We start from the raw sequence: 52,853 nt of genomic DNA on the forward strand, positions 1-52,853 counted from the left end.
CTACTCAACTGTGCGGAGGTGGGACGACGAAATCGAATTCTAACGAATTACCGATTTCTGTCCCACTCTCTTTTTTACTTGATGTCGTCTGTTGCTACATCCGTTCCGAACCACTTCTTAGAAATCTTTTGGAATTGGCCCTTTTGATAGAGTTTTACGAAGGCTTCATCAATTTTTTTCTTCAAAGTTTTATCCGCCTTGCGCACTCCTACCGCAAAGGATTCTGTCTCAAACCCGACAGGAAAGACATTGTAGTCTTTTAAAATTCCTTCCGTCTGCAGATAATAGTTGGCATAGACACGGTCGATTAAGAGGCCATCGATCCGATCATTCTGAAGATCGATCAGCGCCTCGTTGAAACTCTGGTATTGGGTAGCCTTTTGATTTTTGATCTTATTTTTCAAGATTTTAGGATTGGCTTCAAAATCCATATAGCCAGACGATCCGGTCTGGGCATCTAATCGTTTCTCTTTGATATTTATAAAAAAAATAGCCTTTCGGCTATTCTTCTACTTTTATAAATCCAAATTTATTGAGAGGATAGAGACGTAGATTCACGACTCCTTCGATCTGATTTTTATGGATATAACCAAACTCACGACTATCTTCTGTATCTCCACGGTTATCATTTAAGACTAGATAAGTATCCGATGGTACACGACCAGCCTTGGTCCCTTTTAACTCTGATAAGAAGAAATCATCCGTATAATACCCATTACTCGTTGGAGCCGCTAGGTGTTTGTTCAGCATTTTATTCAGGTAAGGTTCTGGTGTTGCCTGTCCATTCAAATAGAGGACGTCATCTACGTAGCTGACTTCGTCGTTTTCTTTGGCAATGACACGTCCAAGGTATTCTTTTCCACCGACCTTGTATAAGACCAAATCACTGCGATCTACCTGAGCATTTCTAGTCGCTACCACAAGATCTCCAGTTTTCACAGAAGCATTGGCCATTTTATCATTGATACTAAATGGATGAAATACAAAAATTCGAAGCAAAATCAGTGCCAAAACCAGTACACCGACAATGATGACATTTCTAATTAAATCTCTTCTTGGCATGTATGTCTCCCTTCCTTTTTATTTATTATACCATGTTTTTGATCTTTAAAAAAGAGAAAGTAAGCATTAGTGAGAATTCTTGTCATACTAAACAGGAAAAAGAAAAACCTCGCGGTCAATCCTTTCGGACCAACCAGCAAGGCTTTAAGATCAAATTGTCTATTAACGTACTGTACGGATACGCATTGTGTTTGTACGAACAGCTTCTCCAACTGGTACACCAGCAACGATAACGATATCATCACCAGATTTAACAAGACCAGCTTCAACTGCTTTACGTTCAGCAATTTCGAACATATCGTCAGTTGATGAAGGAGCATCTGTCAACATTGGGATAACACCCCAGTTCAACATCAATCCACGTTCAGTCAATTCGTCAAATGTCAATGCCAAGATATCAGCATCTGGACGGTATTTAGAGATCAAACGTGCAGTGTGACCTGTCTTAGTCAATGTTACAACTAATTTGATATCCATTGAGTTTGTAGCATCTTTAACAGCTGAAGCCATAACTTCTGTCTTAGAGTTACGTTCGAATGAAGCAGGGTTCAAACGACCATATTCTTTCAAAAGTGTTTGAGCGTTCATGTCAATTTTCGCCATTGTAGCTACAGATTCAAGTGGGTATTTACCGTTTGCAGATTCACCTGAAAGCATTGTAGCATCAGTACCATCGATAACTGCGTTGAAGACGTCAGATACTTCTGAACGAGTTGCACGTGGTTTTTCAGTCATTGTTTCAAGCATGTTTGTTGCAGTAATAACAACTTTACCAGCAGCATTTACTTTAGAAGTAATCATTTTTTGGTAAACTGGAACCATTTCAAATGGTACTTCGATACCCATGTCACCACGAGCGATCATGATACCATCAGTAACTTCGATGATTTCATCCAAGTTTTCGATACCTTGTTGGTTTTCGATTTTCGCAAACAATTGAACGTGGCTGTTACCAGTTTCTTCACAGATAGCACGAACTTCTTGAACATCTTTTGCAGTACGTACGAATGAGATCGCGATGAAGTTGATACCTTGTTCCAAACCGAAGCGGATATCGTCGTTATCGCGTTCAGCAAGTGCTGGGAAAGGAATCTTAGTGTTAGGGATGTTTACACCTTTTTGTTTAGCGATGATACCATCGTTTTCAACTTCAACAACAAATTCACGTTTTGCAGCGTCTTTTTCTACAACGCGAAGACCCAATTTACCATCATCAACCAATACTTGGTGACCAACTTCAACATCATCAAAGATGTCAAGCGCACCAGCAACGTTCAAAGCAATCACTTCACGAGTTGATTTGATGCCTTGTTTTGTAGCAACGCGGATACGTTCACCAGTCTTGTATGAATATTCTTTAGCTTCGCCTTCGAACAATTCAGTACGGATTTCAGGACCTTTTGTATCAAGAAGGTAACCAACTTTTTTACCAGCGATTTCTTCTGCACGTTTAACAGTCGCCATACGTTCACCTTGTTCTTGGTGGTCACCGTGTGAGAAGTTGAAACGGAAAGTGTTAGCGCCAGCTTCGATCAATTTAGCAATGTTTTGTGCTGAAGCTTCAACGTCAAGTTTTTCAGCCCAGTATCCATCTTCACCGAATTTTTTACCGCCACGGATTTCTACCGCAGGACCTAAAGTTGCAACGATTTTTACACGTTTGTTCATGATATATATGACTCCTTTTTAAATATATCTGTCTTTTTAAGACAAGGTTAACGAATTTATGAAATAAAATTAGATTGAAGACAAGCTACGGTTCAACTCGGCAAGACCAAGATCAGCTTTATGTGGATTGTTTACCACAATCTTACCATCTTCTGTCAAGCTAAAGAGGGCTCCTTCTTCTGCTTTACCAAGGATTGGGTTTTCCACCATTTTTTCATTACGGATACCAACGGCTACACCACCGATTCCTTGTTTCAACAATTTAACAGCGTGTGCTCCCATACGTGAAGCAAGAACACGGTCACGCGCTGTAGGTGAACCACCACGTTGGATGTGACCAAGCTCAGTCACACGAAGGTCACTTTCATCACCAGCTTCTTTCAACGCTTTACCAAATTCATCTGCAGACATCACGCCTTCAGCCAAGATAATGATGTTGTGGGTACGACCTTTTGCGTAACCTTCTTTGATGCTCTCAACAACTTCTTCGATCTTGAATCCTTCTTCAGGGATGATGATTTCATCTGCACCAGATGCAATCCCTGCCCAAAGAGCGATATCTCCAGCATTACGTCCCATAACTTCAATTACGAAAGTACGGTGGTGACTAGATGAAGTATCACGGATCTTATCGATCGCGTCCATTGCAGTTGTGACTGCCGTATCAAAACCAATTGTAAAGTCAGTTCCGACGATATCGTTGTCGATCGTACCAGGAAGACCCACAGCTGGGAATCCAAGCTCAGTCAAGCGCATCGCACCATGGTAAGAACCATCTCCACCAATAACGACAACACCTTCGATCCCGTGTTTCTTCAATTGCTCGATCCCTTTTAATTGACCTTCGCGTTGTGCGAATTCAGGGTAACGAGCTGAATGAAGGAAGGTACCACCACGGGAAATAATATCTCCAACAGATGAGGCGTCAAGGGGCTGAATTTTACCAGCAACCATTCCCGCATATCCATCATAGATACCGAAAACTTCCATTCCTTCTGAAATTGCTTGACGAACAACTGCACGGATGGCAGCATTCATACCAGGGGCATCTCCACCACTAGTTAAAACAGCAATACGTTTCATTTCGTTGTTTGCTCCTTTTTTTCTTTTACATTCTACGTAATTATAACACAAAGAAGACTAAAATTCTCGTATTTTTCGCAGTTTTTACCGATAAATCGTTTTCATAACGAGATTCTTTAATTCATCTTCCAATTCTTTGTTTTTCTGGACGGTATAGCCCTTCAATTGTAGAGTTTTTTTCTCGTCTTCATAGCGTAATATCACAGGATATGGGCCCGGATATTTTTTCAAGATAGAAAGAATTGTTTTATCCTGACGATGATCGAGCAACTGGATCCAGAACTTTTCATTGGTCGCTAGTTGTGCCTCTGCTAGAATCATCTGCAAGCGCCCATCACGCTCTTGTATCTTCCCTGTCAAGTAATAAAAGCCACCTTCTTTTATCAAGGAGGAAAATCGATTGTAGGTTTCAGGGAAAAGGGTCACATCCAATTTTTTCTTGGTATCACTGACTTGTAAGAAAGCCATGAGATCACCTGACTTGGTTCGAATGGTTCGAATGTTTTGTACCTCAATGAGAATGCGTGCCTGCTCTCCTTGTATGAGTTGAGAAATTGGTTGGATCTCGTAGGGACTCGTTTGCGCAATCGCAACCAATGGGTGAGTACTGAGTCCGACACCAATAATGGCCTCTTCCTTCTCATATTTTTCAGCCTGGCTAAAGTCCTCCGCTTCTGTCCAGGAATAGTTAGAATCTGCAAACAAACTGCCTAGCTCATCAGCAAAGACAAACAAATTCGGCAAATTGTGAAGCACCTTGCGCCTATTTTTTTCAAAAATATCAAACAATCCAAGCTCCACTAAAGGTGTTAACAGAGGTAATTTATGATACTGATTGGGGAGTCGTAAAATGAAATCTTCGACACTTTCAAAGGGACGATTATCAATGATCCAATACGCTAAATCTCTCGGGAGTCCCTTGATATTTTTCATTCCTAAGTAGATTTTTCGATCCTGGAACTTATCTCTGTAAGGGATGGTATTGATGGATAATGGCGCGACTTTAAAATCAAACTGGAGAGCATCTGTCAGATAATCGCTGCTTGAATAATTGAGCATGACATCAAAGAAAACATCTGGATAATGGACCTTAAAATAGGCCATCTGAAAAGCCAAGGCAGAATAGGCATAAGCATGGGAACGGTTAAACCCATAGCCTGCGAATTTTTCCATGATCGCAAAGACCTCTTTGGCTTTTTCTTCCGTATGCCCAAGTTTAAGCGCACCTACAACAAAATCGTCTTCCATCTTATGCATTTCAGCTGCATTTTTTTTGCCCATTGCCCGACGTAAAATATCGGCTTTCCCTAGACTAAAGCCTGCAAAACGTTGGGCAACCTGCATAACCTGCTCTTGGTAGAGCATGATCCCATATGTTGGCCTTAAGATTTCTTCAATAGCTGGATCTAAAATCTCAACTTTTTCCTGGCCGTGCTTTCTTTTGACAAAATTGTCAATGTAATCACTAGCCCCTGGACGATTGAGAGAGGTAGTCGCTACCACTTCTTCGAAATGATTGGGTCTCACTCGTCTCAAGAGGCGAATGGCTCCAGCCTGTTCAAATTGGAAAATCCCCTTGGTATCCCCAGCAGCAAACAAGGCCAAGGTTTCTGCATCTTCTAAGTCAATGGCTTCAATCACGATCTCTTCTTGGTACTTTTCATAGACCGCTTCCTTCATTTTCTGAACAAAGGTTAAATTTCGCAGACCCAAAAAGTCCATTTTCAACAGACCATTGGCTTCAACCGCATGGGCATCATACTGGGTGACAAACATGTCTTCTCCATACTTGAGAGGAATGTGATCCGTCAAATCCTGGTCACTCATCACAACCCCAGCCGCGTGGATAGAGGTCTGTCTTGGTTGACCCTCAATTCTTTTGGCAATTTCAAAGCCACGTTCAAATTCTGTTCGACTATGAATCACTTGTCGAAAAGCTAGATTCTGTTCATACGCTGTCGTCAGTGTATCCCTAAAGCCAATCCGCTTGGTAATGGAGGTTAATTCGTACTCTGGTACCCCAAAACGTTTAAAAACATCTCGAATGGCTTGTTTGGCCCCAAAGGTTGAAAAGGTCACGATCTGAGCCGCATGGTAACTCCCATAACGGTCTCTCACATAACGGATAAATTCTGGACGATAGATATCAGGAATATCAATATCAATATCCGGCATGGTATAGCGCTCCACATTTAAAAAGCGCTCAAACAGGAGGTTCTTCTCCACAGGGTCAATCCCTGTAATTCCTAATGCATAGGCTACCAGTGATCCTACAGCAGACCCACGTCCCATTCCCATATAATAGCCTTGACTCCGTCCGAAACGAAGAAGGTCCCAGACAATCAAGAAATAGTCATCAAAGCCCATTTGGTGAATAATGTCTAATTCATGCTCCAGACGTTCTTGATAGACCGGACTAGTCAAGTTCTTTCGAAGGAGACCCGCTTGAGCTAATTCTCTGAGTTCCTCAACAGCTGGTTTCTGAGGATTGAAGCGAGGCAATTTCAACTGGGTATCAATGTCATATTGAATCCCTTGAACAAGGTTTTCCAGATTTGTGATAGCTTGCGGAAATCGCTCTGCAAAATCATTCTTTAAATCCTGAGGAGTTTTTAGGACTGTTGTCTGATCAATTGGCCCTGTTTCCGTCAAGCTTTGATTGTCCTTGATGGCTGCCAGCATCTGCATGGCTTCCACATCTCCCGCCTCAAAAAATCGAACGGTATGAAGAGGGAGCACAGGGTGGCTAAACTCTTGAACCGGCGTATCCGCAAAAACTCCGATGAAGTAATCTAGACCAAACGGCAAGTCTCCACTAGCAAAAGGCGCTGGGACAATAACTGCTACTCCTTCTGTTAGGTGCTTCACATCCTCCCAATTGCTCTTCCCCATCATTTTGACGGTCGACATCTTCATCAAATTTTGGTAGCCCTTCGTGGATAAGGCCATCATCCGAAACGGAATTGTTTCATTGTCTACTTCTAGTCCAATTTCTAAACCGACCAAGGGGCTGAGTTTTTGGGCCTGACAGGCTTCGATAAATTCATAGGCACCATACAAATTATCTACATCCATGATTCCCAATGCGTCATACCCCATACTTTTAGCCACTTGGACATACTCTTTTATGGTCACAAGGCTTTCCATAAAAGTATAGACTGATTTGGTATCTAGCTGTGCAATCACTTTTTCTCCTCCCTCACTTGTCTATTTTTGGGACTCTTTTTTGTACAAAAAAACACCACTGCTACACAATGATGTCTCAACAACGGAAGACATGGGATTCGAACCCACGCACGCTTTTACACGCCTACCGCGTTTCCAACACGGCCTCTTAAGCCTCTTGAGTAATCTTCCATGAATAAAAATATGGAGCCGGTGGGAGTTTCTGAAAGTCAATCAATTCACTGTTTTTAGCTTTTTGGGTCTGTTTTAAGGACTGCTTCTAAAACTTCACAACTTCATTGCTCACATTGCTAGTTTAGCATAGCTTTCGAGAAAGTTCAAGTTTTATTTTTTTCTCTTGGACGCAAAAGGAAGTTATTCAATAGGAAAAAATCTTTTATTTTTTTAAAAAAAGTTGATAAAACCTCTTGACTTTATGTAACTTTAGTTGTACAATATATACATAAGGTTAAGGAGGAAACCTTAGACAAGGAAACTAAAGAAAGGAAAAATAAATGTTAAGGCGAAGAAAAAAGCCAATCAAAGCTAAAACGAATAAGCTAGTAGTCAAAATCAACTTGTTCATCATAAGCATTGAGTGGCACATCGAATTCGGATAGTGAGCAATCACTATCCGCCCCTTGGTGGGGCTTGCTTTAATTATAACAGGTATCGTGATGAAAGTAAAATTTAATGTTAAAAAAACCACAGCTAGAGAAAAACTTGAGTTTATTTTAGGGCTTCTGCTGATCGTAGTGATCATTTGGTTTTTTGTGAGGTAAATATGTTAGTTGATATCAATGCTATTAAATGGCTGCTAGAAAATGCCACAGCCTATTCTATTAGTAAAAATTGTGGATTATCCACCCAAGCTGTAGACAAATATAAGAATGGTATTTCTGATATTATGAATATGCGTTTGAAACACGCAATTAAAATGACAGAATACGCCAATCAGTTAAAAAACAAAAAGTGATGGTTATTTAATCATCACTTTTTTTGATGTAAAGACCCATTGCTTATAGCAGAGAATCAAAAAAACATAGTCATTCGATTGAGGTTACAACGGACAATTTTAATAATTGCCGTTATAAGCACAATAAAAAAAGCCCCCTCGAATTGAGGGGGTGTGTGTCTTATGTATTATAGAGTTTCTGGCCACGGGTCATCTGTGATATATGACATATCAGTAAACCGCAAGTCTCCGATATCACGATCTGTTGGCACTGGGTCATCGAATTGTAAGCGTAGCTGGTTGCCGTCACCCGGCCCACCTAAATAAAATGTTCCCAAGCGTTTCCCCTTGTCGTTTGTCATAATACCCAGTTTTGATCTGGTCGCACGAAAACCGACGGGTATACCGCCGACGTTTAAGATCACCACGTTTCGCTCACGGTCTGACCCTTGAGGAATGTAGCTGGGCGCACCTCGTCTCATGATCCCAAACCAACCCCACGATAGACCACCGAAGCCGATCTCTACCGTGGAATTTATACGTCTAAACTCGACATATGCATTGTTTTGGCTCGATGAAATTCTTGGCTTGTGTTTGACATCACCAAACAAGACAGACCAAGCGTTAGAGCCAGTTCCAGCGGTCTTTTTGATCCACTTGACAGCCCCATTTTTAGCAGTCGTATCAGTATAAATTGTACCAATATCTGCGTTTAGAGCATATGGAAAGCCTTGGCCTTTTAATTCGCCACTAGCACCACCAGAACCGACTGAACGCTTCAACTCTTCAAGATCGTTTTTCGAAGCAAGCTGGCTTGTGTCAATCGTTGGTAACTTGGATCTTGTGATAAACGGATCGCCACCGTTTTGCAATTTTGTATCGATGAGAGCGTCCAGACCGAGGTCTACGTGCTTCTCCTTGATATTCGTGGTCATCTGCGCTTGTAACGTGGCATACGTTGGAAACAACTCGTAAGCTTTGGAAGTTTGCAACGCTCCGCCTTGATTAGCTTGAAGCGTCCCAATATCACGACCAATGGATTCTATAGCTTTCTTTAATTTATCCATTCAGCACCTCCTTAGAGGGTATTTTTAGCCGTTGTATAGATTTGTACGAAGTCAGTATTTTCGAGGTCGGTGAATTTTTGGCCAAGCTCTGTCATTTTAGACACAATAGCTTGGTCTGCTGATCCTGCACCATTTGCGATACGGTCAGCGATCTCTTTGAGAGTATCTAATTCTTCTGGTACTCCATCGCCTAAAATGGCAGTCTTGACACCAGCGATAGCCGTGTCTAGTTGTTGTTGTGTGATTCCAGCTTGTCCAAGTTCTGACTTGTCAGCTTTGCTTGCAAGTGTGGTTTTAATTTCCTTGATGTCGCTACCGACAGCTTGAGCAAATGATGTTAATTTTTCAGTATTTAAAGTCATAATTTTTCCTCTCTAAATTTTTGCAAGATTGTATAGTACTGTTAGGTCTGGCAACTCTTCCGTTTGTGATCCGTTTGGATGTTCCGCGATATACTTGTCAATTTCAGTTTTAACATCATTTTTTACAAGCGATAATACTTCCTCACTTGTAAATTCGTCTGCTGAACGGGTGACGTCTAAACGTGTTGAGCGATCGCTGGGGAAAATATAGCCACCGCAAACGACTTCAACCAGATAGGATCCGATCGGAAGGGCTTTTTCGATTTTTAAAGTGACTCTGGATTTATCCACTTTACTTTCAAATGTGGCCTTTCCTTTTTGGTTAAAGATCCTGATCGTGGCATTCTTGCCATTAAGCTCGCTGATCGGGCGCATGTTTTCATCCAGTAGCTCATAACCAAACAGAGAGGCAGAGTCGCCTTGCTTGACGACTGCCCCTCCTTCGAATTGTCTCAGATTTGTCGAATTTAATAATGTCATTAAATCCTCCTTGTTTTAAGCGAATGAGCCGAAGTCTGTGATACGCTTACCATTCTGCGATTGTCCTACTGCCACATATCTGCGATTACCGGAACTTGCGATATATGTGATCCAGATATAACCGTCATTGTCTAACCAGCCATCATAGTTAATCTCTTGACCGGCGGTATAGACTGCTACGATGTCACCTAAAAGCCCAGCAGAAGAACGTACATTGAGCGCAGAGACTTCGACTGTGAATGTACCAGTTTCCTCGTTAAATTCGCTAGATTCTACTGTAAGAGGCTCTGACGGTTCGATAGCACTTACTTGTGCTGGCTGACCGTCAACAGGGAAGTAAAACCAGCCTACGATACCGTTGAAATCACGGGTGTTATATCGTGCTGGGCCACCAACATACAGAGCATCTTCATTACCGTCAATATTCTGCTCAATGGTCCGCATGGTATACCCGTCTGAGTCTTCGATGACTATACCAGTGTGGCCATAGCTGTGACCATAAATGTAAGTGGTATCCATAACGAATACTGCACCAGCCCGTGGCTTACTATCGAGATTCCCCTCTTGATTGTATTCCACCTCATAGCCTAAATCACGGGCAGAATTGAGTAGATCAATAGCATTGCCCCAGAGAGTTTTTCCGAAAAAGTAAGTAGAGATTGCATTCGGTAGTGCAGCGCATTGCATTCCCCATTGGCTCATAGATACACCCGTTCCAGCATCTGCAAGACCTTCTGCATATCCTAAAATATCATTTAAAGTAGCCATTTATTGCTCCTTTCTAAATTCAAAAGCCACCACCCAAAAATAGGCAGTGGCTAGTAAAAAGATTGTCACTTTAAGAGTTATCCTCTTAATCAGCGTTTGGCTCATCGTAGTCAAGCGCTCGTGTGCTATCACTCAATCCTGATGTTGTAGGGTCGTTAACAATCCCTACAAGTACAAGAAAGGCAAACAGTACATTGATAAATACAAGGACTTTATCAATTGTTTGGCCAAACTCCAATTTGATGCCAAAGATATCGGCAAATGCTTGGAAAAGCAAAGCCAAAGCTGGTACAAGGGCAAGCCAAAAGTTTTTATTTTTCAAACGTACATTCCAGTTGATTTTCATAATGTTACCTCTTAATTATTTTTTGTTTTGAATTAATGCTTTAAGTTCCTTCATATCCTCGCTCAAGGCTTTGACCTGCTCTGCGAGGATCAATAGAGACTTATTCTGTTCATCGTGGTTATCGAGTCGTCTAACTGCTGTCAGACGAAAATCACGCATGTTTTCAATGTCTTTTTCGATCACGACCATGCGTTTTTCTTGTGCCACGACACTTCCTTTAAAATTACCGTAAATTCCAAGTAAGATCCCGACAAATCCGACCATCATCGAGATATCTTCTGGTGTAAAGTGGATCATAGATCACGCCCCTCTCTAATTAAAGTACTGGTTGTGGTGTAGCTGTCGCCACTGGTTGAGTTTCAAGGTCACCAGAAGGTTGTCCTGGCTTCTCTTCCTTCTCTTCTTTTGGTTTAGCCCATTTCCAGATGCCAATCTTACCATTTTGGAAAAGGCTGTTTAATTGATCCAAGGTTTCGCCCTGATAAGTAAATGGTTCGGTCACTTGGATCATGACACGCTTGCCTTCACCAAATGCTTCTGTATGATTTGGATCTTCAACAGTAAAGATTTCTTGTGGTTGGTAAGTTTTACCAGATTGACCAAGGTCTACCAACTCAAGACCACGTTTAAATACAGTAGGATCAAGTGGATTTTCAACATCGGTCACACGGGCCAATACATTCCATTCTGCCACTTCTTTGATCTTCTGGATTTGGTTCGCTTTTTCTTCGTTGTCTTTGGTTAGAGCTTGGATTTTAGCAATAGCATCATTGTTAGCTTCGACAGATTTGTCTAGCTCTTTCTTGATCGCTACGACTGCGCCAGATGTGTCAAGCTCCATGCGGACGATATTCAATACTGCTTCAACCAGTGTCGCATCATCTTCGGTCATGCGATTGGTTGGCAAGATTTCTTCAAAGACACGGTACGGAAAATCTTGCTTGATTGCTACTTTCGTAGTGTTGGCTACTGCATCGTATGATTTAAATTGTACTTTGTAATCCATTAGTTTGTTACCTCGTTTTTGTTTTTAATTTCTTCAAATAGATCCTTTAAATCTTTGTCAGACTCTAGGACAGAGCGATAGCTTTCAACTTCATTTACAAGTTGTGCTACATGTTCCTGAGATTTAGTAAGTCGGGCTTTAAATTCAGCCTCGTTGATTGTCTTATTCGCCAATTGGTTGGCTAAATCAGTGATGATTGCTATGTATGTGCTTTCGTTCATTTTGCTACCTCTTATTAGATATATTGGTCAAATGGAATTGTTTGATCAGAATTGATATTGTAGAATGGGAAGCCATATATATTAAGCCCCCATGAAGGGTTTTTTTTGCGTATTATTTCAAAATTCTGTCTGAAATGTTCAAGTAGTACGCCTAAATTCCACGCTCCGGCATGCCCTCCTTCCCCGTGCGAAGGAACTGTGAATCCAGTAGTTTGAAATTGTAGTCCGCCATTTTGACGCACAGAGTGTCTAAATTGGATTCGGTCTCCGACTAATTCCACTCTGTCGTAAGGAGTTTCACGACTATCACGAAATATTCTGATACCGGCGAAAGATCCGTCCGCCCCAGCATCTGATGGGTTGTCGGTCATTTCGTTGATCCATTTATGAGATGTATTTCCTAAAGTGGTCGCAACACCGCCATGTACGGAATCTTTAAACATCAACGCTCCGATAGTGTTGTGCTTCTTCTGAGGATGTGTGCGTTGTCTAAAGAGTACATTTTTACCAGACTTAAATTCAATTCGAGCGTTTTCATTAAAATCAATTTCCGAGTTATCTAGGTCAATTTTCATCGCTCCCTTATTAGATAAAATCCTACCACCACTAATACGTTCAGCAGAGAAATCAATCGAGGCAAGTTGCGTGATAAAGGCTTTTTGGGCCATTAATTCTCTGATGAAAGCTTGATTTGACACCAGCTTATCAATCATAGCCGAATCTACCAACACCTTATCAGCCGTGACTGAGTTTGAGGACAAAATTGGTGTAGTTACTGATCCTGCTTTCATGTGACCAGTTTCCACGCTCTCGCTTGCAATATGACGGCCTAAAATAGATCCATCAACTACCATGTCCCCTTTTACTTTAATCAATTTTGCAATTAAAGCAATGGATTCTGGCTCTTGTACTAGCAAGGAACTGATGGTTCTTCCACTAATTTCCTTACCAACACCAAAACTAATCTGCCCAGGAGTGATCTGGATATCCGTTTTTCTCAACATGTCACCCATTTGATTGGTTATTGTTGTGAATTGCCCATCTACGGTCTGTTTGTATTCGGCAATCTTAGACTCAATTTTAGTCTCTGAAGTGCCAGCTTTATCCAGTGGGCTGGGCCTAAATGCTGGAATCTTAGATCCACGGACTAAAATTGGATTTCGTATCCAAAACTCTCCGTTATTGATAGCATAGATGTAGAATGGGAAATTTCCTGTTTTGTTAAACTCAAAATCACGATTGGCAGTGAAATGGAATTCTGCTCGAATCCATCTATCTTTCGGTGTATTTTTGTCAGCAAAACCTTGACCAAATATGGCAGTATTGTTTGAATGGTTTTTTAATGCAAACGCTAGGCCTTTGTCTACCTCTACACCAGATTTGATCATGTAATCAAATGCGATAGAGTATACATCACCTTGCAAAATGCGATCAATATAGATTGGAAAACAAGGTCCTAGCCATGTTGTGGACGGAGACCCATCAATTTTCATTTTGAAGATTCCGTCTTCCGGCCTTGAAAGTCTATTATTATTATTATTATTGGGCACACTGTATTCAGTTAATGTGTCCGCAAATCTGATAAGATTGTCTGGTGTTGTATCGGTCGCAACACTTTCAAATCTTCGATTGATTCCAGCTACATCTTCCTCATATTTAGCTTTTGCTATGTAGCCTTGCTCTAGAATCTGCCTTGTTGCTTTCAGGGCATCAACAGCAGCTTTTTCAGAATATGTCAGCATGCGCTGTTCGAGTTCGCCATTTGGACCAGCTTTGCTCTCTAATTGTGTTAATTGAGTCGAGAGACCTTGGATGGTTCTTTCAAAAGTGGCTTGCGCCTGTGTTACTAAATATTCTTGATCTTCAGGGGCTGGTTGCCACGGCCTTTTTTGAGTCCCTTTATAAAGGTCAATTTCTGCAATATATAAATCGGACTGACCGCCATTTGTTCCATTATTATCAAAACGTAAATAGGCATTATCAATATCTCCAGAATTAAATTGGACCGATACACTTTCTAGGTCACTAATGCTTAATTTCTTGCCATTAATCAACTGTTTGATAATAGTGAAGCCTTGAGTTTCACCATTCCGTCTGCCTAAAACGAAAACATCATAAGATGTTAAAGCTGAATTATTAAATCCTCTAAAGTTAAGAGTGTAATCTGTATTCTTTTCTAACAAAAACCGATTAGAATTTATACCTTTTTCGGTTCGGTCATTGTTGGAGAAAATAAGTATTGGTTTTGAGCCGTTAAAATAGAATGGATGGTTCCCTATTTTTGTAATTCCGTTGCTGACAAAATACTTCGTACCTTCTTTATAAGCAGTATCACGAATTAAGTTAGGCCCACCGATTCTCGAAGAGGTAAGTTGCTCTTTAATTCCATTCACTGTCTGCTCGACATAAGAGCGATCAGCCTTGCCATTGGCCACATTAGTGAGGTCGGAGATAGCTTTTTCAGTCGTCTGCTCAAATCTGGATTGTGCGCCTTGAATCCCAACAAATTGGCTTTGCGTTTGAGTCTTGAAATCATTGATCAGCTTCTGGATGTCTGCATCACTGGTTTTTAATTGATCAGTAGTAGCTTTCAATCCTTGCATCTTCACTTCAATGCCATTGTATTGAGCTTTGAACTCTTCTACAATTTCATTTTTATTTGCTTGGTTTGCTGCGTTGATTTTCTCAGTTACTTTAGCCGAAATTTCCTGCTTAACTACTTCAGCTTGTGCTTTGGCTTGCTCGATACCATCTGTGATTTTATGTTCTAGCTCTTTTGCTTGCTTGTCATACTCGGCATTAGCATTATCTACAAGCTTCTGCACTTTCGCTTCGTATTCAGCATCATAAGACTTCATTTTCTTATCAAAGGAATCATTAACCATTCCAGAGATCGAGTCTGCTAAAGTTCTGGCAACTTCACCGAACCCGATGCTGACAAGTTTGATGCTCATTGGATTAAACTTGTATTTTGTAATCTTTTTTCGCAAATCCACATTGTATATCTCGTGGAAGAGGCTCACGATATCAAACATGTGTACTGGCTGATCTGCCTGGCCTACAACGTCAATCTCAAGGCTTTCTTCGATCATGTCACACAGAGTTTCACGGAAATAGCGCTTGCCGTATTCCTCAAGCGTTTTTTGATCCACAACATCCTGATCTTGTACTTCCATATCTGCTTCATAGATATGCTTGTATTTATTGATCAGTGGGCTATCAATGGTCACGGTTAGGATCTGATCTTTCTTTCCTTCCTCGTGCGCTTCGATAACCTTTTTAAAATGGATCCGTGTTCTCAACTCTTTAGTGGATTTCGATTCTTGAAACGACTTCATGTTTTTCTTGTAGGCAAACAATGATTCGTTTTCGATTCCACCGTTTTCTAACAATCGGACACTGTATTTGTCTCGGACGAGATCCCCACCCCACTGCCCAATGATGGAATGCTTATCTTTTGCCAAAGCTTCCATCGCTGAGATATCTTTAAGATTGAGGGTGTGTTTTGACATCACATCAGAAAAAAAGGTGAATGGTGTCTCCCGTTTGAATCCAGCAACAAGCGCATTCATCACAGTTGCTCCATTTACTCGATCAACATTGATCTTGTTGATCGAATAACCATTTAACAATGTAGCTACTTGGTTGGCATATACAGTGACATATCCGTGTTGCTTTTCGACTTCAAAGATAGTAAAGTACTGTTCTCCGTGCAAGTCATCAGCAACCAATTCTGTTTCTGGAGTTAACAATGCCCATTTGGGGTCTGATGTGGGAAATTTAAAGGTAAGCTGATAGGTGCTGTTAGCTTCCTGGGCAATTTCAGAGCTAAAAGCTTCATTAAGAGGGAAGTTTCCCTCTTGCAGATAGATCATACTTTATACCTCCAATTCCCTTTTATTGTGATTTTTGAAACAGTTCCTGAAACTGCAATACCAGAAGTGCCTGGAGCGATTTCGAAGAAACCACCTCTTTTTCTCAATGTATTTTTCAGATTTCCATTTTTGTCATAGACATTTTGTTTTTTATGACGGCAGTCAATTGTGGCTTTTGTATCAATCGTAAGTTGCATGGTTTGCTTCCCAATGGTTAGAGAGACATCACCATTGCCCTCGATTGTAATGACAGGTTCAGAATATACCGTTCCTGGATTGTTTACTGTGCCGTTACCTGCCAAAGTGACTACAGCGTCATTATTTAAGTAACGGAATGGATGCATCTTTAACTTGATTTCTAAAGTCCAAGCATGCAAGCCATTTTGTTTGAATGATGCGATCTGAAAATCAGCATAAAAAATAGAGCCTGGTCGATGACTAAACTCTATTTTATTTTCTTCCGGCTTGAATTGATTTACAATCATTTCGATTTCACTTGTTTTGACAACGTATAAGCTTACTGTCTTATCGTACCCGTCATAAGCTCCATCATATAAATTGTAGTCTCCGTTAGCTCCATAAATCGTATTTGATTCGACCCTTGGTGTTGCCGTCTGGTCTTCTCCAAAATCTGTCACATAGCAGTTTGGGATTGATCCAGTGTCAAATCCATTTATAATCATGTTAAACATTAGATTCCCTCCCTTGCCATAATTTTAGAATATCTTTGATAGCTGTTCTGCGCTAAAACATCACCGTCCAAATAGGTTTCTGACGGTTTTTCAAGAATAGCAGTAAGGATCTTTTCTAAACTTGCTCTCAGAATTGCGATCTCAGCAACGATATTTTCACCACTGTAGCTATTTCCGGTAGAATTATCTTTAAACGAAAATTGCTTGCTGGCATTTTTGATTTCTCGCAAGAATTTAGCATCTTCTGGGATTCCGACCCCTGCCGCATATCTTGGAAAACCGAGATTTTTCATCAATCGTTTAGTTCTATCGGCTCGCAATACTTTGGATCCACGAGGCAAGTTGAGTACAACATCCCGTCCGTCTGGTATGAATGAGCTCCCGTCTGGTAATGTTACCATTTCTTTATAGACTGCATTTCGCTGGTCGTTAACCATTGCAAGACCACCTTCGTGGAAGTTCGTACCTTTTTCGTGTCTTGATCCAAAAACACGGGAGAATGAGTTGACCACTTTATTTACTACTTCTGTAGCAGTGATAGTCGTGTGGTGACTTGTTGGAATACCGTTGATAGCATTGGTAGCACTGTTCGCAGCATTAACCGCACTAGTGCTATCGCCTGTTATGGACTTAGTTGGGCTTGGTGTAGCGTTCCAAGCGTTTTGATTATCAATCGCTTGTCGTGCAGCAGTGATAGCACCAGTTGGATCACCTAATTGTGGTTTAACAGGGCTTGGAGTGTTATTCCATTCTTGCTGTTTGTTAATCGCTTGCTGTGCAGCATTATTCGCATTGCTTGGATCAGCGGTAATTTGTTTTGTTGGTACGTTAAATCCGTTATATAATCCTAAAGCGCCCATTGCTTGGTTAGTTCCAAGTGTCACACCGTCTGGTGTTGCGATCAGATCAGTCTTGTGGTCGGTAGGTAGTGTTAAAATACCAGACACCGCACTAGCAATAGCACTCTTGGTCTTATCTTCTGCATCTAAATTGACTACGTGAGCCATACCAGTTAAAGAGTCAACTGCAAGCCGTACACGTTCAGCCTTATCGCTAGCAGCGTCCTTTAAGATCAGTTCTTTCTGCTCTGGTGTGAGTGTGTTCCAGCGTTCAATGATCGCAGTAGCACGTTCACCAGATGATAAGAAGTCAGTATTCTTCATTAAGAGTTCTTTAACTTCCGCTGGCATAGCATTGTATTGTTCTAACAATGTTTTATTATCAAGGATGGCTTGCATACCTTGATTGTTGCCGACCACAAGTTCTTTTTCTTGTGGGGTTAAACTATCCCACTTACCAACCTCAACCAGCGCTTGTCCGATCGTCATCTTAGCGTTAGTCTCAAGGTTTGCGTGCTTGAGGATAAACTGCATATTCTCCCAGCCATTTTCGGCTTGGAGTGCTTTAGTTACTTCCTCTTGTGCATTGGTTTTGACTTGCCCAGTCTTAGGATCAAATACCAATCCATTCCATAGGTTGTTAGCATCTTTGGTCTCCTGCGACATATTTTGTACGCTTTTAGCGACCATACCAGATGAACGACCTACGATGTCAGCAAATTGGTCTGCCTTGGCCATCATCTTGTCATAATCAAGTCCAAGCTCTGCCCAATCCTTGCGCATCTGGTCAAAGTACATCTTACGTTGTTCATCGTTACCGAAGTTAAGAGGTACTTTCTTACTCCACTCTTTTTGAAGTTCTGCATACTCACGGCCATAGGCTTCCATTTTGGTCTTGTGTTGGGCATTTAATTTTTCCATTTCCTTATTGTATTCGGACTGGCTATAAATTCCCTTTTCGTGAGCATCTTTCAATGCAGTCACTTGCTCATCGTAGAGTTTCTGTTCCTCTTTGAGCCATTTAGCTACGACTCCTGTACCTTTACGTAACTGCGTTTCATTCAGATCACTGATCTGGCCATTCATGGCTTTCACAATTGCGGTACGTTCATCGGCAGAATACTTCTGCAATGACAATTGCTTATCAATAAATTGATTTTCGTAGTCAGAAATAATCGCTTGTTCTTCGCGAGTAATCTTTCTGTGTTGGTCAGATGCATTTTGATAAATCTGTACAATCTCATCTGTCATCGACTGGATGTTTTTCTTTTGCTGTTCTGCTTGCGCTACAGCACGTTTTTGGATTGTTTCATTCGCACCAACCTTTTCAAGCCCTTTAAGAGTTTTCTCAAGGTCTTTGTCAATCGCTTTCTGGATATCATCGGCAAGCCCTTGCACACTCTTACGTACATTTTCAACCGCTTGTGCGCCACCTTGCCCAAAGCCTACGGTAGCTTGATGCACTTCATCGACTTTGGATTTTAACCGTGATAATTCTTGGTCTTGTAGCTTGCTTACGCTTGTACCCCACGTTTGAGTGCGTTCGTTTGCGTCTGCCATTTCTTTTGCTACTGTAGCAATCACACCAACAGCAACACCGCCTATTAGGACTCCCCAGGTGACAGGGTTCCCAAGCAGTGCGATCCCTTTTGCTAATAGACCAGTAGAAGCTACTGCACCTTCTGCAGCAGTGCTAGTTGCAGTGATTCCGGTTGTTGCAGTTTTAAATGCAGAAGAAAGACTGCTACCTTGTTTAAATAGTTGGAATGTCTTGCCTAATACAGAAAGCCCACCACCGACTTTACCAATACCTTGAGTGAGGAAGCCGATACCTTTAGTGATTCCTCCGATAACTCCGATACCTTTGCCAAGGATTGATAAGGCTGGACCTGCGCCTGCTGCAAGCAATCCCCATTTAATGATATTTTGCTGTTGAGACTCGCTCATTTCACTAAAAGCCTTGGCCATGTCAGCCAGTTTTGAAATCCATGGTTTCACAGCCTGCAAACCTGAATTCATAGCTTTTAACAATGGACCACCAAATTCAATTGCCAGATCAGTCACCTGGTTCTTAAAGATCTTCAACTGGGATTCTGTTGTCTCGTAACGTTTCTTAGCTTCGTTTGTGAGAGCTGTATTTTCTTTCCACGCACTATTTGACCTACGGACAGCGTCTCCCATCTTATCCGATGCAGATGCAAGAGATTTCAGCATATTACCTTGACGAATACCTGTCATTCCAAGTTCATCAAGAATACCGTCCATATTCTTGCCTTCATCGTGTGCACGTTGTAGACCTTTAATAAAGGCTTGCAATGCATCTGCTGGTTTTTGTTTCCAAGCTGTAGAGAATTGCTCTGCCGTCATTCCTGCAGTTTGTGCGATCACTTCTAATTTCTCTTTCGCACCTTTACCAACACCAGCTACTGCCTTACCGATACCAGTAAGGGTCTGGTTCATCGCAGTTCCCCCTGCTTCTGCTTCGATACCTACACTACTCATCGCAGTCGCAAGACCAAGAATTTCTGGTGTAGTCAAACCAGCTAGCTTACCGCCTGCTGCCAAACGGTTGGTCATTTCGACAATATCACGCTCTGTTGTGGCAAAATGGTTGCCAAGATCTACTACTGCTGATCCAAAATGCGCAGACCAGGTACCCAGATCTTTCCCAGAAACTTGCATGATATTCCCGATTTTAGCAATTGATGATGCTGCTTCTTCAGAACTTAAGTTTGTAGAGACACCAAGATTGATCATGGTCTTAGAAAAGTCCTTGATTGCTCCAATTGGTACCCCTAATTGTCCAGCTGCTTCCGCAACGTTTGCAATTTCAACTGCACTTGATGGCATTTCTTTTGCCATCTCACGAATACTAGCAGATAGTTTATCGAACTGTTGCGGTGTTCCATCTACAGTCTTTTTGACTCCTGCAAATGCAGTTTCATAGTCGATTGCAGCTTTTAAGGCAAATCCAGCGCTTGCAATCAATGGAGCTGTCACTCCTTTGGTTAATGTCCCACCAAAGTCAGAAACTTTCTTGCCAAATTTTTGGATGTTATCTCCATTTTTGACAAGGTTCTTCCCGAAGTTTTCCATTTTACCAAAAAAGCTATTTTCACGTCCAACAGCTTTCAAGGCTTGCTCAACTTTGTAGAGTTGTCCTTCCATTGCTGACAATTTTGCATTTTCTCGCTCAATATCAGCAGCAGCTTTGTCAAATTTAGCAGATCCAGGATCGAGCTTGTCGAAGTTCTGCTTCATTTGATCGAGTACCTTCTTTTGTGCTTCAATGGCCTGTCCTAAAGACTTGTATTTTGCTTTGAGGAGTTCAGTACTCTTACCATTGTTTTTCAATGTGCTGTCGAGCGCTTTGACATTATTTTGGAAATACTTCACAGCGTTCTTTGCACTTGTTAAGCTAGGATTGAACTTTGACACGTCCAGCCCTAGTTCGATATACATTTGTCCTAGTGGCGTTCCACCTGCCATTTTTCCTCCTTTTACAAACAAAAAAAGCCCAAAGAGGCTTTATGCTTCCATTTCTCCAAAAATGTCAGCTAGATCTAAAGACGCATTTTCGGTTTGATCTTTATCAAGATCAATAATTCCGATCAGATCTTCCCAGCTTAATTCCATCACATCATGGACATTCATGTTATATGGTCCATCAGCAACTTCCTTAACGAATTTGTAGAAACGTTTTAATGCATTTTTAGGATCTATTTTTTCCCCTTTGGGTCCACATCACCCACAAGATGAGCATAAATTTCCGTGAACACTTCGATGATTTTAGCAAAATCAGTATGTTCTAGTAATTGCTCTACTGTCACATTTTCGAATAGTGAGGCAATGAAGCCTAATTGTTGATCCAATTTTTCGACTTCTGTCTTGTCTGATGTGAGTGAGTCGTTCAATACAAGGTAATCACGATAATCACGAGTAGTAATTTCTTTACTAGAGTAAAGTACATCTTCTCCAGCTTCGTTCTTCATGGTAAATGTAATTTTTGACATTGTTTGCCTTTCTATAATTAAAAAAGCACCGAATGGTGCTTATTTCATTTTGTCCAAGTTTTATTTAAAAATTCAATTTTATTGACATCATTATCCGAATGGTCATTATCCATCGCATAAAATATAGCTATGGTTGCCTCTTTCCCGGCTTGTATGACGACACTTTTATCCGATTGAACAGAAACGGTATCATCGTTAGACATAACGGAATCATAAGCAAGATAATTTCCTTTGTCATCGCTCGCAAGGAATTTACCTGGATTGAATTCAATATTCGATGAGTCGTTATTTTTTATAGTCAGTGTTACCGTTACTGGGATGAAACTTTTAGAGTCATGGTTCATCGCAAGCATTCCGGAAGTTTGTTTTTTCGGTTCGCTGACAGCGATTTGAGTTTTGTCGAAAAGAACTCCGTCACCAAATTTGTAGCTAGTCAATGAATTCATTCCAAGAACAAAATCATTTGCTTCCAGAAATAAATCGTGATCTACATTTGATACGTATGTAGAGAGCTTATCTTTTACCATCACAGCTCTATCTTTTTCTTCCTTTACGCTCTCCAATTCCTTGTGTGTCTTAGAAAGTTGGTTGTTGGAATTTACGAGCATAATAGCAAGTACAATGGAAACTAGAGTAATCATAATTGTTGACGTCAACAAAACTGTATTTTTCTTATTTTTCATAACAAAACCTCCACAACTTATTATATCAATAATTGTAAAGGTTTACAACGATATAAAGATAAATAAAGGGGCTAAACGCCCCAATTATTACCCTGCTGCTGCCATACCAAGTTTTGCTTTCAATTTCTTGATTTTTGCTTCATCGCTACCAAAGTACATTGTACCGTACTTGTTCTTAGTTTGCTCATCAGTACTTGCGCCTGCTGCAAATGATACATCTGTAGTAGCAAGCTCATCAGCTTTATCTTTGATCGTATTAAGATCGATTGCATCCATTGACAGATTTCCTTTGTAGAATCCGTAGTAAGCTCCACCACCATCTGCGGTATTTGATTCGAGCAGGATCGCAACGTCTTTTGAAACTGTATCGGCCCCGAAATCGAGGATGTCATCATCGTTTTCGTATCCGAGAGCTTTAACGTAAAGCGCTACGGGGATATCCAAGAGACCAAGGTCTACCTTGACATCTCCGACTCCACGGTTGTTCACATGGTAGGCGATATTGCTTCCAAATGTTTTTGTAGGGTCAACGGCAAGACCAGAGATCTTAGCTGTTTGAGTCGCACCTTCTCCTTTTTTACCCTGGATGATGAAGAGGTTTTCTCCTTCTGTTGGGGTTTGATTCCCATCCAAAATGCGAACGGTCAAACTTTTAAAACCGACTGTCGCTGTACCTTGTTTTTGTTGTGTCATTTTAAATTTCCTTTCTAATAATCGTCATACAGTTTGCTCTTCCCTTTGTAGGTCCTAGCATCTGCATAGCGTTTGATTTCAGGGATCCATTCATCTAGGCCCCCAGCAATTTGGTAGAATCCTTGCGATTCCATCACCTTTTCGACTAACCCTTGCAATTTTTTGCATTCAATTCGGTTGGTCGATTCAACGTTGATTTGATAAAGAAATGTTTTCGAAAAGCTTGTATTACTTCCTTGGTCACTTTGGATAGGTGGCCCTAGTGGGATAATAACAATACTCGTCTGATCTGTTGGTAAGGTTTCAGGACGCTCAAATGATTTGATAGTGATCTTAGAAAGTTCCTCATCGCTCATCAGAGCATCATATATTTCTGATATCTTGTCTTTAATCATCCAAGCCCTTCTCCTTTCAATTTAGTTGCTAACCTATATTTAAATTTTTCTTTGTTGGCTTCCGAAAATCTTCGAATAACACCGAATCCCCTTGGATGGGCCTTTTTGGCATATCCAAATTCGTTCAAATGTTCCAACCGCCAACGTGATCCAGCGCCAAAACCAAGCTTAACCATTGGCACTCCTTCAAAAGCACCCGTTACATTTCCGACTGTTGCGCTTTCGATTGTTTCTCCGGTATCTTTGAAAACTTGTAGGGCGACTTTAAAGTCTTCAAGTGTTTCAGTTGCTGCGCCTTTCAAAGCTCTATTCGCAGACCTTCTCACTTTCGCATCGCCAAGCTTTGCTTCTAAATTCCGGATGACTTCATCGAAGCCTCTTAATGTAGCGCTACTAGTCATTTGATCCACCAATAACAACAATTAAATAATCACGGTTGTCATAATCGGGACGAACGTCAATGATCTGCCATTTTTTATTTTCTAATCGGTGATCATTTACTTGCACAAAATGCTTATTGTCAGGTTGATAACTTGTTAAAGGATCTCTAATTTTCAAGGTCATCTTTGCAGTCATTGATTTTCCTGTTGAAATTTCGATATCCTTTAAGCTAGGTGAGTAGATTTTTGCGAATGTATAAAATACTTTCTCAAAGCTCACATCCCGGCCATCTAATCCTTCAAGTACTTTTGAGTTATAAAACTCTACTGGAGTTCTTAATTCGCTTGTATTGGTTTCTGGCTTCTTGTATTTAAATTCAGGTTTATTCATCTTCCACAACTACATCTTCGTTTAGATTTTCCGAAGCTACTAAATCGTATTCTTTAACAAAATCAGGTAATTTCTTCATCAATTCGTTTTTTCGATCATCATCAACTTCAAAAATGTCTCCAACGTGTCGGACAACATTTTCTTTCAAGTCAAAGAAATCTTGGATTGTTTCTAGCACTCTTTTCCTCCTATTGGGTGGTTTTGAAGTGATAACTCAAGGAGTTCTCCTTGAAAATTTGCAAAGAAAAACTCGACCTGATCATTGTACAGATATCTTGCACGTTCCAAGACAAGCTCTTCAGTGCGAGAATCTGACAAATCAAAAGCTCCTGTTAAGTCGAGAATAGCTTTTTCGGATGAAACTAACATCCTTGAAAGATTCCCGTCTTCGGCATCATGAAAGATTTTCATCCGCTCCTTAAATGTTCCTAGAAGCGGATGAAGTTGTTTTGTTTCTTCCATTCGGTGTCACCACCTATTATTTGATTTCCAATTTCCAAACAGCAGCAGTCTTTTCATCATGGGCCTTACCGTAAGCAAATTGCTTAGCAGTGTAGAGGTTTAAGTCTTCGAGAGCGTAGGTTTCTGTATAACGACCAAACTCGATTCCGCCACCTACAAATGCATCATAGCGTCCTTTGACAAATGTAGTCACTTTGCCAGTGGTTTGAGCAACTGACTCAACCAAGATCAAGTTGTATGGCATTGCAGTCACATACACACCTTGAGCGTTAAGCGATGTATATTGTTTTTTGACATCCCATGCATCCGCTGGATTGACAACCATCACGACATTCCCTTCAACCGCCACTGGATTGCCATCAGATTTAACAGAATGATATTTGTACACAGTTGTCAATTCTTTGACCACTGTTGCAGAGTCCGCAAATGTAAGTTTTGTAGTTTCAACAGTTTTTTCTGCGTAAGTTGTTTTTCCGCTTGCTGCAGTTCCTGTGAGAGTGCGAGAAAGACCGATAGGCTTGTCGTCCCCATCACCATTCAAAAATGCAACTTCCAAAGCAGCAGCAAACGCTTCTGTGATTTGAGTGGATACGAATGATTGCAACCAAGCAGGGCCGAATTTTTCAGAATCTTTAGGAATGACTACAAATGCAGTCAATTTGTTTTGGATTGCTTCTTCTTCGTTGAATTCTTGTTTCAATTGGCCTTGAATTTCCCCGTTGATCTTGCCCCAAAGAGCTGTTCCGGTCTGAGTTGATTTGAGGAATTTAAGGCGGATGCCGGCATTGCGCAAGCCAATGTGTTGCAAGAGTGGGCGAGATTTCACCATATCATCAAAGATACGGTCAATTGTTTCTTGTGGGAAGAGTTTTTCTACTCCTACAGGGGCAGTTTTGTCGATGTCGTTGAAGAATTCACGAGCTTCCGCAGTCAATTTAGCATCATAAGGGTTCATTGCTGAAACTTCCTCATGAGCAGCATGACGAGCTTGCTCCATCATTTCGTTAGTCATCGACTCGATCATTTCATTGTAGAGCTTCGCTTGTTCTTCTTGAGGTGCGCCATTTGATACAGCGTTCAAGAAGTTCTGACGAATTTCGTTGAATTTGTTAGATAATTTCATTGTCATTGTATTTTTCCTTTCTAAAATGCAAAAAGACTGAACCCTTTCAGTACAGCCTCGTTTGTGTTATTTTCTGGACTTTCTGGTAGGGTGAATCTTTTCTTTACAAATTCACTATTTTCAAAAGTCTCTTCTGCAATCTGTCGAGCTTCCAGCTTATTAGCTACCAGCTCAGCAATTTTATCAACATCAGGGGTCATTGCTGACTTCATTTTGTCAATAAAATCATGTGGGATCATTGGAGTTTCACTTGCAGCGAATGTAGGAGCAATTTCTCCAGCAAACATGATCCTGTCAGCAAATCCTTGATTTACTGCTGATTCAGCATCGAACCAGGTAGTCTTGTTCATCAGATCCAATAAATCATCTAATGCTTTTCCGGTTTTATCAACATAAGCATTTGCGATTGATTTATTAAAACCTTCAAGTACTCCAGCTTCATGAAGTAGAGTGTTGTGGTCTCCGTCAACTCGTGATGACACGTTGTGGATCATGATTTGAGCAGTAGGGCTAATTTCTACTACATCACCAGCCATTGCGATAACGCTCGCTGCGCTTGCAGCAATTCCCACGATTTTAACAACTACTTTCCCTGAGTATGCCCGTAATGCAGTATAGATTTCGCTACCTGCATATACATCTCCTCCCCCTGAATTGATGTGAACTTCAATGTCCTCACCAGTTTCCGGTAATACTACATTTTTAGGAGCGGTACAGTCCCAACCAAACCAATCATAAAGCCAAACATCATCGTTTGACACGATTGTTCCTTTAATCGGAATCACTTTCATCTTCTTTCTCACCTCCCTTCTCTACATCCTCACCAAGTTGATAGTTCTTAGTGATCAGAGGCTTGTCGCCCCACGGTACAGCTTCAAGACCAAGTTCCTCACGGACCTCATTAATAAGCATGGAACCAGAAGAAATCAGCTTGTCAATACTTTGAGCAAGAGAGAATTTATCTCTTTGTCCTTCACCGACAATGACAAGTCGCTTATTGTCCTTGTACTCACTTTTGCTTAGTAAAGCAAAGTTCAGACCATCGCTCATCTTCTTGACAAGCGACTGGTAGCAATAGCTATTAAACATCTTCTGACTATTTTCCAGATTAGCCATATCCCCATGCATCAGAGCAGTGGGAATCCCTAAGATGTCAGCTACCTCATCATCAAATTGCCTACGAAGCTTCTTGAGTTCATCTACTGATAGATTTGATGTCCCGGTAGTGTTGGTCAGTTCAGAATATTCCATTCCTTCTTGAGCTGGGACAATCGCTACTGTCTTGGTCGTAAATGATTTAAAGAGACCATCTGCATATCGTTGCATCTTTTCACGTTTTGATTCGTCAAAACTTGCATTCGTTCTAGTACTGAGTACTCCACGAATCTGATTGTTTCGTGCAAGTGCTTCGACTAGTCGGGTGTGTAGTTTTTCATAATCGTTAAAGAGTTGAGTGAAATATTCTTGGAGACGATTGTTGTTGTACTGCAAGAAAATGACTTCATTCATCTTGAATGGTTTCTGGAAAGTATAATTTTGACAACTCACAGATGTGAATGTATCATCGAACACAGCATATTTCTGTCGGATGTACGAGTCGGCAATCAATAACTGATCGTCATTCGATAAGAAAATTAGTACTTCGTTTTTTGTCAATAAGCGATAAACCGCCTTTTGCCAAAACTCAGAAGCTGATTCATTCTTATTGGGCCTTACATTTAGCAGATAATCCCAATCAGTAGCCTTCTTTTTCCCATTATCGATGAATTTGAACTCAGATCTCGCAAAGATGCGGGCTACAAATTCAGCAGCCTTGTCAATCGACAGGCTCTTTAGTTGCAGATTTCCAAAGATCCGCTCCAGCTCATCAAATTCAAAACTTGGTTCCGGAACTTCTCGCTTGAATAAATTTAGCCATCCCAAGGCACCTCCTCCTTTCTAAAATTTTCTGCCTACCACCCACCCGGATATTTTTTATCGTTTAAAGAAAGACTTTTTGGAACGTTTGAGCTCCTTCTTGATTGATTCAAACTCTTTATTTGTTTGTTCAACATTTTTGGCACAAATCTCTTCATGCCGTTTTAAAGCTTGATTCAAAGTATTCAATTCGGATTTGAGGTCGCCAACTTTATTCATTAAGTGCATATTTTCCGCACTTAACACAACCAACTCACATTCGAGCTCATGGATCTTTTGTCCGAGCATTTGTTTCTTCTTCATTCGTTTGTTCATTTTGTTGTCCTTTCTAAAATTCCCAATCTTCGATCACGTCAAGAAAGTCTCCAACAGTACTTTCTTGAATGATTTCTCTCTTGTAGAGAGCAGCAATAAAGGCATGGAAACCGTCAGTCTTTCGTCTCAGCGGTTCCTTTTTCAAAAATCTCTTGTTTCCGTCTTTGTCTTCTTTGACAAAGGTATTATCGGTATACCAGAGCATTGATTTATCGTTTTCAAAAATGAATCTTTCGTTCGCAAATCCATCTTCAATGATTGGAGCTACCTTCGACTGTATCGCTCCTAGATTTCGCAAGAATTCATACTCAAAATCAGCTTCTTCCAGCAACGGTTTCAGCAAGTCCATTCGAAATCCGTCTGCGCAGACGATTTCGATATTGTACAACTTGCGCCACTGGATTAATTTATCAACAAGTAATCTTGGATCTATACTTGGACCATCTACAATAGTGAAAAGCCCTTGCTCCTGCCATTCACGGATTGGAGCCTTGATTTTAAACATATCCAAAAATTGCTTTCTGGCAAAACTGTGTTGCTTCCAGATAAACTCATCACCATTTTTAAAGAGTAGTCCCACACTTGCAAAGTCTCTGATGCTTGCATAGTCGAAACCAGCGACACAAGATCTTCCTGAGAGATCTATACCAGGGCTTCTCAATGCAGCCATTAACTTTTCACGAGTGGTCACATCTTTTTCAATGTCAGCTTCTGGCAGATTCATCCGTTTTGTCATAAACTCTTGTCTGCCTGACGGTTCCAATTCCAAATCATCATAGTCAGCTTTCGTTCTAGCTAATAGACGTTTGGCATAGGGAGTTGTTTCGTCAAGCATAGGATTCGCTTTTGGCCAGTTGCTCATATCATCCACTTCTTCCGGATCATCCAACTTACAGATAAAAGGGAATAAGCGGAACTCGTCAAGTTCGCCATTCAAGATCTTCATAGATTTTTCAATCATCTTGTCGTAAAACCCTTCACGAACGTGTCCATTTGTACCGTTGTAAAAGGTGCGAGCATGGGCAATTTTACCAAGTCCCGATCGCTGGATTTTAACAGCAGAGTCATTTTCAAACTGGTGAATTTCATCGAATTCAAGGCAGCCATCACGAGCCGAGTCCATTGTCTTTGGGTTGTTTGTCCGATAAGAAAAGACCGAGTTATTCCCTCGGCCTGTAATAGACATCTTTGTCAAATAGTAATGGTCTTCCAATCCTCTTCGCTGGACAGTCTCATAAACTTCCTCAAACGAGACCTTGCCTTGCTTCTCAGAGTTAGCTGTGATAGTCACATCGTAATCTCTGACAGGATAGAGAGGACTGATGAAGAATGCGTCCCGGCTGGACATAAAACCATTCTTTCCTCCCCCACGAGCAAGGGTCAGCAATATTTCATCAAATTGAGGTTCGCCATCTTCTTTCCGAAAAAGAAAGATAAATGGCGTGATGAACTTTTGATACTTAGCCAGTGGAAAGAAATTCTTCTCGGTGAACTGGATATATTTCTCAATCAAATCATTGTCAAAATATAAATCATCCCTCGGATAGATTTTTTCCTTGATGATTTTGAATAAGAGTGAGCGTTCTTTGTTGACTTTGATTTTTCCTGATTCGGCAAGTTCGATGTATTCATCAATCAGAGGATGAGAAATCACAACAGATCACTTCCGTCCGATGGTGGTTTCTTCTCGACTGGTGAATTTTCAACCTCAAAGTCAAATGATCGCTCAATCGCTAGTAGCTGATTGCTGGTTGTATTGATTTCTTTGATTAACGAGTTCGCTTTTTGAAATCTTTGCTGACCGTTATGGACGGTGATGACTAATCCATCTTGTTTGAGTCGTTCTTTCAACTCATACAGTAAACGGACCAGATAGAGATAGCGATGAACTTTCTCATACTGAATCGCATCTTTCTTTCGTGTGCTGAAATTGCCAATTTTGGAAAGTAACTGATTTTCCAATTCTTTTATATTTTTTTCTGAGTATTCTTCCATGAGCCCCCTCCCCCTTAAAAAATAGTGCTTTGCATTTGGACAATCGACCCCTCCCACCGGTTCCCAGAGACCGATTTTTTTCGATTTTTTTCGACCGGGGGGTCTTTGAATTTTTCAAAATTTTAAATTTTCATCCCCACCATTCATCAGAACGAAAATTTTTATTTTGCAGTTTGGATGATTTGCGAAATTGGAAGCGATGATGTCGCTTATTGTGACACTCCTTGCACAAAGTACGAAGGTTGTCGATATCTAGAGCAAACTCTGGATAATATTCTAGCTCTTTGATGTGATCGACTTCGAGGTTATCTGTCGTTACCTTTCCCTGATCTCGACACCAGACACATTCAAAATGATCTCGACTCATTGCTTCGAGTCTCAGTTGTCTCCATGATCTTGAAAGATAAAACTCTCTGCGACTTTCTCTTGTCGAAACATCTACTTTCAATTCTTAAATCCTCTGTAACATTTCATACTTTCAATTATCTATTTCTGAAATTCATTATATTATTTCTGAAAACTATGTTGTTTTTCTCTCTTGAATTAGACATATCTTATATTCTGTCTGATTCACACCAGATTAAAAAAGCCAGTAAAATAAATGAATAGCAGGTAATTAATAAAACTAATTAGCATTTTACTCGTTGTGTCTAATTGATAACTATAAATCAAAATTAGACATGGCTTTATCTCGTTGATCCTGTCTAATCCCAATATATCTCAACGTAATTGCAGGAGATGAATGATTAAATAGATCCATGAGCATTGCCACGTCTTTGGTTTTTTTGTAATAGTGATACCCAAATGTTTTTCTCATCGAGTGGGTGCCAATGTTTTCAATTCCGCACTCGATAGCTGCGGTCTTCAATATCCAATCGACTGTCCGCCTGTCAAGTGGTTTGTTTTTTCCGATGCGACTTTGAAACAGATAATGATGCAGTGGCATATCCTTTGTGTACTCTCTGACTTCTTTTTTCAGATTCTTTGTCATCTTGAGCTGTTTCCTTTTTCCAGTCTTCTGCTCTTTGATTTTGATATACCAACCTTGCACATCCTTTACTCGTATTCGAAGAATGTCGCCCACTCGTAATCCGGAATTGATGCCAAATAAAAAGAGCAAGTAGTTTCGCTCATTCCATTCTCGCAGATATTCCTTCATGGCTTGAATATCATCCTTATCCCTGATTGGGTCCACAATGTTCATCGACTCACCTCCTTCCAAGATAAAATAAAAAGCCAGCTTGTGCTGACTTGGTTGATATTAGGAGTACAGGATTCGAACCTGTGACACGCCAGTCATAACCCGACCGCTCTACCAACTGAGCTAACTCCTAACCCGTTTCATAAGGATCCATCGGTTCGGTTTTACCCGATGATATAATTTTACCATCTTATTTTTAAATTTTTTCCACACTTTCGACTGTATTTTTAACTTTTTTCCAAATTAATATTAATTTTAGTGTTCACAGATAGTTCATAGATTTTCTTTTCAAGCCCACTAAAAAATGGCTCGATCACTTCCTTGTAGGCAAGAGACTTACTACAGTGCAAGTATTTAATTGATGCCCCTTCCACTGTCAGAGTTCCATCGATGTAAACCTCTTTGATTGCAGCCCATTGTTTTTCGGGTGTTAGAATTTTGATAGTGCTGATTGCCTCTCGAAGTAATTCGAGACGATGTAGTTCTGGATCCGATTCTTTTTTGATAATATCGGCCAGGGCTTTCGGTGTCATTACCTTATTACTTTTGATTCCTGTATTTGGATCGGTTGGTTTCCAAGGCACTTCTATTTCTTCGATTCGTTCCTTGATTTCTTTTTCAAACGGATACTGTTGCAAAGCCAAAATTAAATACCCAAACCGACTTCTTAGATTCATTTACTATCCTCCCTGCAGTATACTTCTATAATTCCATTCAATCCTAAACTTTCACGATAAGCAAGTGCCTCGGATCTAGCACGGAATTCTTTCTCTGTATACTTTGCTGAATGTTTAGGATCGCTCCAACTTGAACGTCCATGGTATTTCCTAACAACATATACCCTCATTTATTGTCCTCCACATCAATGATATGATCAATAATACGCTTTAAATCTCTTATATTGTCAAATGGCAGCACTGCATCGTGAAGATCTTCAAAGTATGAATCTGTTTCAAAAAACTCTTCCCCAAGTATAGCTATCTCTAGCTTGCCATTTATTTGGGCAATAGATAGAATTCTATTCGCTCGTATTGGTATATGTACATTATCCAAACTCATCATTTCTCCTTTCTGTTTTTAAACGCTATCACACTGGCCCAGATCAAACCAGAGAGCCAGACTAGGCCGAATAATAAATAGATAAAGTTTTGTAGGTCCATGTTAATTCCCATCTATTTGTTATACAGTGTTACGTTGCTTGAGTGAGTGTAATATACCTCGCCATTTTCGAAAGTCACACGAATACTATCTTGTTCGTCATATTTTGCCCATTGCTGTACTTCACCTTCGACAATTCGTCCGTCAACTAGTCTGACTTTTGCGTATTTGAAAGTAAAAGTTGTTTCAAGAATATCTTTATTTCCACACCCCGATAGTGTTATAAAAGACAAACAAACAAAAACTGTGATCAATAATTTTTCTATCATATTTCTACCTCTTCCTCTTATGCTTCATTCAAATACTGGTTAAATACATCTTCGTCAAGAACTCCATTCTCAATTAAAGTCTCAACAGCAATTTCAATTTTAATCAAACGATTTAATTCTTTATTAGGCAATGAAGCCATGATAATCTCTTCCATTATTTCACCTCTACTATTTCTCCCGTGAATTTGTTTTCAAGACCTCTAAACAGTTCATATTCTCCGTTGTTATACGAATAAACTGCCGTCGTTGTCTCTTCCCACTGGCTTCGTGTATATGGGTATTTGTTTGGTCGTTTCATTCTGTTACCTCCTCGACTTTTTTTTAGCAATCTTGTAAATCAAAATATTCCATCAGCTTGTCCTGCAATTCTCTTAGAGTCGAGCATTGTTCAAGAAAATCAGATATGTCGTTTATCGTGTCTTCTTTATTTAATGTATTTTCTACAACTGCATCAGCTACCCATTTTGGATGTGTCCCAGCATAAGAAAATTCATCCTGTGGTAACAACTCAAGCAACGCTTCATAGCGCTCCTCAAGAGCAATTAAAGAACCAAAGGCATCTATGTAGTCAGTATCTGCTTTCTTGCTTTCAAACACTTCTGGCTGATTTTGTTTCACAATTTCCGCATAGATAGCAGACCATTCTTTTTCTGAAAAACGTGATTTTTCAACCAATGCACCATATTCAATTTCTTTACCATCTACTGTTACTTTGTAATTCATTCCTTTACCTCCTCTAATTCAATTCCTTCACAATCAAAGACCCAACCAAATCCAGCTTGTTCCAATTTCTTCTTTGTAAGTTTTGAATAAGCTTTACTACTGTAAAAATAAATTGCATCTTCATCAGGATCTCTCATGATGTATTGACCGGATGCTTTTATTTTCACTTTGTAGCGTTTTTCTTTTTTTAACAATTCAGGGCTTTCCCAACGATTCCCAATTTTTGAGTAGTATTTGAGAATGTCTCTTGTTATGTCTATTCTGGTATTTATTGTAATACCTTCACCAAACCATCTGCAATTGTCATAATCATATCTTACAAGAAATATATATTCTTGCGCATTGTTTCTCAGAACATCTGCTTCAAATATCTCATTACCGTTTGCGTCTTCAAGTCCTGTTGATTGCATGAGTTCAACTTTATCCGCCCTACGTAAAAATGTGATCCCGTCCCCAATAGATTCAAATTCACCACGGTTAAAATTAATTTCATCCACTAAATACATTTTCTTGTCGGTCTTGTCATATGCTCTAAATTTTAGAATCATCTTGCACCTTCTGTGAAACTATTAACAATATTTTGCTGTTCAGTATCGATTATTTTGTTTTTATAATTCAATATCGGAGCCATAACATCATTCAGCAGTGCAGGCTTCAAAATGAGTTCATTTGTTGTCAAAAATATTTTACCGTTGATTTTGATTTTGATGTCATGACCGTTAGCAATATGTTCAAGGTCGTTTTTGGATAAATAGATTTCAAATCTACTCATTCTTCCACCTCCTCAATCTCAAACAGCGGACTATTAAACACTTCACCAAACCCAGCTTTTTCAAGCTCTTTGCGGGTGTGTTTTATAACAATACTTTCCCCCCCGCTAGCCATAAAAGTCCAATAACCTTCATCTAGAATATATGCCAAATAGCAAAACAGAGCTCTCAAGTTTTTCATCTTCACCAGATACCGCTTCTCTTTCTCGACTGTATAGCCATTGATCCAAGCGGCAGCAAGTGTTTCTTGATTACGTTCGTGATAAACCCATCTCAGAAGTTCTTCATCTTCTTCGTCTTCTATACACTTAAATAAATCTTGAAAATCCCAATCATTCTCTATAGCATATTTAATATAATCCGCAACAAACTGCGGTACTACCGTCTTCTGCGGTTCGTTTAGTTGTTCAATAAGTTTAATTGCTGCGTCTATCTCAATATATTCTGCCTTGTTACCGAAAAGATTCTTTAAACCTTTTATCCGTTCAATCAACTCTTGTTTATTCATTCTTCCATCTCCTTTGGTGGTTTCGGATAACTCATCCAAAATACTGTGTCTTCATCAGTGTCCTCAAAACCAATTCCTTCCCCATAATCAACCCATATATCAGTGTATATCTTTTGTGTGCTTGGATTATAGACAAGGACTTCTTCATCAATTTCTGGAGTTTTGCCTTCCCAAATAAATTCAATGCCATCATGAAAATATTCCTTTTCATCTTCAGCAATATTCCTTGTTGTTAACTTATTCCATTCATAAAGTGCCACAGTTATGTCTGATGTTCGTTTTGCATTAGCCATTTTTCTCCTCGCTTTCACACAACAAATCCTACTTATCCCATATCATTTTAGCTACCACTAAAATCAAAACAGAAATTACTAGGTCAGCTATTGCAGGCATAAAGACATAGAACCAGCTCCAAGAGATTACACCTAACAATTTCAAAGTTATTAATATCAAAGTTAACCAACTAATAAATCCCATTAATCTACCTCCTCAACTTCAAAGAGTGGATTTGTGAACACATCACCGAACCCGCCTTTTTGCAGCTTTTCCATTGTGTGATGTGAGCGAAGATCTAACGTGTTATTGTCATTGCCGATATACCAATATTTCTGTAAAACGTTCCATTTAAGATATTTGCAATTTTTATCGATATTCTTAACCGCTACGATATATTGTTTTTCTTTCTCGATATGATATCCGTTAACCCAAGCGTCAGCGAATACGTTTTGCCGATTCTTTTCATCTTCACAAAACCACAAATTTACTTCTTCGGGTGCATTTTCTAGCGCAAAATGTAAAGTCTTGTTTTGTCCTCTCACGCAAGAGATCCAGTTCGCCACCGGACGAGGAAGCGTAACTCTTTCTTTTGGTTCGTCTAGCTGCTTGACTAAGTCTAAGATCAATTTCTTTCCGATGAATGGACCGGAAGATAAATATAAAGTTTCTGCACTCTTGATTTTCCCGATTAATTCTTGCTTATTCATTCTTCCACCTCCTCAACTTTCAAGCTTTTTGATTTCACGTTCAACTAGCTCTTTACGTTTTTGTAATTCTTCTAGCTTTTGGGCGTCTAATGCTTTCTTGATAATTTCAAGCCGTTCAATATCAATCCTAAAATTTTCTAGGGAATCAACTTTTCGAGCATACTCTCTGAAATTATTCGCCCAATTCCATTCTTCCCAACCGAAACTATTGTTTAGTTCTCGCACTAAATCATTATATTTATTTCTTAAATCAATATTAATTTGACGCTGATAAAACATTACAAATGTCGCCATTACCAGGACTGACACACAAGCTAAGAACATCACCCAATACATAAGTTCTCCCATTTATTCCACCTCCTCAAACTTTACGAACGTCATCCAGTGGGTTGTTCCTCTTCGTTGTCCAAACAAAGGTTTAAATGGAATGACCTTTAGTATTTCTTTTACATTTACCTGGCAATCAGACCACTTAAAAATTAACGTTCCCCCTGTTTTTAAAACACGCATGCACTCTTCAAAACCTTTAGCCAAATCCTCAGACCAAGTGTCTTTATCAAGTTGTCCATACTGGGCTTTCATTATCGAATTAGGTCCAGCCCATTTTAAATGAGGTGGATCAAAAACAACCAAATTAAAAGTATTATTTTCAAATGGCATATCACGGAAATCGCCAATAACATCAGGATGTACGTTGACTTTTTTACCGTGTATTTCAAAGTTTTCTTTTCTGATATCCATGAAAGTTGTATGGCTTTCATTTTTATCAAACCAAAACATCCGACTACCGCAACAAGCGTCAAGTATTTTAATTTCTTCTGTCATTTTATCCTCCTAAATTGCTAAACGGGACTTCCCACTGATAATCATCATATTCATAACAAACGTCTTTGATAATTTCACCTTTTGAAATTTCAATTTCCTGAGTGAATTCCATGCCACACTCAAATGTAAAAATTTTAATGTCAACATCAAACTTGCTTGAAATTTCTTTATAATTTTCTGGAATAGCACTCCATGCTTGCTTGAAATTATCCAGTTCAACGATACAAAATTTTTCTTCAAGCCAAACTTCTATTTGTTTTTGATCAATAAATGCTCGTCTTGTGTTATTAATGTAAAAATAGGGAGCTGTGTTATTGAATTTAAGCAGAGTGCCATCATATTCATCTTCTAGCGTCACAGTGTCGTTTAATAGCATTTCTTTTAATGCTGATGCAATATTTTCGCTTCTTCCTCTTAATTTAAGAGATCCTTTGGCCCAATTTGGCATTATCTTTTCCTTCCTTGCTTTTTATATATTCGGCAAATCCTCTTCTTTTACGAATGAGCCATCAATCCATTTGCCTTTTCGGTCTTTGATTTCGTTATAGGCCCCAGTGAAGCATTCCAGAAATTCATAACCCAAAATATTGCTGATTGATTTCAAGTAGGCTACAATGCGCACAAGGTTGTGGCGACACATTTTTTTACTTGCTAAATCTTGAGATAGCTGAAATTCACTAATATTGGCATTTAGCAGTTTGAAGCAGTCCATTGCTTCTTTTGGTCTAACACTATCTGCGCTCTTAAAGATACTGTGCACATCTTCCTTGATTAATAATGCAAGCCCTACGATAACAACAGCACAATCACCAACGCTGTCTTTTGTTAGTGCTTCATTCTTTTTCAAGAATCCTGCACATAACTCGCCAAATTCCTCACTTAATTTTAAGGACTGTTTATCTAGCCGGCCCCCGTTTTCTATATCTCGATCAATAAACCATTTTTTTACTTTGTTTAAAATTAAATTCTCCATTTTTACCTCTTTCTATTTTTTCACAAGTTTTAAATTGCCAGTCTCTTTGCCTTTTTTGTTTAAATCTGCATAGAATTTCAATAGCAATTTATCTTTCCCTGTAATTTTGCTTAACTTCTTCAATGATCCGGTACATAAATAACGTCCGTTCTCATATAGCTTATAATCAGCTAACTCATCCGCATCACCCATGAGAGAGTTCTCTCCGATTTGAAAATATTGGCAAATCAGTAGTATGTGACGTTCGTGTACTTTTTTTTGGCCAGTCAATAGACTGCTTATTGTAGTCATTGAGTAGCCTATTTCTTCGGACAATTTTCTAGCTGTTAAGTTATGGCTTTTCATTAAGAGTTTGAGTTGCTCTTTGAAATGTTCTATCTGATTTTTGGTATAGCCTGACATGATACATTGCAATTCCTTTTTAATTATCAATTTCTACTGGATAGAATGTACCGAATGACTTTCTTAAAGCATTTCCTACCTGAATTGCTACCCCACGAGATGCGAATTTCATTGCTTTCGCTTCTTCAGAGAAAGATACATCCAAACCAGTGGTCCCAATCACTACAGATTTTACAAATGGTTTTGCTTGTTTTGATTCATGTTTTAAAATAAACATTACTTCCCATCCTGTTCTAATTTCTGTAGCATTTTATTTTTTGCTTCCTGCAAAGCTTTTTTCTCTCGATCACTTGTTTGATTGGTATAATTTGGTTTTGACCAATCTGGAACGTTTGATTGTTGCTTTGTTGGTTGTCCTTTTGTTTTGCTTTCCTGAAACTTCCGTTCTCGTTCGTTTACTGCTGCAATTGATAACAATCCATCATTTTTCCAATTTTGCAAAATAGCTCTAATATAGCTGAAATTTCTTTTACCATTGTCAGCGGCTAAACTGATAGCTTTTAAGACTACATCTGGTTCCATACCATCCAGAGTGATGAATTCTTTTAAAGTTTCAAATTGGATTCCATCAATTGGTGAAATACGAGACTGATATTCATCTACGATGATTTTGAGCGTATTTTTCTCTAAATCTTTCTCTATATCTATCTCTATTTCTTTCTCTATCTCTATCTCTAACTCTGGTGGATGTTCGTCCGACATTTGTCCGGACAAATGTCCCAATAATATTTTTTGTTTTTCCTTCTCAATTCTTCTGCGATAGTCACGCTTTCTATCAGCTTCTGTGTTCGATTTTCCAATAAATGATTCAATGTCTAGCATAAAAATAGCACCATTGTCCAAAACATCAATTAGGTTCATTTCCTTGAAAATGCTGACAGCTTTTTCTACTACTGCCACAGGATGCCTTGTTATTTTTGAAAGCATTTCAGAATTGAATGGGATTCGATCATTGAACATCAACTTACCGTTATTTTTCAAACTGCGGAGGTAAAGTTTGATTAAAATGTTAGAGTATAGAAAGCCATCTGGCATACTTTCTAGAATGATCATTTCATCGCTGTCATAGAAATTTTCTTTAACTCTTAGGTAGTAATATTTTTTGTTGTCCGACATTCTCATCACCTCCTAAAATGGTAAATCATCATCCTTGATACCCATTGGATTTCCTGCGAATGAAGGTGGCATCTGCTCAGCCATTGAATTCTGATTGGCTGAATTGTCACGTTTTTCAAGAAGCTGAAAGCTTTCAGCAACCATTTCTGTCACATACACACGCTGCCCTTGCTGATTTTCATAATTGCGAGTCTGGATACGACCGGTGATGCCGACAAGGTTACCCTTCTTGGTCCAGTTTGCAAAGTTCTCGGCAAACTTGCCCCAAATCACACAGTTGATAAAGTCGGCATCATATTCACCATTTTGGTTTTTAAAATTCCGATTCACAGCAAGAGTGAACTGCCCGACCGCTTGATTCTGAGGAGTGTATCGAAGTTCTACATCACGAGTCAGACGCCCGATAAGTACAACATTATTAATCATTTGTACCTCCAACCAATGCCTCTGTCTTTGTCAATGCCTCTAGCTGTAGCATCATGGCTTTTTCTTTTTCAATCAGCCAGTCCATGTGCACCTTGGCTTTTTCCAAGTCCTCGATGCCATTTTTCTTACGATAACGAAGCAGATACTTAAGTAGATTACCTAAATGGTATCCGGTCAACTGCTCATCATTCATAAAGTTGCGATGGACATCGATGGCTTCTAAACCATTCCGTCCTTGGTAATGTTTTGGATTTCTTACATTGTCGTTCATAGTTCAGACATTCCTTTCACTGTTCTCTTTTGATGAATCTCTGACATTCTCTTATTCCACATTTCACGCTGATATTTTGCTGATTTGTAATGCTTCATTTTGGCTTTTTGGCGAACGATTACTTCACGCATCACATAGATTGCGAATCCTGAAAATAAAATGTATGTTACAAAAGCTACTGCTAAAATAATTTCAGTTGTTGTCATTTTCTTCTACCTCTTTTGTTTCTTTTTGCGGGAAAAGTTCCCGGTTGAATTTATTGATCATCACATCTTGAGCCTTATTGCTCTCTTTGATTTTTTCGATGCTTTCAGCCCAATGACCTGTACTTTCAAAGTTCATTTGGACTGAATTTTCTAGTTCTTTGATGTGTTGTTCTTGATCGTACATGATTTTCATTGTTGCGCCTGCAAATAATAATAATAGTGTTGCGAGTGATAGAACAGTAAATTTTAATTGTTTTAAACTCATACTCTAATCACCCCATCGTTCTTAAAATCCAGAGCCATCTGATGAAGTTTGTTTTCAAATTCATTGTCTGGCAATTTCATCAATCTGGCTTTTTCCTCTACTTTCAGCGGACGATTGGCATCTTGCCATTCCATCAATTTTAATAATCTTTTAATAGGATCCATTTTTTCTCCTTCAAATTGTGTTATAATTAGTTTATAGTTCTTTCAAAGTGCCTTTCTCAAGGCGCTTTTTTTATTTTTGTAAGCTTCGACAGAATCGCTGAACATCTTCCAAATTGTAGAGATACTTCCCGCCCTTTCCGGACTGTTGAAATTGGAATTTCCCTTGATCTCTCCATTCTTCTAGTTTAGTTCTACCCCATCCGGTCGCTTCCTGTAGCTGTTTGATCGGCACCCATGTAATATTTCTGCTTGATCTACGCTTAGCTTCTTCCATAGCTTTGATGTTGATTGAAACCAGCTCTTCAAAGAGTTTGTCTTTAAATTCAGTTCCAAATAGTTCTAGGACCATTTTTTTAATCCTTTCTATTCTTTATTTTTCTTTTGTTCTATAGCTCTTAAAATTACTTCATGAGCTATATCTTTTGTGAGCTTTTGTAACTTAATCAAAGCTTCACTATAAGTTTCTGATTGTTCAATTAGCAAGTCAGATAACTTTATAATTTCATCTTCAAAATCCATCTCAAGACCGATGACCTTTCTATATTATTGTGTTAACTTACTACTGACAAAAAACGATTAAATAAGACCTCTTACTCCTTATGAAAATCGTCTGTCAATTTTTATGAAAGGAGGGAATCTATGAATTACATTAATGAAATGTTACCTAATGAAGTAAGTTTCTTGCCATATCATTTTTCAACCTCAGATGTAGACAGTGTTGATCCATCATCTAAATCTGTTTTGAAATTTGCTACAACAGTAGATAACGAGAAATTTATTGATTTCTTGTCAGTACATGAAAATGGTTTAGTTCTATTAGTTAAAAGTGAAGACAATGAAGTTTGGTCTAATAGAAAACCAATTTCCAATACTGTTGATGGTAAACTTGTAATTACTTTTGAAAGTGAATAATCGAATCACTAAGTTTTACAGAAGTTTTCCCATCTTTTGAGCTAAGGACTTGTTTTTTAACAAGTTCTTTTTTAAATTTTATTTTCATATTTTCTCCTTACCCAATCAAACTCATCTGTCCGTTGCGGGCTTTGATTTCTAGCTTGGTATTCGCTGATGGCTCCCAACTATCCCAATAGTCGAAAGCTTTTTCCTCGTCCTTGCGCTTCAGCAAGTCATAGCGTGGAATGCGGAAGTATTCCTTGAAGTCTTTGGCAGCCTGTGAAAATACCGATTGTGCAAATTTCCGATCTTTGTATGCTTGGCTATCTTTACCGCCTAGCAATTCGACAACTTTCTGTTTTCGCATTTTTTCGAGTGCTAAACAAATTGACGGATTCACTGGTTGCTCATTTTTCAAATAATCTACATCGGCTGATAGAACGGATTGCCCTTCTTTCAGCTTTTTAAGTTCCTGCAATGCATGGATCATCACATCTTCTGTAGTTAAGTCATTGTTGACTTTTGCAATTTCATTTGTCATTCAAATTCTCCTTCTAAAATGTTGCTTTCTTTGCGGATATCGTTCAGGTCGTTGAAGAAACGAAGCCCTCGACTGATAAAACTATCAAATTCGTTTCGGATGATTCCGTCTGCTTTCAGAACTTTCTCTTCGTCTGCGTAGATTAGACCGCCCATACTTGCTAAAAAATCATTACCCTTCTGCAATAGGCTTGTGATGTTCTTGTAGGCTGATATTTGCTTCTGTACATTATTGAGTTGTCCTTGCGATTCTTCAATGGCTCTGGTCAATTCATCATACTGAGCAGATTTCTTATCGACCTCTTCACGCTGTGCCAGTGTATCATTCAATTGTTTTTCAATGAAATTAGATCGCTCTTCAGCATCTTTGATTGCTTTTGCAAGTTCCTTATTCTTTTCTAACAATTGCTTGTTGAGATCCTGAGTGGCCTTGTAGTCATCTGGAACAACTTCCTTGATTGTTTCCTTGACTTCGACCTTGGAAGACTTGATTTTCTCGTTCTCTGCTCGTAACTGTTCATTGACTTTCTTGCTGAGTTTGAGCTTCTTTTTAACTTCCTGCAGTTCTCGCACTGTCGGAGTGTCGCCATCTTCAATGCGTTGGATCTGCTCTTCTTTCTCTTCTTCTGGAAGAGTTGCGATGAGGTAGAGAGCGTTAATTCCTAAATTCTGTGACGTCACAGAATTTGGAAGTTCTTTTGCTACCTTCATAAATTGATTAGCAACCGTCTGACTGAATTCTATTTTTTTGAGCCATTCCATAAATTGCCCATGTGCCAGATCTTTCTCTTTGACGTGATTGAGTCGTCTGCCGATTTCCCAGATTGACTGACCAGCTATTTGCTTGTGATAACTAATTTCAAGTTCTATCTGAGCTAGATTATTTGATAAAGTAATTTCGTTCATTTATCCTTCCTCAAATTTTTCCCATGATTCTGAGATTCGCAATTTCTTATTTATGCGCAATTTCAAATTATCACTGCCTTTTCCATTCTTGAACATCTGTGTAATCATCGCTGGGCTAACCCCGACCACAGTTGCAAGATCAGAACGAGTCCATCCACGCTTGTGGAGTTCTTCTTCTACAAGTTCATTCCATTTCTTGTGTTGTTGGCTCATGCTGCCTAACTCCTTTCTGTTTTTTGTAACAGTTAAAGAATTAGTTAATTATTTTATGTATTTACTTGACTTGTTTTAGTGTATTTGCTAAAATGAAGGCATAGTAAAAAGACATATTTAAAGACATTTTCTTTCTAAACGATACCGCTCGCCAAAGCTATCTTTTTTAGAAGTGCTTTATATGTTGTTTAACTAACTCTTTAACTTTACAAAAACTATTTTAGCGTATACGCAAGAATTTGTCAAGCGCTTTTTTGCGTATTTACTAAATATTTTTTGTCAATTCATTAGAAAGGTTGATAATTCAATGTTTTCGACATTTGAAATTATTAAAGAATTGGCTAAAAAGCGGGGAATTTCTCTAAATCAATTAGAAGAAAAACTAGGGATTGGAAAAAATTCTTTGTATGGCTTGAAAAGAAATCAGCCATCTGCTGAAAGATTACAACAAATTGCAGATTATTTTGATGTGTCCATCGACTACCTACTGGGACGCACAGAAAATCCTAATATTGCGAAAGATGGTGATGCTTCTGCACCATTAGACCTCAGAGATATTGCTGCACAATCAATGTTATTCGATGGTAAACCACTCACAGAAGAAGATATTGATTTTATTACAGCAGTTTTGGAGGCACATTTAAAAAATAAATAGAGGTGCACTTATGACTGTAAGAGAGCTTTGCGCCCAAGAGGGTGTAAACCTATGCTACTTTGACGGAAGTGATTGGCATAGTCCTGGTTTCTTTAATCCTACTTTGAACATTTTAGCTTTAGATATTAATTTATCAGTTGAAGATCAAAAGCAAGTTGCTTTGCACGAATTGGGTCACAAAGAGCATACTCCTGCTCAATATGAGCTAAATAGGGAGTACTGCGAGCTGCAGGCTGATAGAAGCATGATTCATCACTTGCTAGAAGAAGAGTTACAATTAATGGAAGATGTCAGGGATTTCAATTACATAAAATTTATGGAAAAGTACAAATTAAAGACCATTGCTGATGAAACAATGGTCAAAGATGAGTATATTTCACTAATTGGTAAGAATGATGGAAATTAAAACATATAAAAAGAAAAATGGTGATACTGCCTACGGATTTAGGATCTATGTAGGCAAGGAAAATGGCAAAGACAAGTATGTCAAGCGTCAAGGATTTCCAAGCAAAGCGAAGGCACGGGCAGCACTCTTACAACTTCAGGACGATTTGGAGAATGTGGAGCAAACGAAAAAAGACATCACTGTTGAAGAGGTAGCAAAGAAATGGCTCAGAGAGTATGCTGACACTGTTCAAGATAGCACATACATCAAGACTGAAAGAAATATCAAAAATCACATTTATCCTGTTTTTGGTAGTCAAAAAATAGCTTCCATAACTCCTCTTCAATTACAGGAACAGGTCAATGAATGGTCCAGAAAATTAGTTTATGGGCGCAAGTTGAAAGGTCTGATGAATAACATTTTCAAGTATGCTATCCGTTATGGTTATATTTCAATCAATCCTGTTGATAGCGTGACCACACTTGTCAAAAAAGAGAGTGATTCTTCTAGTGATTTTTATGATAAAGATGAATTAAAATCATTTATGAAATTAGTGGATGACACGGATGATCTGAGAAAGAAAGTCATGTTCCGTCTTCTTGCGTTCACAGGGGCCAGAAAAGGGGAGATTTTGGCTCTCAAATGGACTGACTGGATAGATAATACTCTGAACATAAACAAGGCCATTACAAGAGGTTTTGAGGGCGAATCTGTGGGGGCTACTAAAAACAAGAGTAGTGTCCGACTGATTAGCCTTGATCAAAGAACAATTGATTTGCTATCAGAGTACAAGGAAATGAATCCTACTACCACTTTCATTTTTGAAAGCCCTGAAGGAAAGCCTATTCCAAGCTCATTGCCCAGAAAGTGGCTTTTGCAAATCGTAAAAGGGACAGATGTCAAGCCTATCAAGATTCACGGTTTTAGGCACACACATGCCAGCTTGTGCTTTGAAGCAGGAATGACACTGAAGCAGGTCCAACATCGACTAGGACACAGTGACCTCAAGACAACTATGAATGTATACACACATATCACCAAGCAAGCCAAAGATGACATTGGTGAGAAATTTGCTAATTATATAGATTTTTAAATATTACAGTTATCAGGACAGACTCTTTTTCAAAAAGGGTCTGTTTTTGGGTCTGTCCATTCCAAAAAGGTATGGGAAAGAATAGAAAGTATAAAAATAAAAAACGTTGAATTATCAACGTTTTAAGAAGTTTTAATAAGTTTCAAAAAGTATATATGGAGCCGGTGGGAGTCGAACCCACGTCCAAACACCTGCCAGCATATTTGTCTACAACCATAGGTTATGTCTTAGTTTAACAGCTACATGACACATAACTCAAGCCCTGTAGTTGCGAGTCTATCAATCTCTTATCTAACTCCTAGACAAAGCTAGATCGTATCTCGCTGAAATTAAGACCTGTCATCAAACACGAGCGATTCGAATCGGGTCACGCCTGCTGGTGTTTAGGCAGCTAAAGCGTAAGAATTATTATTTTTTGCAGTTATATTTAACTGGCGTTTTACATCCGCTAGATGAGTTGCAAAATATGCCTCATAATGCCTGTCGAATCCGTAACGACCCCAAAACGAATACAATTAGTATATCAAAATGTAGCCAAAAATGCAAAAGAAAAAAATTGAACAAGAAGGCTTCCACCGGGAAGCTCCTTGTTCAATTAACTGTTCTTATTGAAGATTCAACTTGTACTTGCTGATATAGTGAATCGTGAAGTACATAGAAACAATCTTGATGACTTCATAGATAAGACCTGGGATGAAGTTAGGTCCAAATTCATCAATATTTCCATAAACCAATGCAGACCCAACAGCATATGAATCTTTTAATGGATTGACTGCTGTACCGATGATACTTAAAACAATGCACAAGAGAAAGAAAAACAGAATAGCCTTCAATCCACGACGATTTTGGAAGAGTTGGCCAAGTGCGATCGATACATAAAATAGGAAGATCCCTGAAGCTGTGGTAAAAATCCACCAAACGATAATCCAATAAGCAATTGAATGACTAAAAGCCTCAGCGATAATACTAAATACAGGAGAGAGGTCTTGTCCAATGACAGCACCCATCACAAGTATTGTGATAAAACCACTAAAAAATAGAAGGAATAGGCAGTAAAGACTCGCTACTAAAGCTCCCACAAATTTAGATAAAATGATCGCATGCGGGCTAGCTGGAAGGGTCCAGGTCAAGTAACCTTCGCGTCCGTATAAGTTGGAATAGAAACGACGGATAATAATATAGTAGTTACTAAGATAAAGACCAATGACTCCTCCAAAAATGAGAATCCCAAGAGTCCCTGTTATGATTTGCATACTATTGGTTTCCATATCCACAAAACCGTTTGTAGCACTTCCACCAATAACACCTGTAATCACTGACAAACCTAGTGCAATCAGGGTGATCAATAAATACCACTTAGCTGTCGATTTAAATTCATATTTTAATAATTTACCAAACATGGGGTCCTCCTAATAAACACGGAATTGATCACGGAAGATCTCATCGATTGATTTTCCGTGTTGATTGCGCAAAACAGTCGTATTTTCATGCAAGAGGATTCTTCCTTGGTTGATGAAAATCGCTTCATCCAAAACTTGCTCAATATCCGCAATCAAGTGAGTAGAAATCAAGACAGAAGAGTTTGGACGTCTGTTTTGAATAATGGTCCGCAAAATATAATCACGCGCTGCTGGGTCGACCCCACCGATTGGTTCATCAAGGACATACAAGTCAGCTTCACGACTCATCACCAAAATCAATTGTACTTTTTCCTTATTCCCTTTTGAAAGGCTGTTCAATTTTTGATTTGGATGCAAATGCAAATCGTTGAGCAATTGGTAAGCTCGTTGGACATTAAAATCTGAATAAAAATCTTGGAAATAGCTAATAGCATCACTAATTTTTATATTTTCACTCAAATAAGTCGTATCCGGCAAATAGGAAACAACTTTTTTAGAAGCTGGGGATGGTAATTGACCATGAATATAGATATTTCCAAGGCTTGGTTGCAACAAACCATTAATCAATTTAATGATGGTTGTTTTCCCGCTACCATTAGGCCCCAAAAGGCCAATAATACGGCCAGGTTGGATGTTCAAACTAACATCCATGAGAGCAACTTCATGCCCATAATTCTTTGTCACATGGTCCAAGTAGACCAAAGGATACTGATTCATGTAAATCTCCTTTATTTTCTATTTATGCTATTATACCTTGTCCTCTTGATGATTGCAACTTTATCTGAAAATTTGCTAAGAATTTGAAAATGGTTGTTCAAAAATACAGGTGTAAACAAATCAGAGGTTAGGGAAGCCCCTAACCTCTGATTTGTTTTGATGAATAGAATTTTTAACTAATTCCAAGTGCAATCCGTGCATAGCGGCTCATTTTTTCAACCGTCCAAGCAGGATACCAGACCAACTTCACATCCACAGATGTCACTTCTTCTACTTCTGCTAAAACATCATGAATCTGATCTGTCAGAAGATCCGCTAATGGACATCCCATGGTCGTTAGCGTCATATCAATAATGGTCGCTCCAGTTTCACCATCAAAATGGATCTCGTAAACAAGACCTAAATTAACAATGTCAATCCCAAGCTCAGGATCGATTACCTCTTCCAAAGCATTTAAGATTTTATTTTTAATTTCTTCAATTTGCTCAGTTGTATATGCCATATGACACTTCCTTTTTTTGTTATGTTACTCTCGATAGAATTGCTTAGCTCGGGTTAAAAAGGTCCCACGGACATAGGTCGCTTTTTCATTTCTTGGCGACCGTTAAAAATGTCCCCCGGACCTAGGTCGCTTTTTTATTTCTAGGCGACCGTTAAAAATGTCCCCCGGACATTTTTAATCCTCAATAAAATCACGCAATGGTTTGCTTCTGCTTGGGTGGCGGAGTTTGCGAAGGGCTTTGGCTTCGATCTGACGGATCCGTTCACGAGTCACGTTGAAGACTTTGCCCACATCTTCCAAGGTCCGCATTTTTCCATCATCGAGACCAAAACGAAGGCGCAAAACATTTTCCTCCCGGTCAGTCAGGGTATCGAGGACTTCATCCAATTGTTCGCGTAGTACCACACGAGTGGTGTAGTCTACTGGATTTTCAATTACTTCATCTTCGATGAAATCGCCCAAGTGACTATCGTCTTCTTCCCCGATTGGCGTTTCCAACGAAACAGGCTCTTGGGCAATCTTCAAGATTTCACGGACCTTGTCTGGTGTCATATCCATGCGCTCAGCAATTTGTTCCGGTGTTGGATCTTGTCCCAATTCTTGCAAGAGATTGCGTTGTTCACGAACCAACTTGTTAATGGTTTCCACCATGTGAACAGGGATCCGAATGGTACGGGCTTGGTCTGCAATGGCACGAGTGATGGCCTGACGGATCCACCAAGTGGCATAAGTAGAGAACTTGAACCCTTTGGTGTAGTCAAACTTATCAACCGCCTTCATCAAGCCCATGTTTCCTTCTTGGATCAAATCCAAAAATTGCATTCCACGACCAACGTAACGTTTCGCAATGGATACAACCAAACGAAGGTTGGCTTCTGCTAGACGTTGCTTAGCTTCCAAGTCACCTTGTTCCACCAAGATAGCCAATTCTTGTTCTTCTTCATTGGTCAAAAGTGGAACAACCCCAATTTCTTTCAAGTACATCCGTACTGGGTCATTGACCTTAGCAGAGTTGCTTCCAAGCAATTCTTCATCTGACAATTCTGGCTCTTCCTCATTGTTCAACACACGCGCACTTGGGTTGCCGTCTTTATCAGTGATCGAAATCCCTGCATCTTGAATACGTTGCAAAAGATCTTCAATCCCATCTGCATCGAGTGTGAATGGAATAACCAATTGGTCATTAATTTCATCGTCTGTTGCAGTTCCGCTTTTCTTGTGGCTGCGAATAAATTCTGCAATTTGAACGTCCAATGTTGTAATATCTTTTTGTTCTTTAGCCATTCTTACTCCATTCTTCTTTTTTGAGCGATTAAACGCTCGAGTTCCAATAAAGCTTTTTCCGCATCCCCTATTGAGGAAGCTTCCTTCACTTTATTTCCAATTTGTTGACTTTCTTTGCGAAGAAGCTCACGATTCCGTGTCGCTTCTACTTCTTCTAACTCACCATCTGCTATCTCATCTGGTAAATCTTCTTCTAACATGCGGTACCAGGCGTGCTGGACCCCTTCAGGCTGCTCAGATAAATCCTGAGAGGTGACTTCTCCATTTTGACAGAGCAATTGATACAAGATCTGTAACTCCGGCGTGTCAAAGGCAAAATCAGGTCGCAAACGGTAATCATTGAGCACCATTGGAAAATCCTTCATCCTACTTAACAAATGATTTTCTGCCTTGATCAAGCGCGTCATCCCACGATTCGGCAAGAGCTCTACTGAAAAATGCGATGTTTTAGATCGTCCACCACTTTGAGCCTCCTGCCGTTGTTGCAAACGACTATTATTGACAATCTGCTCAATCTGCAAGTAATCAAAGTCCGGCAATAAATCGGCCAACTTATAAATATAGGTGTTTTGCGCTGTAATGGAGCGCGTCTGGGCGATCATCGGTGCCAGCTTTTCGACAAACTCAATTTGGGCTTGCAAGTTCTCAATATACTGGGGTTTCCAGTAGTGCATCAAGAATTCAACCTTACTAATCCGAGAATTCTTCAAGAGGGTAGCTAGATCTTCTGGGGACGTCTTTTTGAGGTACTCATCAGGGTCCATCTGATCAGGGATACGGACGATCTCCAACTCCAGATCCTGCAAGACATCCAAGGCCTTAGCTGTTGCTTCAAGTCCTGCCTTATCCCCATCATAGGTCAAGATGACCTTTTTGGTAAAATGAGACAGGTGCTGGACATGCTCTGGTGTCAAGGCTGTCCCCATAGAGGCGACTGCATTTTCTATCCCAGCTCGATAAGCCGCAATGACATCCATAAAGCCTTCCATGATATACATTTCATGTTGCTTTTTGGCGCTCGTCTTGGCTTGATCCAAATGATAGAGTTCATAACTTTTATTAAATAGACGGGTACTACGACTATTCTTGTACTTGGCTTGATGACTGCCATCATCCGTCATTTTCCACAGCCTACCAGAAAAGGCAATGACCCGTCCACTATCATCCGTCAAGGGAAACATGATCCGATCCTGAAAGGCATCAAAAACCGTTCCTGCATCTGAGATTGTAAACAAACCTGAATCGGTAATGACTTTCTCAGAGAATTTCTCAGAGAGATTGCGATAGAGGTAATTTCCTTCTGCAGGTGCTAAACCCAATTGAAAATGTCGGATCACTTCATCCGTCAGACCACGTTCATGCAGATAGTGTCGCGCTTCTTCCCCCATCTTAGTCGTCATCAAAATCGCCTGATAAAACTTACTAGCTTCCTGATGAATCTCATAAAGTTCTTGGTTTGGATTGACAGACGCTGATTGGGCAGGTCTTGCCTGGTACTGAAGCGCAATGCCAGCCTTGTCTGCTACGATCTGGACCGCATCCATAAAGGCGACTCCACGGTAGTCCTCAATAAACTTAAAGACATCTCCAGAGCGACCACATCCGAAGCAATGGTAAAACTGCTTGTCTTCAACGACATTAAAGGAAGGAGTCTTTTCACCATGAAAAGGACAAAGGCCTAAAAAGTTACGGCCAGCCTTGGTCAAAGAAACAACTTCTCCAATGACTTCAACAATGTTTACACTGTTTTTAATTTCTGCAATCAGCTCTTTATCAACCATAAACAGTGCCTCCATTTTACCATAGATTATCACTTTATATTTTATACTAAAAGTTAGTAAAAGTAAATTTTTTCCTACCGATTTCAAACAGAAAAGAAAAGATTTTCAACCTTTATCACTAATTTTAAGAAAATTAGGCATATTTCTTGTCAGTCGCATATTTTTCCGTTATACTATCATAGTAAAAAATTATTATGAAAGGACATATATAGGATATGTTAAAAGAATTGAAAGCTTTCCTCCTTCGTGGAAACGTTGTTGACCTTGCTGTTGCAGTGATTATCGGGGCTGCATTTGGTGCCATCGTGACATCACTTGTTAACGATATCATCACACCACTTATTTTGAACCCAGCTTTGAAATCTGCTGGTGTTGATAAAATCGCCGAATTGTCATGGAACGGTGTTGCTTACGGTAGCTTCTTGAGCGCAGTAATCAACTTCATCGTCATCGGAACTGTTCTCTTCTTTATCGTTAAAGCTGCTGAAAAAGCACAGAACCTTGGTAAAAAAGAAGAAGCTGTCGAAGAAGAAGCTCCAGCTCCTACTCAAGAAGAGTTGCTTGCTGAAATCCGCGACTTGCTTGCAAACAAATAATCAGATAAAAAGATCCGATCTTCTAGCTGGAAGGTCGGTTTTTTTGTCTTTGATGGATGAGAAAAAACAAAAAACAGACCGAAGTCTGTTTCTGTATTCAATTAGAATTTTTTACGTTTACGAGCTGCTTCTGATTTACGTTTACGTTTTACAGAAGGTTTTTCATAGAATTCACGTTTGCGTGTTTCTTGAAGAGTACCAGCTTTAGTAACCGCACGTTTGAAACGACGAAGAGCATCGTCAAGAGATTCATTCTTACGTACTACTGTTTTTGACATATTTTTCACTCCCTTCAAGCCTAAAATCTTAATTATTTTATCATACTTTAAAGGTGCTGTCAAGATCTTTTGAAACTTTTCTAGCCTTCCTAGCCTTCATGCTATTTCTTTTTCCGACTTTTTCATTCTTCCTATTTTATGATACAATGGAAACAAAGAAAACCCTGAAGGAGATACCATGTCAGAAATTTATGATATTACGATTGTTGGGGGCGGACCAGTTGGTCTGTTTGCTGCTTTTTATGGCAATATGCGCCAAGTTAAAGTCAAACTGATTGATTCCTTGCCTCAACTTGGAGGGCAACCAGCCATTCTCTATCCAGAAAAAAATATCCTCGATGTACCCGGTTTTACCAATTTAACAGGTGAAGAATTAAGCGACCGCTTGATCGAGCAAGTCAAACGATTCGATACACCGATCTTCCTCAATGAAACTGTAGAGGATATTCAAAAAGAGGGTGACCTCTTCATTATCACTACTTCTCGCCAAGTGCATCAGTCTAAAGCAGTCATCATTGCCATGGGTGGCGGTGCCTTTAAACCACGTGCTCTTGATATCGAGGGGGCTGATACCTTTGATAACGTCCACTATCACGTATCAAACATCCAACAATATGAAGGACAACAGGTGACCGTCCTTGGTGGTGGGGACTCTGCTGTGGACTGGGCTCTTGCTTTTGACAAGATTGCTCCAACTACAATCGTTCACCGTCGGGACAACTTCCGTGCCCTAGAACACAGTGTAGAAGAACTCAAGCAATCTTCTGTCAGCATCAAAACACCATTTGTTCCTAGCCGCTTGATTGGAGAAAATGGTCATGCCACACACCTTGAAATCACAAAAGTCAAATCCGATGAAACAGAACTCATCCCGATTGATCACTTATTTGTCAACTATGGCTTTAAATCTTCAATCGGAAACTTAAAAGAATGGGGTGTAGAATTGCAACGCCATAAAATCAAGGTGAACCAAAAACAAGAAACCAGCCTTCCTGGAATTTATGCCTGTGGAGACTGCTGCTTCTACGAAGGAAAGATTGATCTCATCGCTACAGGTCTGGGGGAAGCTCCAACAGCCGTAAACAATGCCATCAACTACATCTATCCAGATAAAAAAGTCCAACCAACCCACTCAACAAGTTTATAATAAAAAAGGCCTTTGGCCTTTTTTAAATTGAAGTCAAACTATTTTAAGTTAATCGATTCTGCAAAGAAGTAAAAATGAGTTCCTATTTTTAGTTTGAATCAAGAAAATACAAAAACTTTCCGCTGTGAGAAAAGTGCCTGAAACAATACGTTTCAGGCACTCGGGAGTTTTGAGAGTAAAACAGTTTGGGAAACTGTTTTAGCCTGAGCCCAGAAATTAAAGAGCGAAGGGGCTCAATACAAATTG

Annotated in this window: 74 protein-coding genes, 2 tRNA genes, 1 other RNA gene and 1 pseudogene; 7 read left to right on the plus strand and 71 right to left on the minus strand. The window is 39.5% G+C overall.

Going from position 1 to position 52,853, the window contains the following annotated elements:
* Positions 1-74: 74 nt before the first annotated feature.
* From H7T97_RS05865 to H7T97_RS05890, 6 genes and pseudogenes are all read right to left on the minus strand, one after another.
* Positions 75-473: pseudogene (locus H7T97_RS05865) on the minus strand (transporter substrate-binding domain-containing protein); the annotation flags it as partial.
* Between the two features lie 28 nt (positions 474-501).
* Complete coding sequence (lepB, locus tag H7T97_RS05870; protein ID WP_003006560.1) at positions 502-1,062, minus strand: signal peptidase I; 561 nt, start codon at positions 1,060-1,062, stop codon at positions 502-504.
* Between the two features lie 162 nt (positions 1,063-1,224).
* Positions 1,225-2,730: a pyruvate kinase gene (gene pyk / locus H7T97_RS05875; protein ID WP_013903352.1), complete on the minus strand. Its 1,506-nt coding sequence runs from the start codon at positions 2,728-2,730 to the stop codon at positions 1,225-1,227.
* A gap of 69 nt (positions 2,731-2,799) precedes the next feature.
* The gene (pfkA, locus tag H7T97_RS05880; RefSeq protein WP_049486313.1) at positions 2,800-3,813 is read right to left on the minus strand and encodes a 6-phosphofructokinase; all 1,014 of its coding nucleotides are present in this window, start codon (positions 3,811-3,813) and stop codon (positions 2,800-2,802) included.
* Between the two features lie 84 nt (positions 3,814-3,897).
* Positions 3,898-6,999, minus strand: coding sequence for a DNA polymerase III subunit alpha (locus tag H7T97_RS05885; protein ID WP_201089727.1), 3,102 nt, complete (start codon positions 6,997-6,999; stop codon positions 3,898-3,900).
* Positions 7,000-7,082: 83 nt separating this feature from the next.
* A tRNA-Ser gene (locus H7T97_RS05890) sits at positions 7,083-7,170 on the minus strand.
* 592 nt (positions 7,171-7,762) lie between these two features.
* On the opposite strand from H7T97_RS05890, the gene H7T97_RS05895 reads away from it, so the two are divergent.
* Positions 7,763-7,954 (plus strand): hypothetical protein, encoded by a 192-nt coding sequence (locus tag H7T97_RS05895; RefSeq protein ID WP_009732644.1) that lies wholly within the window; start codon positions 7,763-7,765, stop codon positions 7,952-7,954.
* A 167-nt stretch (positions 7,955-8,121) separates the two neighbouring features.
* Here the strand turns inward: H7T97_RS05895 and H7T97_RS05900 are convergent, their stop codons facing one another.
* The 55 genes from H7T97_RS05900 to H7T97_RS06165 form a co-directional block, all read right to left on the minus strand.
* Positions 8,122-9,000, minus strand: a complete 879-nt coding sequence (locus H7T97_RS05900) for a hypothetical protein (RefSeq protein ID WP_201089729.1) — start codon at positions 8,998-9,000, stop codon at positions 8,122-8,124.
* An 11-nt stretch (positions 9,001-9,011) separates the two neighbouring features.
* The gene (locus tag H7T97_RS05905; protein WP_049496546.1) at positions 9,012-9,362 is read right to left on the minus strand and encodes a hypothetical protein; all 351 of its coding nucleotides are present in this window, start codon (positions 9,360-9,362) and stop codon (positions 9,012-9,014) included.
* A 12-nt stretch (positions 9,363-9,374) separates the two neighbouring features.
* A complete protein-coding gene (locus H7T97_RS05910; protein WP_195487096.1) occupies positions 9,375-9,842 on the minus strand; it encodes a hypothetical protein in 468 nt (155 codons plus the stop codon).
* A gap of 15 nt (positions 9,843-9,857) precedes the next feature.
* Positions 9,858-10,529, minus strand: coding sequence for a CHAP domain-containing protein (locus H7T97_RS05915; protein WP_260314072.1), 672 nt, complete (start codon positions 10,527-10,529; stop codon positions 9,858-9,860).
* A 166-nt stretch (positions 10,530-10,695) separates the two neighbouring features.
* Positions 10,696-10,956, minus strand: a complete 261-nt coding sequence (locus H7T97_RS05920; RefSeq protein ID WP_049472249.1) for a phage holin — start codon at positions 10,954-10,956, stop codon at positions 10,696-10,698.
* Positions 10,957-10,971: 15 nt separating this feature from the next.
* Complete coding sequence (locus H7T97_RS05925; protein WP_031575451.1) at positions 10,972-11,253, minus strand: DUF7365 family protein; 282 nt, start codon at positions 11,251-11,253, stop codon at positions 10,972-10,974.
* A 19-nt stretch (positions 11,254-11,272) separates the two neighbouring features.
* Complete coding sequence (locus H7T97_RS05930; protein ID WP_201089733.1) at positions 11,273-11,962, minus strand: hypothetical protein; 690 nt, start codon at positions 11,960-11,962, stop codon at positions 11,273-11,275.
* On the minus strand, positions 11,962-12,183 hold the full coding sequence (locus H7T97_RS05935; RefSeq protein ID WP_049472245.1) for a hypothetical protein: 222 nt from the start codon (positions 12,181-12,183) through the stop codon (positions 11,962-11,964). The genes H7T97_RS05930 and H7T97_RS05935 overlap by 1 nt, the downstream gene beginning before the upstream one ends.
* A gap of 14 nt (positions 12,184-12,197) precedes the next feature.
* Positions 12,198-16,058: a phage tail spike protein gene (locus H7T97_RS05940; RefSeq protein ID WP_201089735.1), complete on the minus strand. Its 3,861-nt coding sequence runs from the start codon at positions 16,056-16,058 to the stop codon at positions 12,198-12,200.
* Positions 16,055-16,750, minus strand: a complete 696-nt coding sequence (locus tag H7T97_RS05945; RefSeq protein ID WP_201089737.1) for a phage tail family protein — start codon at positions 16,748-16,750, stop codon at positions 16,055-16,057. Before H7T97_RS05945 ends, H7T97_RS05940 begins: the two co-directional genes overlap by 4 nt.
* Entirely contained in the window at positions 16,750-21,078 is a 4,329-nt protein-coding gene (locus tag H7T97_RS05950) for a phage tail tape measure protein (RefSeq protein ID WP_201089739.1), read from the minus strand. Before H7T97_RS05950 ends, H7T97_RS05945 begins: the two co-directional genes overlap by 1 nt.
* Before the next feature lie 39 nt (positions 21,079-21,117).
* Entirely contained in the window at positions 21,118-21,243 is a 126-nt protein-coding gene (locus tag H7T97_RS10335) for a hypothetical protein (protein WP_009732632.1), read from the minus strand.
* A gap of 65 nt (positions 21,244-21,308) precedes the next feature.
* Positions 21,309-21,602 (minus strand): phage tail assembly chaperone G, encoded by a 294-nt coding sequence (gene gpG, locus H7T97_RS05955; protein WP_009732631.1) that lies wholly within the window; start codon positions 21,600-21,602, stop codon positions 21,309-21,311.
* Between the two features lie 44 nt (positions 21,603-21,646).
* Positions 21,647-22,285 carry a DUF4352 domain-containing protein gene (locus H7T97_RS05960; RefSeq protein WP_049472240.1) on the minus strand — a complete coding sequence of 213 codons (639 nt, stop codon included), beginning with the start codon at positions 22,283-22,285 and terminating at the stop codon, positions 21,647-21,649.
* A gap of 87 nt (positions 22,286-22,372) precedes the next feature.
* Positions 22,373-22,978: a major tail protein gene (locus tag H7T97_RS05965; RefSeq protein WP_049472239.1), complete on the minus strand. Its 606-nt coding sequence runs from the start codon at positions 22,976-22,978 to the stop codon at positions 22,373-22,375.
* A gap of 14 nt (positions 22,979-22,992) precedes the next feature.
* Positions 22,993-23,373 carry a hypothetical protein gene (locus tag H7T97_RS05970; protein WP_031575424.1) on the minus strand — a complete coding sequence of 127 codons (381 nt, stop codon included), beginning with the start codon at positions 23,371-23,373 and terminating at the stop codon, positions 22,993-22,995.
* Positions 23,370-23,774 carry a hypothetical protein gene (locus tag H7T97_RS05975; protein ID WP_201089741.1) on the minus strand — a complete coding sequence of 135 codons (405 nt, stop codon included), beginning with the start codon at positions 23,772-23,774 and terminating at the stop codon, positions 23,370-23,372. The genes H7T97_RS05970 and H7T97_RS05975 overlap by 4 nt, the downstream gene beginning before the upstream one ends.
* Complete coding sequence (locus H7T97_RS05980) at positions 23,767-24,144, minus strand: hypothetical protein (RefSeq protein ID WP_049472237.1); 378 nt, start codon at positions 24,142-24,144, stop codon at positions 23,767-23,769. Before H7T97_RS05980 ends, H7T97_RS05975 begins: the two co-directional genes overlap by 8 nt.
* Entirely contained in the window at positions 24,137-24,322 is a 186-nt protein-coding gene (locus tag H7T97_RS05985; protein WP_049496578.1) for a hypothetical protein, read from the minus strand. The genes H7T97_RS05980 and H7T97_RS05985 overlap by 8 nt, the downstream gene beginning before the upstream one ends.
* On the minus strand, positions 24,316-24,606 hold the full coding sequence (locus tag H7T97_RS05990; RefSeq protein WP_031575412.1) for a hypothetical protein: 291 nt from the start codon (positions 24,604-24,606) through the stop codon (positions 24,316-24,318). The genes H7T97_RS05985 and H7T97_RS05990 overlap by 7 nt, the downstream gene beginning before the upstream one ends.
* A gap of 16 nt (positions 24,607-24,622) precedes the next feature.
* Positions 24,623-25,735, minus strand: a complete 1,113-nt coding sequence (locus H7T97_RS05995) for a phage major capsid protein (protein WP_201089743.1) — start codon at positions 25,733-25,735, stop codon at positions 24,623-24,625.
* 14 nt (positions 25,736-25,749) lie between these two features.
* Entirely contained in the window at positions 25,750-26,520 is a 771-nt protein-coding gene (locus H7T97_RS06000; RefSeq protein ID WP_201089745.1) for a head maturation protease, ClpP-related, read from the minus strand.
* On the minus strand, positions 26,501-27,652 hold the full coding sequence (locus H7T97_RS06005; RefSeq protein WP_049472230.1) for a phage portal protein: 1,152 nt from the start codon (positions 27,650-27,652) through the stop codon (positions 26,501-26,503). Before H7T97_RS06005 ends, H7T97_RS06000 begins: the two co-directional genes overlap by 20 nt.
* Before the next feature lie 51 nt (positions 27,653-27,703).
* Entirely contained in the window at positions 27,704-27,961 is a 258-nt protein-coding gene (locus tag H7T97_RS06010) for a hypothetical protein (protein WP_201089747.1), read from the minus strand.
* A 13-nt stretch (positions 27,962-27,974) separates the two neighbouring features.
* Positions 27,975-29,615: a terminase TerL endonuclease subunit gene (locus H7T97_RS06015; protein WP_201089749.1), complete on the minus strand. Its 1,641-nt coding sequence runs from the start codon at positions 29,613-29,615 to the stop codon at positions 27,975-27,977.
* A complete protein-coding gene (locus H7T97_RS06020; protein WP_009732618.1) occupies positions 29,612-29,956 on the minus strand; it encodes a hypothetical protein in 345 nt (114 codons plus the stop codon). The genes H7T97_RS06015 and H7T97_RS06020 overlap by 4 nt, the downstream gene beginning before the upstream one ends.
* 130 nt (positions 29,957-30,086) lie before the next feature.
* Positions 30,087-30,404, minus strand: a complete 318-nt coding sequence (locus H7T97_RS06025) for an HNH endonuclease (RefSeq protein ID WP_049496599.1) — start codon at positions 30,402-30,404, stop codon at positions 30,087-30,089.
* Positions 30,405-30,617: 213 nt separating this feature from the next.
* Entirely contained in the window at positions 30,618-31,160 is a 543-nt protein-coding gene (locus tag H7T97_RS06030) for a site-specific integrase (protein ID WP_201089751.1), read from the minus strand.
* 57 nt (positions 31,161-31,217) lie between these two features.
* Positions 31,218-31,290: transfer RNA gene (locus H7T97_RS06035), tRNA-Ile, on the minus strand.
* A 94-nt stretch (positions 31,291-31,384) separates the two neighbouring features.
* Positions 31,385-31,834: a hypothetical protein gene (locus H7T97_RS06040; RefSeq protein ID WP_049472222.1), complete on the minus strand. Its 450-nt coding sequence runs from the start codon at positions 31,832-31,834 to the stop codon at positions 31,385-31,387.
* A 166-nt stretch (positions 31,835-32,000) separates the two neighbouring features.
* Positions 32,001-32,216 (minus strand): hypothetical protein, encoded by a 216-nt coding sequence (locus H7T97_RS06045; RefSeq protein ID WP_129299843.1) that lies wholly within the window; start codon positions 32,214-32,216, stop codon positions 32,001-32,003.
* A 113-nt stretch (positions 32,217-32,329) separates the two neighbouring features.
* On the minus strand, positions 32,330-32,584 hold the full coding sequence (locus tag H7T97_RS06050; RefSeq protein ID WP_201089755.1) for a hypothetical protein: 255 nt from the start codon (positions 32,582-32,584) through the stop codon (positions 32,330-32,332).
* A 17-nt stretch (positions 32,585-32,601) separates the two neighbouring features.
* Positions 32,602-32,739 (minus strand): hypothetical protein, encoded by a 138-nt coding sequence (locus tag H7T97_RS06055; RefSeq protein WP_164978953.1) that lies wholly within the window; start codon positions 32,737-32,739, stop codon positions 32,602-32,604.
* On the minus strand, positions 32,739-32,882 hold the full coding sequence (locus H7T97_RS06060; protein ID WP_164978952.1) for a hypothetical protein: 144 nt from the start codon (positions 32,880-32,882) through the stop codon (positions 32,739-32,741). Before H7T97_RS06060 ends, H7T97_RS06055 begins: the two co-directional genes overlap by 1 nt.
* Positions 32,883-32,905: 23 nt before the next feature.
* On the minus strand, positions 32,906-33,307 hold the full coding sequence (locus H7T97_RS06065) for a hypothetical protein (RefSeq protein ID WP_129299841.1): 402 nt from the start codon (positions 33,305-33,307) through the stop codon (positions 32,906-32,908).
* Complete coding sequence (locus H7T97_RS06070; protein ID WP_201089758.1) at positions 33,304-33,855, minus strand: YopX family protein; 552 nt, start codon at positions 33,853-33,855, stop codon at positions 33,304-33,306. The genes H7T97_RS06065 and H7T97_RS06070 overlap by 4 nt, the downstream gene beginning before the upstream one ends.
* Positions 33,852-34,079: a hypothetical protein gene (locus H7T97_RS06075; protein ID WP_129299840.1), complete on the minus strand. Its 228-nt coding sequence runs from the start codon at positions 34,077-34,079 to the stop codon at positions 33,852-33,854. Before H7T97_RS06075 ends, H7T97_RS06070 begins: the two co-directional genes overlap by 4 nt.
* Positions 34,076-34,585: a DUF1642 domain-containing protein gene (locus H7T97_RS06080; protein WP_129299839.1), complete on the minus strand. Its 510-nt coding sequence runs from the start codon at positions 34,583-34,585 to the stop codon at positions 34,076-34,078. The genes H7T97_RS06075 and H7T97_RS06080 overlap by 4 nt, the downstream gene beginning before the upstream one ends.
* Entirely contained in the window at positions 34,582-34,878 is a 297-nt protein-coding gene (locus tag H7T97_RS06085; protein WP_129299838.1) for a hypothetical protein, read from the minus strand. Before H7T97_RS06085 ends, H7T97_RS06080 begins: the two co-directional genes overlap by 4 nt.
* A gap of 28 nt (positions 34,879-34,906) precedes the next feature.
* Entirely contained in the window at positions 34,907-35,062 is a 156-nt protein-coding gene (locus tag H7T97_RS06090) for a hypothetical protein (RefSeq protein WP_164978951.1), read from the minus strand.
* On the minus strand, positions 35,062-35,568 hold the full coding sequence (locus H7T97_RS06095; protein ID WP_201089760.1) for a DUF1642 domain-containing protein: 507 nt from the start codon (positions 35,566-35,568) through the stop codon (positions 35,062-35,064). The genes H7T97_RS06090 and H7T97_RS06095 overlap by 1 nt, the downstream gene beginning before the upstream one ends.
* Positions 35,569-35,580: 12 nt before the next feature.
* On the minus strand, positions 35,581-35,916 hold the full coding sequence (locus tag H7T97_RS06100) for a hypothetical protein (protein ID WP_195487084.1): 336 nt from the start codon (positions 35,914-35,916) through the stop codon (positions 35,581-35,583).
* Complete coding sequence (locus tag H7T97_RS06105; protein WP_129299835.1) at positions 35,917-36,393, minus strand: class I SAM-dependent methyltransferase; 477 nt, start codon at positions 36,391-36,393, stop codon at positions 35,917-35,919. It abuts the gene before it with no gap.
* A gap of 1 nt (position 36,394) precedes the next feature.
* The gene (locus H7T97_RS06110; RefSeq protein ID WP_195487082.1) at positions 36,395-36,841 is read right to left on the minus strand and encodes a hypothetical protein; all 447 of its coding nucleotides are present in this window, start codon (positions 36,839-36,841) and stop codon (positions 36,395-36,397) included.
* 21 nt (positions 36,842-36,862) lie between these two features.
* The gene (locus tag H7T97_RS06115; RefSeq protein ID WP_129299833.1) at positions 36,863-37,366 is read right to left on the minus strand and encodes a MazG-like family protein; all 504 of its coding nucleotides are present in this window, start codon (positions 37,364-37,366) and stop codon (positions 36,863-36,865) included.
* 12 nt (positions 37,367-37,378) lie between these two features.
* Entirely contained in the window at positions 37,379-37,768 is a 390-nt protein-coding gene (locus tag H7T97_RS06120) for a helix-turn-helix domain-containing protein (protein WP_129299832.1), read from the minus strand.
* A 19-nt stretch (positions 37,769-37,787) separates the two neighbouring features.
* Complete coding sequence (locus H7T97_RS06125; RefSeq protein WP_129299831.1) at positions 37,788-37,985, minus strand: hypothetical protein; 198 nt, start codon at positions 37,983-37,985, stop codon at positions 37,788-37,790.
* Positions 37,985-38,884 (minus strand): phage replisome organizer N-terminal domain-containing protein, encoded by a 900-nt coding sequence (locus H7T97_RS06130; RefSeq protein ID WP_195487081.1) that lies wholly within the window; start codon positions 38,882-38,884, stop codon positions 37,985-37,987. The genes H7T97_RS06125 and H7T97_RS06130 overlap by 1 nt, the downstream gene beginning before the upstream one ends.
* A gap of 12 nt (positions 38,885-38,896) precedes the next feature.
* Positions 38,897-39,310, minus strand: a complete 414-nt coding sequence (gene ssb, locus H7T97_RS06135) for a single-stranded DNA-binding protein (protein ID WP_129299829.1) — start codon at positions 39,308-39,310, stop codon at positions 38,897-38,899.
* Positions 39,303-39,581, minus strand: a complete 279-nt coding sequence (locus H7T97_RS06140; protein WP_201089762.1) for a DUF3310 domain-containing protein — start codon at positions 39,579-39,581, stop codon at positions 39,303-39,305. The genes ssb and H7T97_RS06140 overlap by 8 nt, the downstream gene beginning before the upstream one ends.
* On the minus strand, positions 39,578-39,787 hold the full coding sequence (locus H7T97_RS06145; RefSeq protein WP_201089764.1) for a hypothetical protein: 210 nt from the start codon (positions 39,785-39,787) through the stop codon (positions 39,578-39,580). Before H7T97_RS06145 ends, H7T97_RS06140 begins: the two co-directional genes overlap by 4 nt.
* On the minus strand, positions 39,774-40,052 hold the full coding sequence (locus H7T97_RS06150) for a hypothetical protein (RefSeq protein WP_009732597.1): 279 nt from the start codon (positions 40,050-40,052) through the stop codon (positions 39,774-39,776). The genes H7T97_RS06145 and H7T97_RS06150 overlap by 14 nt, the downstream gene beginning before the upstream one ends.
* The gene (locus tag H7T97_RS06155; protein ID WP_009732596.1) at positions 40,049-40,216 is read right to left on the minus strand and encodes a hypothetical protein; all 168 of its coding nucleotides are present in this window, start codon (positions 40,214-40,216) and stop codon (positions 40,049-40,051) included. The genes H7T97_RS06150 and H7T97_RS06155 overlap by 4 nt, the downstream gene beginning before the upstream one ends.
* 70 nt (positions 40,217-40,286) lie before the next feature.
* Entirely contained in the window at positions 40,287-40,565 is a 279-nt protein-coding gene (locus tag H7T97_RS06160; RefSeq protein ID WP_049472199.1) for a hypothetical protein, read from the minus strand.
* Between the two features lie 14 nt (positions 40,566-40,579).
* A complete protein-coding gene (locus H7T97_RS06165) occupies positions 40,580-40,735 on the minus strand; it encodes a hypothetical protein (protein WP_160312932.1) in 156 nt (51 codons plus the stop codon).
* Positions 40,736-40,855: 120 nt separating this feature from the next.
* Here H7T97_RS06165 and H7T97_RS06170 point away from each other — a divergent pair, with 120 nt between their 5' ends.
* Positions 40,856-41,128: a hypothetical protein gene (locus H7T97_RS06170; protein WP_201089766.1), complete on the plus strand. Its 273-nt coding sequence runs from the start codon at positions 40,856-40,858 to the stop codon at positions 41,126-41,128.
* Positions 41,129-41,225: 97 nt separating this feature from the next.
* Here the strand turns inward: H7T97_RS06170 and H7T97_RS06175 are convergent, their stop codons facing one another.
* From H7T97_RS06175 to H7T97_RS06185, 3 genes are read right to left on the minus strand one after another with little or no spacing between them, the layout of a single operon-like run.
* Positions 41,226-41,651, minus strand: a complete 426-nt coding sequence (locus H7T97_RS06175) for an ORF6C domain-containing protein (RefSeq protein ID WP_201089768.1) — start codon at positions 41,649-41,651, stop codon at positions 41,226-41,228.
* A complete protein-coding gene (locus H7T97_RS06180; protein WP_201089770.1) occupies positions 41,648-42,556 on the minus strand; it encodes a DUF3102 domain-containing protein in 909 nt (302 codons plus the stop codon). The genes H7T97_RS06175 and H7T97_RS06180 overlap by 4 nt, the downstream gene beginning before the upstream one ends.
* The gene (locus H7T97_RS06185; protein ID WP_201089772.1) at positions 42,557-42,769 is read right to left on the minus strand and encodes a helix-turn-helix domain-containing protein; all 213 of its coding nucleotides are present in this window, start codon (positions 42,767-42,769) and stop codon (positions 42,557-42,559) included.
* 307 nt (positions 42,770-43,076) lie between these two features.
* Here H7T97_RS06185 and H7T97_RS06190 point away from each other — a divergent pair, with 307 nt between their 5' ends.
* Genes H7T97_RS06190 through H7T97_RS06200 form a run of 3 tightly spaced genes read left to right on the plus strand, consistent with a single transcriptional unit; the run spans position 43,077 to position 44,902 of the window.
* A complete protein-coding gene (locus H7T97_RS06190) occupies positions 43,077-43,424 on the plus strand; it encodes a helix-turn-helix domain-containing protein (protein ID WP_201089774.1) in 348 nt (115 codons plus the stop codon).
* Between the two features lie 10 nt (positions 43,425-43,434).
* Positions 43,435-43,830 (plus strand): ImmA/IrrE family metallo-endopeptidase, encoded by a 396-nt coding sequence (locus tag H7T97_RS06195; protein ID WP_201089776.1) that lies wholly within the window; start codon positions 43,435-43,437, stop codon positions 43,828-43,830.
* Complete coding sequence (locus tag H7T97_RS06200) at positions 43,820-44,902, plus strand: tyrosine-type recombinase/integrase (protein ID WP_201089788.1); 1,083 nt, start codon at positions 43,820-43,822, stop codon at positions 44,900-44,902. The genes H7T97_RS06195 and H7T97_RS06200 overlap by 11 nt, the downstream gene beginning before the upstream one ends.
* A 153-nt stretch (positions 44,903-45,055) precedes the next feature.
* Here H7T97_RS06200 and ssrA read toward each other — a convergent pair.
* The 6 genes from ssrA to dnaG form a co-directional block, all read right to left on the minus strand.
* Positions 45,056-45,404: a transfer-messenger RNA gene (ssrA, locus tag H7T97_RS06205) on the minus strand.
* 103 nt (positions 45,405-45,507) lie between these two features.
* Positions 45,508-46,302: a hypothetical protein gene (locus H7T97_RS06210; RefSeq protein ID WP_201089778.1), complete on the minus strand. Its 795-nt coding sequence runs from the start codon at positions 46,300-46,302 to the stop codon at positions 45,508-45,510.
* Positions 46,303-46,311: 9 nt separating this feature from the next.
* Complete coding sequence (locus H7T97_RS06215; RefSeq protein ID WP_021152925.1) at positions 46,312-47,019, minus strand: ABC transporter ATP-binding protein; 708 nt, start codon at positions 47,017-47,019, stop codon at positions 46,312-46,314.
* Between the two features lie 172 nt (positions 47,020-47,191).
* Positions 47,192-47,521 (minus strand): metal-sulfur cluster assembly factor, encoded by a 330-nt coding sequence (locus H7T97_RS06220; protein WP_004220168.1) that lies wholly within the window; start codon positions 47,519-47,521, stop codon positions 47,192-47,194.
* A 174-nt stretch (positions 47,522-47,695) separates the two neighbouring features.
* A complete protein-coding gene (rpoD, locus tag H7T97_RS06225; RefSeq protein WP_003003251.1) occupies positions 47,696-48,805 on the minus strand; it encodes an RNA polymerase sigma factor RpoD in 1,110 nt (369 codons plus the stop codon).
* Between the two features lie 2 nt (positions 48,806-48,807).
* Entirely contained in the window at positions 48,808-50,586 is a 1,779-nt protein-coding gene (gene dnaG / locus H7T97_RS06230) for a DNA primase (protein WP_201089780.1), read from the minus strand.
* Between the two features lie 215 nt (positions 50,587-50,801).
* Here dnaG and mscL point away from each other — a divergent pair, with 215 nt between their 5' ends.
* On the plus strand, positions 50,802-51,182 hold the full coding sequence (mscL, locus tag H7T97_RS06235; protein ID WP_201089782.1) for a large conductance mechanosensitive channel protein MscL: 381 nt from the start codon (positions 50,802-50,804) through the stop codon (positions 51,180-51,182).
* A 101-nt stretch (positions 51,183-51,283) separates the two neighbouring features.
* On the opposite strand, the gene rpsU is transcribed toward mscL, so the two are convergent.
* Entirely contained in the window at positions 51,284-51,460 is a 177-nt protein-coding gene (gene rpsU, locus H7T97_RS06240; protein WP_000048054.1) for a 30S ribosomal protein S21, read from the minus strand.
* A gap of 178 nt (positions 51,461-51,638) precedes the next feature.
* Between rpsU and H7T97_RS06245 the strand changes: the two genes are divergently transcribed.
* Entirely contained in the window at positions 51,639-52,607 is a 969-nt protein-coding gene (locus tag H7T97_RS06245; protein ID WP_118228336.1) for an NAD(P)/FAD-dependent oxidoreductase, read from the plus strand.
* Positions 52,608-52,853 lie beyond the last annotated feature (246 nt).

The sequence above is a fragment of the Streptococcus parasanguinis genome (assembly GCF_016648925.1).
Classification (GTDB): Bacteria; Bacillota; Bacilli; order Lactobacillales; family Streptococcaceae; genus Streptococcus.

Excerpts from the sequence above, each read along its gene's own strand:
- lepB (WP_003006560.1), bottom strand. The coding sequence starts at position 1,062 with ATGCCAAGAAGAGATTTAATTAGAAATGTCATCATTGTCGGTGTACTG.
- pyk (WP_013903352.1), bottom strand. The coding sequence starts at position 2,730 with ATGAACAAACGTGTAAAAATCGTTGCAACTTTAGGTCCTGCGGTAGAA.
- pfkA (WP_049486313.1), bottom strand. The coding sequence starts at position 3,813 with ATGAAACGTATTGCTGTTTTAACTAGTGGTGGAGATGCCCCTGGTATG.
- H7T97_RS05895 (WP_009732644.1), top strand. The coding sequence starts at position 7,763 with ATGTTAGTTGATATCAATGCTATTAAATGGCTGCTAGAAAATGCCACA.
- H7T97_RS05900 (WP_201089729.1), bottom strand. The coding sequence starts at position 9,000 with ATGGATAAATTAAAGAAAGCTATAGAATCCATTGGTCGTGATATTGGG.
- H7T97_RS05905 (WP_049496546.1), bottom strand. The coding sequence starts at position 9,362 with ATGACTTTAAATACTGAAAAATTAACATCATTTGCTCAAGCTGTCGGT.
- H7T97_RS05910 (WP_195487096.1), bottom strand. The coding sequence starts at position 9,842 with ATGACATTATTAAATTCGACAAATCTGAGACAATTCGAAGGAGGGGCA.
- H7T97_RS05915 (WP_260314072.1), bottom strand. The coding sequence starts at position 10,529 with ATGCAATGCGCTGCACTACCGAATGCAATCTCTACTTACTTTTTCGGA.
- H7T97_RS05920 (WP_049472249.1), bottom strand. The coding sequence starts at position 10,956 with ATGAAAATCAACTGGAATGTACGTTTGAAAAATAAAAACTTTTGGCTT.
- H7T97_RS05925 (WP_031575451.1), bottom strand. The coding sequence starts at position 11,253 with ATGATCCACTTTACACCAGAAGATATCTCGATGATGGTCGGATTTGTC.
- H7T97_RS05930 (WP_201089733.1), bottom strand. The coding sequence starts at position 11,962 with ATGGATTACAAAGTACAATTTAAATCATACGATGCAGTAGCCAACACT.
- H7T97_RS05935 (WP_049472245.1), bottom strand. The coding sequence starts at position 12,183 with ATGAACGAAAGCACATACATAGCAATCATCACTGATTTAGCCAACCAA.
- H7T97_RS05940 (WP_201089735.1), bottom strand. The coding sequence starts at position 16,058 with ATGATCTATCTGCAAGAGGGAAACTTCCCTCTTAATGAAGCTTTTAGC.
- H7T97_RS05945 (WP_201089737.1), bottom strand. The coding sequence starts at position 16,750 with ATGTTTAACATGATTATAAATGGATTTGACACTGGATCAATCCCAAAC.
- H7T97_RS05950 (WP_201089739.1), bottom strand. The coding sequence starts at position 21,078 with ATGGCAGGTGGAACGCCACTAGGACAAATGTATATCGAACTAGGGCTG.
- H7T97_RS10335 (WP_009732632.1), bottom strand. The coding sequence starts at position 21,243 with ATGAATGTCCATGATGTGATGGAATTAAGCTGGGAAGATCTGATCGGA.
- gpG (WP_009732631.1), bottom strand. The coding sequence starts at position 21,602 with ATGTCAAAAATTACATTTACCATGAAGAACGAAGCTGGAGAAGATGTA.
- H7T97_RS05960 (WP_049472240.1), bottom strand. The coding sequence starts at position 22,285 with ATGAAAAATAAGAAAAATACAGTTTTGTTGACGTCAACAATTATGATT.
- H7T97_RS05965 (WP_049472239.1), bottom strand. The coding sequence starts at position 22,978 with ATGACACAACAAAAACAAGGTACAGCGACAGTCGGTTTTAAAAGTTTG.
- H7T97_RS05970 (WP_031575424.1), bottom strand. The coding sequence starts at position 23,373 with ATGATTAAAGACAAGATATCAGAAATATATGATGCTCTGATGAGCGAT.
- H7T97_RS05975 (WP_201089741.1), bottom strand. The coding sequence starts at position 23,774 with ATGACTAGTAGCGCTACATTAAGAGGCTTCGATGAAGTCATCCGGAAT.
- H7T97_RS05980 (WP_049472237.1), bottom strand. The coding sequence starts at position 24,144 with ATGAATAAACCTGAATTTAAATACAAGAAGCCAGAAACCAATACAAGC.
- H7T97_RS05990 (WP_031575412.1), bottom strand. The coding sequence starts at position 24,606 with ATGGAAGAAACAAAACAACTTCATCCGCTTCTAGGAACATTTAAGGAG.
- H7T97_RS05995 (WP_201089743.1), bottom strand. The coding sequence starts at position 25,735 with ATGACAATGAAATTATCTAACAAATTCAACGAAATTCGTCAGAACTTC.
- H7T97_RS06000 (WP_201089745.1), bottom strand. The coding sequence starts at position 26,520 with ATGAAAGTGATTCCGATTAAAGGAACAATCGTGTCAAACGATGATGTT.
- H7T97_RS06010 (WP_201089747.1), bottom strand. The coding sequence starts at position 27,961 with ATGAACAAACGAATGAAGAAGAAACAAATGCTCGGACAAAAGATCCAT.
- H7T97_RS06020 (WP_009732618.1), bottom strand. The coding sequence starts at position 29,956 with ATGGAAGAATACTCAGAAAAAAATATAAAAGAATTGGAAAATCAGTTA.
- H7T97_RS06030 (WP_201089751.1), bottom strand. The coding sequence starts at position 31,160 with ATGAACATTGTGGACCCAATCAGGGATAAGGATGATATTCAAGCCATG.
- H7T97_RS06040 (WP_049472222.1), bottom strand. The coding sequence starts at position 31,834 with ATGAATCTAAGAAGTCGGTTTGGGTATTTAATTTTGGCTTTGCAACAG.
- H7T97_RS06045 (WP_129299843.1), bottom strand. The coding sequence starts at position 32,216 with ATGAGTTTGGATAATGTACATATACCAATACGAGCGAATAGAATTCTA.
- H7T97_RS06050 (WP_201089755.1), bottom strand. The coding sequence starts at position 32,584 with ATGATAGAAAAATTATTGATCACAGTTTTTGTTTGTTTGTCTTTTATA.
- H7T97_RS06055 (WP_164978953.1), bottom strand. The coding sequence starts at position 32,739 with ATGGAAGAGATTATCATGGCTTCATTGCCTAATAAAGAATTAAATCGT.
- H7T97_RS06060 (WP_164978952.1), bottom strand. The coding sequence starts at position 32,882 with ATGAAACGACCAAACAAATACCCATATACACGAAGCCAGTGGGAAGAG.
- H7T97_RS06065 (WP_129299841.1), bottom strand. The coding sequence starts at position 33,307 with ATGAATTACAAAGTAACAGTAGATGGTAAAGAAATTGAATATGGTGCA.
- H7T97_RS06070 (WP_201089758.1), bottom strand. The coding sequence starts at position 33,855 with ATGATTCTAAAATTTAGAGCATATGACAAGACCGACAAGAAAATGTAT.
- H7T97_RS06075 (WP_129299840.1), bottom strand. The coding sequence starts at position 34,079 with ATGAGTAGATTTGAAATCTATTTATCCAAAAACGACCTTGAACATATT.
- H7T97_RS06080 (WP_129299839.1), bottom strand. The coding sequence starts at position 34,585 with ATGAATAAACAAGAGTTGATTGAACGGATAAAAGGTTTAAAGAATCTT.
- H7T97_RS06085 (WP_129299838.1), bottom strand. The coding sequence starts at position 34,878 with ATGGCTAATGCAAAACGAACATCAGACATAACTGTGGCACTTTATGAA.
- H7T97_RS06090 (WP_164978951.1), bottom strand. The coding sequence starts at position 35,062 with ATGGGATTTATTAGTTGGTTAACTTTGATATTAATAACTTTGAAATTG.
- H7T97_RS06095 (WP_201089760.1), bottom strand. The coding sequence starts at position 35,568 with ATGAATAAGCAAGAATTAATCGGGAAAATCAAGAGTGCAGAAACTTTA.
- H7T97_RS06100 (WP_195487084.1), bottom strand. The coding sequence starts at position 35,916 with ATGGGAGAACTTATGTATTGGGTGATGTTCTTAGCTTGTGTGTCAGTC.
- H7T97_RS06105 (WP_129299835.1), bottom strand. The coding sequence starts at position 36,393 with ATGACAGAAGAAATTAAAATACTTGACGCTTGTTGCGGTAGTCGGATG.
- H7T97_RS06110 (WP_195487082.1), bottom strand. The coding sequence starts at position 36,841 with ATGCCAAATTGGGCCAAAGGATCTCTTAAATTAAGAGGAAGAAGCGAA.
- H7T97_RS06115 (WP_129299833.1), bottom strand. The coding sequence starts at position 37,366 with ATGGAGAATTTAATTTTAAACAAAGTAAAAAAATGGTTTATTGATCGA.
- H7T97_RS06120 (WP_129299832.1), bottom strand. The coding sequence starts at position 37,768 with ATGTCAGGCTATACCAAAAATCAGATAGAACATTTCAAAGAGCAACTC.
- H7T97_RS06125 (WP_129299831.1), bottom strand. The coding sequence starts at position 37,985 with ATGTTTATTTTAAAACATGAATCAAAACAAGCAAAACCATTTGTAAAA.
- H7T97_RS06130 (WP_195487081.1), bottom strand. The coding sequence starts at position 38,884 with ATGTCGGACAACAAAAAATATTACTACCTAAGAGTTAAAGAAAATTTC.
- ssb (WP_129299829.1), bottom strand. The coding sequence starts at position 39,310 with ATGATTAATAATGTTGTACTTATCGGGCGTCTGACTCGTGATGTAGAA.
- H7T97_RS06140 (WP_201089762.1), bottom strand. The coding sequence starts at position 39,581 with ATGAACGACAATGTAAGAAATCCAAAACATTACCAAGGACGGAATGGT.
- H7T97_RS06145 (WP_201089764.1), bottom strand. The coding sequence starts at position 39,787 with ATGACAACAACTGAAATTATTTTAGCAGTAGCTTTTGTAACATACATT.
- H7T97_RS06150 (WP_009732597.1), bottom strand. The coding sequence starts at position 40,052 with ATGAGTTTAAAACAATTAAAATTTACTGTTCTATCACTCGCAACACTA.
- H7T97_RS06155 (WP_009732596.1), bottom strand. The coding sequence starts at position 40,216 with ATGGATCCTATTAAAAGATTATTAAAATTGATGGAATGGCAAGATGCC.
- H7T97_RS06160 (WP_049472199.1), bottom strand. The coding sequence starts at position 40,565 with ATGGTCCTAGAACTATTTGGAACTGAATTTAAAGACAAACTCTTTGAA.
- H7T97_RS06165 (WP_160312932.1), bottom strand. The coding sequence starts at position 40,735 with ATGGATTTTGAAGATGAAATTATAAAGTTATCTGACTTGCTAATTGAA.
- H7T97_RS06170 (WP_201089766.1), top strand. The coding sequence starts at position 40,856 with ATGAATTACATTAATGAAATGTTACCTAATGAAGTAAGTTTCTTGCCA.
- H7T97_RS06175 (WP_201089768.1), bottom strand. The coding sequence starts at position 41,651 with ATGACAAATGAAATTGCAAAAGTCAACAATGACTTAACTACAGAAGAT.
- H7T97_RS06180 (WP_201089770.1), bottom strand. The coding sequence starts at position 42,556 with ATGAACGAAATTACTTTATCAAATAATCTAGCTCAGATAGAACTTGAA.
- H7T97_RS06185 (WP_201089772.1), bottom strand. The coding sequence starts at position 42,769 with ATGAGCCAACAACACAAGAAATGGAATGAACTTGTAGAAGAAGAACTC.
- H7T97_RS06190 (WP_201089774.1), top strand. The coding sequence starts at position 43,077 with ATGTTTTCGACATTTGAAATTATTAAAGAATTGGCTAAAAAGCGGGGA.
- H7T97_RS06195 (WP_201089776.1), top strand. The coding sequence starts at position 43,435 with ATGACTGTAAGAGAGCTTTGCGCCCAAGAGGGTGTAAACCTATGCTAC.
- H7T97_RS06200 (WP_201089788.1), top strand. The coding sequence starts at position 43,820 with ATGGAAATTAAAACATATAAAAAGAAAAATGGTGATACTGCCTACGGA.
- H7T97_RS06210 (WP_201089778.1), bottom strand. The coding sequence starts at position 46,302 with ATGTTTGGTAAATTATTAAAATATGAATTTAAATCGACAGCTAAGTGG.
- H7T97_RS06215 (WP_021152925.1), bottom strand. The coding sequence starts at position 47,019 with ATGAATCAGTATCCTTTGGTCTACTTGGACCATGTGACAAAGAATTAT.
- H7T97_RS06220 (WP_004220168.1), bottom strand. The coding sequence starts at position 47,521 with ATGGCATATACAACTGAGCAAATTGAAGAAATTAAAAATAAAATCTTA.
- rpoD (WP_003003251.1), bottom strand. The coding sequence starts at position 48,805 with ATGGCTAAAGAACAAAAAGATATTACAACATTGGACGTTCAAATTGCA.
- dnaG (WP_201089780.1), bottom strand. The coding sequence starts at position 50,586 with ATGGTTGATAAAGAGCTGATTGCAGAAATTAAAAACAGTGTAAACATT.
- mscL (WP_201089782.1), top strand. The coding sequence starts at position 50,802 with ATGTTAAAAGAATTGAAAGCTTTCCTCCTTCGTGGAAACGTTGTTGAC.
- rpsU (WP_000048054.1), bottom strand. The coding sequence starts at position 51,460 with ATGTCAAAAACAGTAGTACGTAAGAATGAATCTCTTGACGATGCTCTT.
- H7T97_RS06245 (WP_118228336.1), top strand. The coding sequence starts at position 51,639 with ATGTCAGAAATTTATGATATTACGATTGTTGGGGGCGGACCAGTTGGT.